This is a genomic window from Finegoldia dalianensis (assembly GCF_046255015.1).
GTDB classification, from domain to species: Bacteria; Bacillota; Clostridia; order Tissierellales; family Peptoniphilaceae; genus Finegoldia; species Finegoldia magna.
In genome coordinates this window covers 111,498-168,368 of sequence record NZ_JBDLBQ010000004.1, presented here as the reverse complement: position 1 = coordinate 168,368, position 56,871 = coordinate 111,498, and the positions used below count along the sequence as shown (strand labels likewise).

The 56,871-nt window shown below is 32.9% G+C and carries 69 protein-coding genes and 3 pseudogenes (2 of these 72 running past the window's edge); 1 reads left to right on the top strand and 71 read right to left on the bottom strand.

All coding sequences use genetic code 11. The annotated features are described in order from the left end of the window. From ABDJ34_RS05755 to ABDJ34_RS05630, 26 genes and pseudogenes are all read right to left on the bottom strand, one after another. Positions 1–370, bottom strand: the 5' portion of a protein-coding gene (locus ABDJ34_RS05755; RefSeq protein WP_412701670.1) for a MerR family transcriptional regulator. 26 nt of this gene lie to the left of the window's left edge; the window shows 370 of its 396 coding nt (coding positions 1–370); the start codon lies at positions 368–370; its stop codon lies off the left edge, out of view. Positions 371–407: 37 nt separating this feature from the next. Continuing rightward, positions 408–890, bottom strand: coding sequence for a Cys-Cys-COOH (seleno)protein SaoC (gene saoC, locus ABDJ34_RS05750; RefSeq protein WP_412701669.1), 483 nt, complete (start codon positions 888–890; stop codon positions 408–410). A 1-nt stretch (position 891) separates the two neighbouring features. Then, entirely contained in the window at positions 892–1,977 is a 1,086-nt protein-coding gene (saoE, locus tag ABDJ34_RS05745) for an efflux transporter SaoE (RefSeq protein WP_412701668.1), read from the bottom strand. Between the two features lie 81 nt (positions 1,978–2,058). Beyond that, positions 2,059–2,391 (bottom strand): DsrE-related protein SaoD, encoded by a 333-nt coding sequence (saoD, locus tag ABDJ34_RS05740; RefSeq protein ID WP_094207759.1) that lies wholly within the window; start codon positions 2,389–2,391, stop codon positions 2,059–2,061. After that, positions 2,388–3,008: a MerB-like organometallic lyase SaoL gene (saoL, locus tag ABDJ34_RS05735; protein ID WP_412701667.1), complete on the bottom strand. Its 621-nt coding sequence runs from the start codon at positions 3,006–3,008 to the stop codon at positions 2,388–2,390. Before saoL ends, saoD begins: the two co-directional genes overlap by 4 nt. A gap of 9 nt (positions 3,009–3,017) precedes the next feature. Then, positions 3,018–3,797 (bottom strand): ABC transporter ATP-binding protein SaoA, encoded by a 780-nt coding sequence (saoA, locus tag ABDJ34_RS05730; RefSeq protein ID WP_412701666.1) that lies wholly within the window; start codon positions 3,795–3,797, stop codon positions 3,018–3,020. Continuing rightward, positions 3,794–4,558, bottom strand: a complete 765-nt coding sequence (gene saoP, locus ABDJ34_RS05725; RefSeq protein WP_412701716.1) for an ABC transporter permease subunit SaoP — start codon at positions 4,556–4,558, stop codon at positions 3,794–3,796. The genes saoA and saoP overlap by 4 nt, the downstream gene beginning before the upstream one ends. A gap of 5 nt (positions 4,559–4,563) precedes the next feature. Beyond that, positions 4,564–5,094, bottom strand: coding sequence for a hypothetical protein (locus ABDJ34_RS05720; RefSeq protein WP_412701665.1), 531 nt, complete (start codon positions 5,092–5,094; stop codon positions 4,564–4,566). 21 nt (positions 5,095–5,115) lie between these two features. Then, on the bottom strand, positions 5,116–5,331 hold the full coding sequence (locus tag ABDJ34_RS05715) for a hypothetical protein (protein WP_353316664.1): 216 nt from the start codon (positions 5,329–5,331) through the stop codon (positions 5,116–5,118). Beyond that, a pseudogene (saoT, locus tag ABDJ34_RS05710) lies at positions 5,324–5,539 on the bottom strand (thioredoxin-like (seleno)protein SaoT); the annotation flags it as partial. The gene ABDJ34_RS05715 and the pseudogene saoT, both read right to left, overlap by 8 nt. A gap of 174 nt (positions 5,540–5,713) precedes the next feature. Beyond that, positions 5,714–5,842 (bottom strand): hypothetical protein, encoded by a 129-nt coding sequence (locus ABDJ34_RS05705; protein WP_412701664.1) that lies wholly within the window; start codon positions 5,840–5,842, stop codon positions 5,714–5,716. Between the two features lie 149 nt (positions 5,843–5,991). Further along, positions 5,992–6,226, bottom strand: a pseudogene (locus tag ABDJ34_RS05700) (phage antirepressor KilAC domain-containing protein); the annotation flags it as partial. Positions 6,227–6,359: 133 nt separating this feature from the next. Continuing rightward, positions 6,360–6,851, bottom strand: a complete 492-nt coding sequence (locus ABDJ34_RS05695; protein WP_412701663.1) for a methyltransferase family protein — start codon at positions 6,849–6,851, stop codon at positions 6,360–6,362. 13 nt (positions 6,852–6,864) lie between these two features. Then, positions 6,865–7,803: an alpha/beta hydrolase gene (locus tag ABDJ34_RS05690; protein ID WP_412701662.1), complete on the bottom strand. Its 939-nt coding sequence runs from the start codon at positions 7,801–7,803 to the stop codon at positions 6,865–6,867. A 68-nt stretch (positions 7,804–7,871) separates the two neighbouring features. Beyond that, a complete protein-coding gene (locus tag ABDJ34_RS05685) occupies positions 7,872–8,498 on the bottom strand; it encodes an L-2-amino-thiazoline-4-carboxylic acid hydrolase (RefSeq protein WP_412701661.1) in 627 nt (208 codons plus the stop codon). Between the two features lie 27 nt (positions 8,499–8,525). Beyond that, a complete protein-coding gene (locus ABDJ34_RS05680) occupies positions 8,526–9,134 on the bottom strand; it encodes a class I SAM-dependent methyltransferase (protein WP_412701660.1) in 609 nt (202 codons plus the stop codon). A gap of 215 nt (positions 9,135–9,349) precedes the next feature. Then, positions 9,350–10,099 (bottom strand): nucleoside phosphorylase, encoded by a 750-nt coding sequence (locus ABDJ34_RS05675; protein WP_412701659.1) that lies wholly within the window; start codon positions 10,097–10,099, stop codon positions 9,350–9,352. Positions 10,100–10,389: 290 nt separating this feature from the next. Then, complete coding sequence (locus tag ABDJ34_RS05670) at positions 10,390–11,004, bottom strand: ParB N-terminal domain-containing protein (protein WP_412701658.1); 615 nt, start codon at positions 11,002–11,004, stop codon at positions 10,390–10,392. A 707-nt stretch (positions 11,005–11,711) separates the two neighbouring features. Continuing rightward, a complete protein-coding gene (locus tag ABDJ34_RS05665) occupies positions 11,712–12,032 on the bottom strand; it encodes a hypothetical protein (RefSeq protein WP_412701657.1) in 321 nt (106 codons plus the stop codon). Positions 12,033–12,265: 233 nt separating this feature from the next. Continuing rightward, positions 12,266–12,976: pseudogene (locus tag ABDJ34_RS05660) on the bottom strand (MATE family efflux transporter); the annotation flags it as partial. A gap of 84 nt (positions 12,977–13,060) precedes the next feature. Continuing rightward, entirely contained in the window at positions 13,061–14,494 is a 1,434-nt protein-coding gene (locus ABDJ34_RS05655; RefSeq protein WP_412701656.1) for an ABC transporter ATP-binding protein, read from the bottom strand. Positions 14,495–14,498: 4 nt separating this feature from the next. Next, a complete protein-coding gene (locus ABDJ34_RS05650) occupies positions 14,499–15,179 on the bottom strand; it encodes an energy-coupling factor transporter transmembrane component T (RefSeq protein ID WP_412701655.1) in 681 nt (226 codons plus the stop codon). Then, a complete protein-coding gene (locus ABDJ34_RS05645; RefSeq protein ID WP_000445469.1) occupies positions 15,179–15,763 on the bottom strand; it encodes an MptD family putative ECF transporter S component in 585 nt (194 codons plus the stop codon). The genes ABDJ34_RS05650 and ABDJ34_RS05645 overlap by 1 nt, the downstream gene beginning before the upstream one ends. Before the next feature lie 10 nt (positions 15,764–15,773). Continuing rightward, on the bottom strand, positions 15,774–17,510 hold the full coding sequence (locus ABDJ34_RS05640) for an ABC transporter ATP-binding protein (protein ID WP_412701654.1): 1,737 nt from the start codon (positions 17,508–17,510) through the stop codon (positions 15,774–15,776). Beyond that, complete coding sequence (locus ABDJ34_RS05635) at positions 17,503–19,221, bottom strand: ABC transporter ATP-binding protein (protein ID WP_412701653.1); 1,719 nt, start codon at positions 19,219–19,221, stop codon at positions 17,503–17,505. Before ABDJ34_RS05635 ends, ABDJ34_RS05640 begins: the two co-directional genes overlap by 8 nt. 4 nt (positions 19,222–19,225) lie before the next feature. Continuing rightward, on the bottom strand, positions 19,226–19,822 hold the full coding sequence (locus tag ABDJ34_RS05630; protein WP_112889761.1) for a TetR/AcrR family transcriptional regulator: 597 nt from the start codon (positions 19,820–19,822) through the stop codon (positions 19,226–19,228). Between the two features lie 292 nt (positions 19,823–20,114). On the opposite strand from ABDJ34_RS05630, the gene ABDJ34_RS05625 reads away from it, so the two are divergent. Further along, positions 20,115–20,471, top strand: a complete 357-nt coding sequence (locus ABDJ34_RS05625) for a plasmid mobilization protein (RefSeq protein ID WP_412701652.1) — start codon at positions 20,115–20,117, stop codon at positions 20,469–20,471. Between the two features lie 134 nt (positions 20,472–20,605). Here ABDJ34_RS05625 and ABDJ34_RS05620 read toward each other — a convergent pair whose 3' ends face one another. From ABDJ34_RS05620 to ABDJ34_RS05400, 45 genes are all read right to left on the bottom strand, one after another. Next, positions 20,606–21,874: a hypothetical protein gene (locus tag ABDJ34_RS05620; RefSeq protein ID WP_412701651.1), complete on the bottom strand. Its 1,269-nt coding sequence runs from the start codon at positions 21,872–21,874 to the stop codon at positions 20,606–20,608. A 303-nt stretch (positions 21,875–22,177) separates the two neighbouring features. Beyond that, positions 22,178–22,771, bottom strand: a complete 594-nt coding sequence (locus ABDJ34_RS05615) for a type IV toxin-antitoxin system AbiEi family antitoxin domain-containing protein (RefSeq protein WP_412701650.1) — start codon at positions 22,769–22,771, stop codon at positions 22,178–22,180. Between the two features lie 1,003 nt (positions 22,772–23,774). Further along, positions 23,775–24,434, bottom strand: a complete 660-nt coding sequence (locus tag ABDJ34_RS05610; RefSeq protein WP_000802831.1) for a dihydrofolate reductase family protein — start codon at positions 24,432–24,434, stop codon at positions 23,775–23,777. Positions 24,435–24,544: 110 nt separating this feature from the next. Next, entirely contained in the window at positions 24,545–24,901 is a 357-nt protein-coding gene (locus ABDJ34_RS10010) for a WYL domain-containing protein (RefSeq protein WP_000374054.1), read from the bottom strand. A 23-nt stretch (positions 24,902–24,924) separates the two neighbouring features. Then, positions 24,925–25,497 (bottom strand): helix-turn-helix transcriptional regulator, encoded by a 573-nt coding sequence (locus tag ABDJ34_RS10005; RefSeq protein ID WP_001079938.1) that lies wholly within the window; start codon positions 25,495–25,497, stop codon positions 24,925–24,927. Positions 25,498–25,772: 275 nt separating this feature from the next. After that, a complete protein-coding gene (gene aph(3')-IIIa, locus ABDJ34_RS05595; RefSeq protein ID WP_001096887.1) occupies positions 25,773–26,567 on the bottom strand; it encodes an aminoglycoside O-phosphotransferase APH(3')-IIIa in 795 nt (264 codons plus the stop codon). A gap of 92 nt (positions 26,568–26,659) precedes the next feature. Further along, positions 26,660–27,202 carry a streptothricin N-acetyltransferase Sat4 gene (gene sat4 / locus ABDJ34_RS05590; protein WP_000627290.1) on the bottom strand — a complete coding sequence of 181 codons (543 nt, stop codon included), beginning with the start codon at positions 27,200–27,202 and terminating at the stop codon, positions 26,660–26,662. Beyond that, positions 27,199–28,107, bottom strand: a complete 909-nt coding sequence (locus ABDJ34_RS05585) for an aminoglycoside nucleotidyltransferase ANT(6)-Ia (protein ID WP_001255866.1) — start codon at positions 28,105–28,107, stop codon at positions 27,199–27,201. Before ABDJ34_RS05585 ends, sat4 begins: the two co-directional genes overlap by 4 nt. Before the next feature lie 32 nt (positions 28,108–28,139). After that, positions 28,140–28,874, bottom strand: a complete 735-nt coding sequence (locus tag ABDJ34_RS05580) for a class I SAM-dependent methyltransferase (protein ID WP_019131792.1) — start codon at positions 28,872–28,874, stop codon at positions 28,140–28,142. Beyond that, positions 28,855–29,724 carry a nucleotidyltransferase domain-containing protein gene (locus ABDJ34_RS05575; protein ID WP_019131793.1) on the bottom strand — a complete coding sequence of 290 codons (870 nt, stop codon included), beginning with the start codon at positions 29,722–29,724 and terminating at the stop codon, positions 28,855–28,857. The genes ABDJ34_RS05580 and ABDJ34_RS05575 overlap by 20 nt, the downstream gene beginning before the upstream one ends. A 703-nt stretch (positions 29,725–30,427) precedes the next feature. Further along, entirely contained in the window at positions 30,428–31,999 is a 1,572-nt protein-coding gene (locus tag ABDJ34_RS05570) for a recombinase family protein (RefSeq protein ID WP_065735315.1), read from the bottom strand. Continuing rightward, positions 31,992–32,408, bottom strand: a complete 417-nt coding sequence (locus tag ABDJ34_RS05565) for a recombinase family protein (RefSeq protein WP_019131795.1) — start codon at positions 32,406–32,408, stop codon at positions 31,992–31,994. Before ABDJ34_RS05565 ends, ABDJ34_RS05570 begins: the two co-directional genes overlap by 8 nt. Continuing rightward, entirely contained in the window at positions 32,401–33,963 is a 1,563-nt protein-coding gene (locus tag ABDJ34_RS05560; RefSeq protein ID WP_250342019.1) for a recombinase family protein, read from the bottom strand. The genes ABDJ34_RS05565 and ABDJ34_RS05560 overlap by 8 nt, the downstream gene beginning before the upstream one ends. A gap of 59 nt (positions 33,964–34,022) precedes the next feature. Then, the gene (locus ABDJ34_RS05555) at positions 34,023–34,232 is read right to left on the bottom strand and encodes an SHOCT domain-containing protein (protein ID WP_065735313.1); all 210 of its coding nucleotides are present in this window, start codon (positions 34,230–34,232) and stop codon (positions 34,023–34,025) included. Between the two features lie 212 nt (positions 34,233–34,444). Beyond that, a complete protein-coding gene (locus ABDJ34_RS05550) occupies positions 34,445–35,548 on the bottom strand; it encodes a helix-turn-helix domain-containing protein (RefSeq protein WP_412701649.1) in 1,104 nt (367 codons plus the stop codon). 13 nt (positions 35,549–35,561) lie between these two features. Then, positions 35,562–36,329, bottom strand: a complete 768-nt coding sequence (locus ABDJ34_RS05545; protein ID WP_065735311.1) for an ABC transporter permease — start codon at positions 36,327–36,329, stop codon at positions 35,562–35,564. Then, a complete protein-coding gene (locus ABDJ34_RS05540; RefSeq protein ID WP_065735310.1) occupies positions 36,326–37,240 on the bottom strand; it encodes an ABC transporter ATP-binding protein in 915 nt (304 codons plus the stop codon). The genes ABDJ34_RS05545 and ABDJ34_RS05540 overlap by 4 nt, the downstream gene beginning before the upstream one ends. Then, a complete protein-coding gene (locus tag ABDJ34_RS05535) occupies positions 37,240–37,440 on the bottom strand; it encodes a PLD nuclease N-terminal domain-containing protein (RefSeq protein WP_065735309.1) in 201 nt (66 codons plus the stop codon). Before ABDJ34_RS05535 ends, ABDJ34_RS05540 begins: the two co-directional genes overlap by 1 nt. Before the next feature lie 170 nt (positions 37,441–37,610). Next, a complete protein-coding gene (locus ABDJ34_RS05530; RefSeq protein ID WP_156329537.1) occupies positions 37,611–38,420 on the bottom strand; it encodes an N-acetylmuramoyl-L-alanine amidase in 810 nt (269 codons plus the stop codon). After that, positions 38,421–38,822: a phage holin family protein gene (locus ABDJ34_RS05525; protein WP_156329538.1), complete on the bottom strand. Its 402-nt coding sequence runs from the start codon at positions 38,820–38,822 to the stop codon at positions 38,421–38,423. A 1-nt stretch (position 38,823) separates the two neighbouring features. Continuing rightward, positions 38,824–40,203: a hypothetical protein gene (locus ABDJ34_RS05520; RefSeq protein ID WP_156329539.1), complete on the bottom strand. Its 1,380-nt coding sequence runs from the start codon at positions 40,201–40,203 to the stop codon at positions 38,824–38,826. Beyond that, complete coding sequence (locus ABDJ34_RS05515; protein ID WP_277250942.1) at positions 40,190–42,061, bottom strand: hypothetical protein; 1,872 nt, start codon at positions 42,059–42,061, stop codon at positions 40,190–40,192. Before ABDJ34_RS05515 ends, ABDJ34_RS05520 begins: the two co-directional genes overlap by 14 nt. Continuing rightward, entirely contained in the window at positions 42,061–42,423 is a 363-nt protein-coding gene (locus tag ABDJ34_RS05510; RefSeq protein ID WP_085875838.1) for a hypothetical protein, read from the bottom strand. Before ABDJ34_RS05510 ends, ABDJ34_RS05515 begins: the two co-directional genes overlap by 1 nt. Positions 42,424–42,524: 101 nt before the next feature. Further along, positions 42,525–45,590, bottom strand: a complete 3,066-nt coding sequence (locus ABDJ34_RS05505; RefSeq protein ID WP_412701648.1) for a phage tail tape measure protein — start codon at positions 45,588–45,590, stop codon at positions 42,525–42,527. A 72-nt stretch (positions 45,591–45,662) separates the two neighbouring features. Beyond that, entirely contained in the window at positions 45,663–45,836 is a 174-nt protein-coding gene (locus tag ABDJ34_RS05500; protein WP_285072961.1) for a hypothetical protein, read from the bottom strand. Between the two features lie 35 nt (positions 45,837–45,871). After that, positions 45,872–46,150: a type II toxin-antitoxin system YafQ family toxin gene (locus ABDJ34_RS05495; RefSeq protein WP_273498033.1), complete on the bottom strand. Its 279-nt coding sequence runs from the start codon at positions 46,148–46,150 to the stop codon at positions 45,872–45,874. After that, entirely contained in the window at positions 46,140–46,412 is a 273-nt protein-coding gene (locus tag ABDJ34_RS05490) for a type II toxin-antitoxin system RelB/DinJ family antitoxin (protein ID WP_282925100.1), read from the bottom strand. Before ABDJ34_RS05490 ends, ABDJ34_RS05495 begins: the two co-directional genes overlap by 11 nt. 84 nt (positions 46,413–46,496) lie before the next feature. Beyond that, positions 46,497–46,715, bottom strand: coding sequence for a helix-turn-helix domain-containing protein (locus tag ABDJ34_RS05485; RefSeq protein WP_282925099.1), 219 nt, complete (start codon positions 46,713–46,715; stop codon positions 46,497–46,499). Positions 46,716–46,717: 2 nt separating this feature from the next. Next, complete coding sequence (locus tag ABDJ34_RS05480) at positions 46,718–47,239, bottom strand: DUF2975 domain-containing protein (RefSeq protein ID WP_412701647.1); 522 nt, start codon at positions 47,237–47,239, stop codon at positions 46,718–46,720. A 22-nt stretch (positions 47,240–47,261) separates the two neighbouring features. Next, positions 47,262–47,732: a hypothetical protein gene (locus ABDJ34_RS05475; RefSeq protein WP_412701646.1), complete on the bottom strand. Its 471-nt coding sequence runs from the start codon at positions 47,730–47,732 to the stop codon at positions 47,262–47,264. 96 nt (positions 47,733–47,828) lie between these two features. Next, the gene (locus tag ABDJ34_RS05470) at positions 47,829–47,993 is read right to left on the bottom strand and encodes a hypothetical protein (protein WP_186821662.1); all 165 of its coding nucleotides are present in this window, start codon (positions 47,991–47,993) and stop codon (positions 47,829–47,831) included. A gap of 17 nt (positions 47,994–48,010) precedes the next feature. Then, entirely contained in the window at positions 48,011–48,367 is a 357-nt protein-coding gene (locus tag ABDJ34_RS05465; protein WP_412701645.1) for a hypothetical protein, read from the bottom strand. Between the two features lie 2 nt (positions 48,368–48,369). Next, complete coding sequence (locus ABDJ34_RS05460; RefSeq protein ID WP_008901312.1) at positions 48,370–48,966, bottom strand: major tail protein; 597 nt, start codon at positions 48,964–48,966, stop codon at positions 48,370–48,372. Continuing rightward, positions 48,956–49,135 carry a hypothetical protein gene (locus ABDJ34_RS05455; protein ID WP_068370117.1) on the bottom strand — a complete coding sequence of 60 codons (180 nt, stop codon included), beginning with the start codon at positions 49,133–49,135 and terminating at the stop codon, positions 48,956–48,958. Before ABDJ34_RS05455 ends, ABDJ34_RS05460 begins: the two co-directional genes overlap by 11 nt. Continuing rightward, the gene (locus ABDJ34_RS05450) at positions 49,128–49,454 is read right to left on the bottom strand and encodes a hypothetical protein (protein ID WP_412701644.1); all 327 of its coding nucleotides are present in this window, start codon (positions 49,452–49,454) and stop codon (positions 49,128–49,130) included. The genes ABDJ34_RS05455 and ABDJ34_RS05450 overlap by 8 nt, the downstream gene beginning before the upstream one ends. Further along, complete coding sequence (locus ABDJ34_RS05445; RefSeq protein WP_412701643.1) at positions 49,451–49,828, bottom strand: HK97 gp10 family phage protein; 378 nt, start codon at positions 49,826–49,828, stop codon at positions 49,451–49,453. The genes ABDJ34_RS05450 and ABDJ34_RS05445 overlap by 4 nt, the downstream gene beginning before the upstream one ends. Next, complete coding sequence (locus tag ABDJ34_RS05440; RefSeq protein ID WP_412701642.1) at positions 49,825–50,157, bottom strand: phage head closure protein; 333 nt, start codon at positions 50,155–50,157, stop codon at positions 49,825–49,827. Before ABDJ34_RS05440 ends, ABDJ34_RS05445 begins: the two co-directional genes overlap by 4 nt. Continuing rightward, positions 50,157–50,429, bottom strand: coding sequence for a head-tail connector protein (locus ABDJ34_RS05435; RefSeq protein WP_412701641.1), 273 nt, complete (start codon positions 50,427–50,429; stop codon positions 50,157–50,159). Before ABDJ34_RS05435 ends, ABDJ34_RS05440 begins: the two co-directional genes overlap by 1 nt. Before the next feature lie 10 nt (positions 50,430–50,439). Continuing rightward, positions 50,440–51,630 (bottom strand): phage major capsid protein, encoded by a 1,191-nt coding sequence (locus tag ABDJ34_RS05430; RefSeq protein WP_412701640.1) that lies wholly within the window; start codon positions 51,628–51,630, stop codon positions 50,440–50,442. Positions 51,631–51,634: 4 nt separating this feature from the next. Then, positions 51,635–52,321, bottom strand: a complete 687-nt coding sequence (locus ABDJ34_RS05425) for a head maturation protease, ClpP-related (protein WP_099208591.1) — start codon at positions 52,319–52,321, stop codon at positions 51,635–51,637. Continuing rightward, complete coding sequence (locus tag ABDJ34_RS05420; protein ID WP_457922055.1) at positions 52,308–53,591, bottom strand: phage portal protein; 1,284 nt, start codon at positions 53,589–53,591, stop codon at positions 52,308–52,310. The genes ABDJ34_RS05425 and ABDJ34_RS05420 overlap by 14 nt, the downstream gene beginning before the upstream one ends. Positions 53,592–53,619: 28 nt before the next feature. Further along, positions 53,620–54,399 carry a hypothetical protein gene (locus ABDJ34_RS05415; protein WP_412701639.1) on the bottom strand — a complete coding sequence of 260 codons (780 nt, stop codon included), beginning with the start codon at positions 54,397–54,399 and terminating at the stop codon, positions 53,620–53,622. 52 nt (positions 54,400–54,451) lie between these two features. Beyond that, the gene (locus ABDJ34_RS05410; protein ID WP_412701638.1) at positions 54,452–56,041 is read right to left on the bottom strand and encodes a terminase large subunit; all 1,590 of its coding nucleotides are present in this window, start codon (positions 56,039–56,041) and stop codon (positions 54,452–54,454) included. 93 nt (positions 56,042–56,134) lie between these two features. Next, a complete protein-coding gene (locus tag ABDJ34_RS05405) occupies positions 56,135–56,422 on the bottom strand; it encodes a transcriptional regulator (protein ID WP_412701637.1) in 288 nt (95 codons plus the stop codon). A gap of 102 nt (positions 56,423–56,524) precedes the next feature. Continuing rightward, positions 56,525–56,871 carry the 3' portion of a DUF7698 family protein gene (locus ABDJ34_RS05400; protein ID WP_412701636.1) on the bottom strand. It continues 22 nt past the right edge of the window, so only the last 347 of its 369 coding nucleotides appear in the window; the start codon falls outside the window, past its right edge — the gene reads right to left on this strand; the stop codon is at positions 56,525–56,527.

Below are 56,871 nucleotides of genomic sequence, written 5' to 3'. Positions count from 1 at the left end.
GACAAAAATGTCCTTTACAACAACTTACTGTATCTCCTTCTTGAAGATGTTCGATTAAAAGTTCCTTTTCTTGCTTTAATCTATTTATCTCTTTATCAATATCCTCAATCTTTCTTCGCATATGGCTAGTTACATAGCTACAAGTTGAATTCCCACTTCTCTTAAGCATAATAATATCTTTTATTTCATCCAGACTAAAACCTAAATTTCTTGCTTTTTTTATAAAATTTAAATTTTCCACATGGGACTCATCATAATCTCTATAACCATTATCCAACCTTTTAACATCCATTAGTAACCCCTGTTTTTCATAATACCTTATTGCAGAGTCACTAAGTTCTGTTAATTCGCATACCTCTTTAACTTTCATAATATCTCCTTACTTGACCTCAAGTAAAAAAATCCTATCAGCAAATACCCATGCCCTCTGAAAACAAATTGTGAAGATGTTTGTCTTCAATTCTAAAGATACCATAACCATATTGTCCCCTTTTAGAACCACTTACAACAAATTCATTTGGCGGTTTATTATCCACGTTTTTAATTTCAATTTTTTGGTTTTCATATGGCGCTCTACTTTCGTCTGAAAAATAGATTCCTTTTCCTGAGTCAATAGCTACTACTAAGTGATTTGCCTCTTTAGTCCTTCTAAAAATAATAATTAGGTCATTTTTGCCGTTACCTGATACATCTGCAAGCTTACATTTTACAACTTCTTTTCCTGGAAATTCATCATAAAACGCCTGCAACAAGTAATGATCCTTTTCAACACCGAAGTCGACCTTTTTATATTTTATATTGTTCCTGTATCCAAAATAACCTAAAAGCAAAGCAATAATTATGATTAAGACTTTCCTTAAAATTATACTCTTATTCTTTTCTGCCTTCATATTAATTGTCCTTTTTTGAATAATAGTAAGTTCTTAATTTAAAGAATACTGATTTTAGGAAAAAGTAAAAAACAATTGCAGAACAAACGTACTTAACCCATTCTGGGAATGATAACATCATCTTGTTCGCATAGTTTATAGCATTTGTAACTTCATCATATTCCATTTGCCTTTGAAATCCTGGCATTAATAATTTATTGGTCATAAATCCTATAAACATAGCATATGCAGAAATAACCACAGTATAAATTGTTGCAGTTCTCTTTCCAATCATCTTACCAATACTAATTATTTCAGGAATATTTGTTGCAGCTCCTGCCATTAGGAATGTTATTGCCGCTCCCGGGGATGCTCCCGATGCAATTAGTGCTGCAATCAAAGGTATATGACCAACTGCACACACATACATCAAGGCTGCAAGTAGTGCAACATTCCAAAGTGATAACAGTCCCGGGTCACCAAGGTATTTTTGTATAAATGACTCTGGGAAAATTGTTAATACAAAACCTCCAAACAACATTCCATATACAACATACTTACTAAGTGTAATGGCAAAGTCATTTCTCACCCATTCCATTCCTTCTGATATTTTTATCTTAAGACTTTTTTTCTTTTCCTCTTCTAAATTTATATGGTTTATCTCTTCTGCAACCACTTCATTTCTAAGCTCTTTACCAGAAACTAAGTTGCCTATAATTCCAATTATTATAGGTAATGTGATTCCTGCAAAAATATTAATTAGAGCTATCTCTTTTCCCAGTAGTCCAAAGCTAAGTATTAACGCCGCAGGGTTTAATACCGGTGACGAAGCTAGGAATGCTAAAGTAGGTCCAGCATATGCCCCCGAATAATAAAGACTTATTCCTATTGGAACAGAGCCACAGCTACATACTGGAAGTAGCATTGAATATCCAGTTATTTTAAATATTGAGGATATCTTTGTATTTCCCAGTGACCTTTGCAGTCTTACTGGTGAAATTATATTTCTCATTAGACCTGCTATGAGTAAGCTAATTACAAGCCATGTTGAAGCTCCGTTAAGTAACTCCACAGATCTTAAAATTATCTCTTTAATATACTCAAACATCTATCTCTCCAAACTCTAAAGCTAACTTTAATGTTGTTTAGAATTAAAAACCGTACCACCGGTTTTAATTCTGTCAAGCTCTTAAATAGTTATAACTTGATCTAAATTTGCATCCTTCAAAAGTCCATATAACATAGGGAAACAACCTATATGTGCTCCTTTGATTAGCTTGTCTTCAATTTCTCTTTCATAGACACATTGATCACATGCTAATACTACCATGTTCTTTTCATCAATTAACTTTTGAATTCTTCCTCCCAAGTCGGTGTTGTCTAACAACATGAATGTATTGTCAAAAACAAAGAACATTCCTACGACTTCTGCAACATGTTCTCCAGCTTCCATTTGAGGAATAATCATATCCCTTAAAATCTTTCTGGAATTGCTTGAACTAACAACATAAGCTACTCTCATTTCAATACCTCACTATAAAATATTTTTTTGCCTACTTCAAAAGCTTTATCTAAGCTTAATCCATAGGTTGTTTCATAGTCTAACTCATTGTCTTCAAAGTAATCCTTCATCTTTTTTTCATCCAGAAAAAAGTTCATTACGTTTCAGCAACATGCTGACCAATCTTCAAACTCGTTTAAATCCACATGAATACAATGAATATCTGGACTACTTTTGTAAACAATCTCCCCATTCTTTACCACTACTTTAATTGGTTCTCCACTGGTAGAACACACGGAATCAATTTCCAAGTCCTGCCAAAATGTAAAGTAGGATCCAAGGGAGTCTATGGCACACATTGAGTAAAACTCTCTTCCGTCGCTTAATGTAATGTGATGTGATGTTGGGAGTCCTGAAACTGGATATGCAAATTGTATCTCTTTGCCTTCCTCATCTAATATAAGCTTTCTCTTTTTTATCAAACTGTCCAGTATTTTAAACTTTGAACATTTTGAAATCGGAAGTACTCCACCTTCATCCACCATAAGATTTAAAATACCAATTCTGTCTTTTTGTTCTTCAGGTGTTAAAATCTCTTCATTACATTCAACGTCTTTTATATCAATAGATGTTTTCATTAATTATTTTCAAAATTCACCTCCACTCCTTTCTTTTTTTCTTCTCCCTGCTTCAATAAATTTATTAGATAAAAGACCTACGTATTCTTTGAATTTTTCATCCTCTGGGTTTCTCGGGCTATCTAACTCTATTTTTTCATTAAGAATAATCTCTCCATAGTTTGTTGACATTAAAATTACTCTATCAGATAAATAAATTGCTTCACTTACATCGTGAGTTACTATTATCACAGTAAGCTTTTCTCTTCTAAATATATCAATCAACTCATTTTGAAGGCTCTGTCTCATTTCAATGTCCAGCGCCCCTAAGGGTTCGTCCATCAGTAGTATTTCTGGTCTAACTGCCAATGCTCTTACCAAAGCAGTTCTCTGTTTCATACCTCCAGACATTTGATGAGGGTAATAGTGTTTATACTCTCTAAGTCTGGATATTTCAAGTAGATAATCTAATCTTTTTCTCTGTTCCTCTGCACTCATCTTCGCTTGTTTCATAGGGAAGAGTATATTATTTTCAACAGTCTTCCAAGGATATAGGGCGTAGTTTTGAAACATAAAAGCCTTGTCTGGTCCAGCTTTTGTAACTGGTTCCCCATTAAGTAGAATAACCCCGCTATCCGGTTTTTTAAATCCTGCGATAGTTGTTAACATTGTAGTTTTTCCACATCCTGAAGGGCCAAGTAAAGTTACTATCTCTCCCTCTTCAACATTAAAACTTATATTATCTAAAACTATCCTTCGACCTTGTTTTTCTTCAAATCCTTTACATATGTTTTTTACTTCTAATTTCAACTTATATACCTCCATGCGGTAAGTTTTTTATTTAATAAAAGTAAAAACCTATCCAAAATAAATCCAATTAATGCTGATAACATCATTAGCGCCAATAACCTATTGGTCTGCATCATTGACTGTGCTTGCATCATTTCATAACCGATACCAGCACTTGTCGCGATGAACTCCGCTCAGATAACAGACATCCAGCCAGCGCCTATTGCAAGTCTCGCTCCAACTAAAATATGAGGCATAGATGCTGGAACAACTACATTCGCAAAAGTACTCATTTTTGAAGCACCCATACTTTTTGCTGCATTATAATAATCCTTATCTATTGATGCAACTCCAGAAGATGTATTCATAATAACTTGAAACACCCCATTTAGTGCAATCATAAATAGTGTTGGCCCATCTCCAATTCCAAGCCAAATAATGGAAAGGGGTACCCAAGCCATCATCGGAATTTGTCTAAGGGAATTTACAACCCCTCCTAAGATACCTTTGAAAATTTTAGATAATCCCATTGCCATTCCTATTGGAACTCCCACAAGAACAGCTATAAGCCATCCTCTAACTACTCTTGACATTGTTATGCCTATATTAGTCATAACTTTTGCGCTTGTAATATTTGCGTAAAATTCTGTAAAAGTAGATTTAGGTGTTGGCAATAATAGTGGTATGCCTACTTTGGTTGAGGCAATTTGCCAAACTATAAGTAATATAATAACGAAACCATATTTATAGATTTTTTGACTGAATTCTTCAGATTCCATCATTTTTTTTAATCTATTTCTTTTAATTTTACCTTCCAAATCTCATTCCTCCTTTCATCTTTTCCAAATTTAAACTCAAAATAATCTGGATTTGGATTTTTATCATATTCCAAAACCATTTTGTTATAAGCTTTTAAAAACTCTTTAAATTTTTTATCCTTAAGGATTTTTCTATTTGCTATTATTACATTTGAACCATAATCGCTGTCCGATATATTTTCAATTTCACCTTCTAAATAGGAATTAATCAGTGCAATATCAATGACATAGCCATCTATTTGGCTAGTTTCATAGGCGTATCCAAAACTATGAGGACTCATGTATTCAATTTCTGCATCAGCATATTTTTCTCTAATAAAATCTGAAAGATAATCCTTATTGCTCGTCAGTCCTATTTTTTTTAAGTTGTTACTTTTTTTAATTAACACATCTGTATTTTCAGTTACGGTTCCAAGCAAAACAAAATCATCACTAGCTTCTATGAATTTATCTGCGGCTTCAGTACATATTATCGCCACATCATAAACATTTGATTTCAATGACCATTGAGCTGTTGGTGCTCAGCAGTCCTTTAAGTAGTACGGCTCAATTTCAAAATCAAATCTGTTTTGACTTATAACTTTTTTTAAAATTGATCCTGCCATATCATCTCCAGCACCAATTCTTAAGGTGCTAGTCTCTTCTCTTTCAGGAAAAATAAATATTAGTGCTACAATACCGACTATTGCAACGATTAATAAAAAGTTTATTAAAAATCCACTATTTTTTTTATTCATTTAAATTATCAACTGCCTGATCAATTTCATTTCTTATGTTTTTTAAACTCAATTTAGTTACTTTCTTCTTTTCGTTTATAATCATGGTGCCTTGAAATACCATTCCATATTTTCTCAAAGCTTCCATATCCTTGCCTTGACTATAGAGTTTCACTTCAACTTTATCTCCAAATTCTTTTGCCACATCCTTGACATTTCTCCCAATGGAGTCACAACTTGGTCAAGTATTAATAAATTCAACAAGTACTTTCTTCAATCACTCACTCCTTTTAGTTTTACTTACACTTCTCTATTTAAAAATTATATTCAAACAAAAAAAATAAGTCAAGCTGTTAGTTAATAACCACCTGACTTATTTAGGTTTTTAAATTATAGAGATTTATTATATGATATTTAAATAATCATCTAAAATTTCTTCCGCCATTTCCTTCTTGTCCACGGTGTTTGTTTTATTTTTTAATTCCTTGGAGTTTCTAAAGCCCTTCAAATACCAGGCAATATGTTTTCTCATCTGTGTCACTGCAACTCTTTCGCAAGATATTCGCATTTTAAATTTAAATGCATTTTTATTAAATCTATCATGGTAGCTATGTCTGGCTTTTCCATTCTGCTAAAGAGATAAGTTTGTTATCCAGTTTTAGTTTTCCAATTTCCGTTTTATTTTTTAAAATTTCTTTCATAAATTAATCCCTTATCCATTAAAAAACTTATAAACTGATTTTTGTGGTATTCATAACTCTTTGGCAGTATTTCTAAAGTTTGTAAGTAGGTTATAATCTACTAATTTGTCATAATAATCCGCCTTTGGTCTTAATTCTTCAATCTCTTCTTCTCTTTCGGCAATAATTCTATTGGCTACTAGAATTGCATCTGCAAGTAACTCTTCATCAGTTTTCATTCAAGTATTTAGTGGTTTTTCATTCAAGTATTTGACGGTTCAGCTTTATATTTTTTTGCATTTATTAACTCTCCCTAAAATTATCCATAAAAAAGCACCTACAACTGTAGATGCTTGCATAAGATTAATTTTATTTTCTTTTAATCCATGGTATTACTCGATTTACTTGTTTTAAATATATTTCATATTCTTCTCCAAATTCATTTTTTAACCATTTTTCTTCTGTGTTTTTCATTAATATTGTTAAAAAAGCCCAAAATACAAATGGAAGTATTAACAAAATATAGTTTGCTGTAAATAAAAGTAGACCTGTGAATATAATTGTAAATGCTGAATAAACAGGATTTCTTACTATGCTGTATACTCCTGTTGTTATCAACTTTTTTTCTGTAACTTTTTTATTTATTTTCTGAACTATTACTGCTTGTATCCATAAACATATTCCCAAAATAATCATGAATATCCCAGCTATAATAAAAAATATTTTGCCTTGGCTTAGTTCTCCTTGATAAATGTATCCATTGAGATGAAGGCATATCCCAGCGATTGTAAGTATTAGACATGTTATTACATATATTGGCCCAACACCGAATATCAGCATTTTAAATTCTTGTGATTTCATTGTCTGTCCTAAATTATTGTCCTAACAATTCAATAATTTCATCTTGTGCCTCTCTTCCTTCTTTAAAAAATCTCGCCAACGGATAGCAGTGGCACATTCCTTTTCCAACAATAATTTCGTATGGAACGTTGTATTTTCCCATTGCTTTTTTAAAGGTTTGCGCAAAGGCATAGAGGCATTCATTTTCGCCGTAATAAAAATATGTTTTCGGAAAGTCTGTAAAATCTCCTACAGTTCCATCTAACATATATTCAGGTATGTCTTCATCGCCTTTTGCAATTTCTCTTGCTGTTTTAATGTACGTCGGATCAATCATTACATCCTTGTAGTTAAGTGCATTTACTCTTTCCCAAATTTCTTTGTTTTCATCGACAGTTACATCCGGAATTCCTCCCGGAGAAACTGAAATAATCTTGCCTGGCATCGGAAGTGGTCTTCCTATGGCGTTGTTATGCAAAAAAATCCCAAGTGATAGACAAGCGCCTGATGAAAATCCAAGTACTCTGATGTTTTCTGCCTTGTAACTTTCGGTCATAAGCCTATATGTTTCAAAGCAAACTTCATATGTCTTATCCACTTTTACATATTCTGAACAAAGAGGATAAAATAAAAACCAAACATCTTTTCCGGTTTGTTCCATTATTCTTTCTGCCAATGAAAAATCCAATTTATCAGGTTGTGTTATCATTCCTCCTCCAAATAGATAAAGAACTGCGCCATCTGCATGAATTTGATTTTTTTGATATGAAATCAGTCTGTATCCCATAACATCTCTATCATAAAGATAGTAATTTTTTCTCTCGGCTCTTTTCTTTGCCTTTTTTAAATCAAATACTACTTTTGCATTTTCACCTTTTGCATACTCAAGCATCTCTTCTTTGTTCTTTAAAAACATTTTTTTGACTCCGATAAGTCTCACAATTGTCGATGCAATTTTATAAGTTAAGCTCATTTTATTCTACTCCAATAATAATAAATTAATCACAAACTTTACCAATTTCTTATTAATATAAAATTGGTTCATTCTCTATCACCTGTGATAAAATAATCACAACAATCTGCTCCATTTGCTATCGTGCCTTTTCTATGTAAAACTCCATGTTGAAGACTTATCATAACCTCATCCAATTCACAGAATAGCGGCATTAATTCATGTACCCCAAGCTTTTTAGTGTATGTACAAATAGGACAACGAGTAATTCTATAATAGCAAGCGCCCTCATAAGGTTGGCCCTCAAAATCGACCTTAAATGATGTGGGATAGAGTTTTTCTTTTTCTTCTGTATACCAATTATAATACTTAACTATATTTTTCTTATTAGCCTCTTTTCCCCTCTTAGTATTTAGATTAGTTAATGAAAAAAACCATTTGACAAAATACAAAGAGCGGCGCATCATTTCCTGGATGGTCTCTGGCGGAATTTCTTTTTCGCTTGCTAAATATGGCGCAACAAATACAAGAGCAAACATCTCATTGTATGCCATTGGATTATCATCTCCGATATCATCTGCTTCTTCTACTAGTTTTCGATAAATTTTTTTGCTTTTTTTGAGGATATCCCTAGCATACTTTCTTCCATATTTTTCCACCAAAACTTTTTTCATAGGATGTTGAAACTGATAGAAATAAAAACTGTGATATTTCATTTTTATCCTTGCCTTTCTTTGTCTTTCCTATTTTCTTGCGATAAATACGACTTGTTGTTTCCTATCTAAATGATATTCAAAATTAAATCCCAATTTTCCAAGCATTTTTGTTAAGTCGTAGGGTGTGTATACTTCCATTTCTATCATATGCGCTAATTTTTTTACATCTCTTCTTTTCATAGATGATACTTCATTGCATATTAAAAATTGTCCGCCCTTTTTAAGCACACGATAAATTTCTTTGAAACATTCTTCTATGTCATTCCAAAAATAAATAGTTTCAAACGCTGTGACGATATCTATGGATTCATCTTCAAAAGGAAGGCTTCTTACGTCTCCCAGCGAAATCTCGCATCTTCCAGACTCAATCGCTTCTTTATTTATCTCACTAGCCATCTTTACACTTGTTTCTGAGTGGTCAATTCCGTAAACTTTTTTTGCTTTAGTTAAAAAATATTCTATGTTGGCTCCCCCGCCGCAGCCCAAATCTAGGACAGTATAATCGTTTTCAATATTTATGTAAGACCTTCCCCAACTTGCTAATTTTTCATGTCCTTTATTCATACTTTTTAACATAAATCTACCGCCAAAATTGTCTTTCGGTTTTCTAAAATTTTCAAAAAAACGCTTAAACATTTCTCCCTCCTATTGATATCTGTTCTCACCTATATTATACCACTTTTTCTCCTTTTGATTTAAGATGTTATGCAAAACAAACTGGTGTAGACGATAGATTACGACTTCCACAACAAATTTCATATTACTTTTTTTTAAATAAAAAACGGCTTTTAAGATTTCTTTTAAATCCTAAAAACCATTTATTTCAATACTAACCTCTAGATTTGTTTATCTTATATTTCTTTTAAAAATTTTAATGCCAAATACAATTTCCCAAGATCATGGTTGGCATTATGGAGTCCTTCGACCTCATAACAGCTCTCATCTAATACATCTCCTGCTTCAAGAAAGTTATAAAGTTCAAATCCATAAAAATCACAAGCTGCTTGAACACCTGCAAGCTCCATTTCTACTGCTATACATCCTTCTGCCTTTCTCTTTGAAACGAGTCCGCGTGTCTCACGAAGCATAACATCTGTAGTCCAGACTTTTCCCTTAGTGTAGGGAGCTTTTTCCTTAATAAAAAATTCTTCAAGCTTATCATGGTTTTTAATATCAAGATAATCTGAAGGAGCCGCATAGTAATAAGATGCTCCCTCACCTCTATAAGCATCTGTTGGTATAATGTACTTTCCAAAAGTTTTTTCCTTATCAAGACTGCCACAAGATCCAAACATAATAAATTTATTTGCACCTGTAATCCAATTAACTTCTACACAATCTCCTGAAGCAAGAGCCGAACCCATCATAGTAAGATAAAATACAAATTCTTGACCTTCAAATCTACTTTTATATACCGGTCTCGACCCATTTACAGATTCTATATTTCCAATTTCTTCGCATTCAAAATTATCAAGCAAATATTCTATTATGCTTTTTGAATATATTATCAAACATTTTTCTGCAATATTTTTCTTTTCTCCGTAAAAGTCTTTTAGACTGATAAGTGGCTCTGTGTCTTTATCAAAACTATCTATTATCATAGTTTCACCTCTTAATTTATATAACTTTTCAAATCATTCATGTGTGTGAATATCAATAACTAATAAATAAATGTATTCATTGAACTGACCCCAAAAAGTTGGACCCATAACCAACTTAGAGGAGTTCAGTTCAGACAATATCATCTTTAGCAATCTTGCATAAAGAAAACAATATCAGAAAGCTCTTTTTTTACGCGTGTTATACATAATTCTATTTCATCCATTAAAATAAAGAATTTTACTAATTTATCTTAATATTATTTACTATTTTAACCGAACAATACACTCGCCTATTCACACTCTATACTCATATAATACTCATCGCAAAACTTATCCCACTTAACTGTATAGTCATCATGTGTGAGCAAGGTCAAGTCTTTTGCTGTAAATATATTTCTTTTTCTTGCTTCATCAAAGAAATAGTCAAATCCACAGAAGGTTTCACTAAGATAGGCGTATACGTACTTGAATCTAAGGATATATGCAAGGTAGAGGCGTGTGTGTCCATCTAGGGACGCGTATGTGTCTTCGCGTTTTGTAACTGGTATGATCACGTCTTCTTCTCTATTGACAAAGCTCTTAACTGCCTCTAATTTATCACTATCGATAAAGAACTGTATTGGCTGGATTTTATCTAGATTAAGCTTAAAAACCTCCACGTCTTTGAATTTCTTAATAAGCTTACCACTTTCATCATAAAAATTTGTGATGTGCTCTGCATTAAATCGAAACTCTTCAATGACCTCGTCAAAATATGCTTCTTCTCCTTTTATAAGTGCCTCGGTCTGTGATATGATTTTAATTTCTACAGGCACATCGCCATCTACAATATAGCAACCGTGCTGATATAGTGCTTCTTGACTGAAGCGATTGTCATCATATGTATTGATTCTATCTATTCTCATTTATTCTCCTTGAATAGTTTTCTTTGAAGTTTTGTATAAATGGCGATTTCTTCACGTTATTACTCCTTATAATCAAAAGACCCGACTTGGTACGCATTGTTAAGAGGCGTGTCGGGTATTGTTGCTTATATAATATAGTAATTACCTTGATTTGTCAATTTTTTCAAACTCACATCTTAATTTAAATACTACTTTAAATTTTTCATGTTATCTTACTTTAAAAAAACTTTTACAATTATAAATTTCTAATTTCACTTTCCAAATTTAATTAAAAAATTCCTTAATATTTTTCTATGTTCTTTTACAAGAAGCGCTGTACTATCAACTTGGCTTGAATGGTCAGTATGAATAAATTTCATATTTTTCAAAAACCTCATATTTTGGAATAATTCAATTAGTTTTATTCTCTTTTATACTAGCTACTTTACAAAGAATAAACCTTTTTTATATAAAAATGATGAATTCTTTCTAGGGTTTCAGTAAGAAATCACACACACTAAGAAACTGCTGTCATTTGCATAGCAGTAAATTCGTTGACATTTCTTCTTGCTGTAGTTCTTTCAAATAAAAAATTCTACGAAGATATCCTCTCTACGTCTTTTGGTTTGTCCATTGATTTAAATATTAAATTTAAAATGTTTATATTAGCGCCTCCTTAAATTTGGCATAAGAAAAGCACCTACTTTGTAGATGCTCTAATCTCACTATCATTCATTTAGCCATAATTCTTTAATTGGTAAGGCTACCTTTTCAAAAAAATCTTTTTTGCTTTTTCTGCAGGCAGGGTGGAATGTCTTAACTATAATCGTATCATTATAAATCAAATAGCTTAAATAGTCAGAAACATAGGTCCAAGAACTAGTATCTAAATTGAGAATATTTTCAATAAATATATCTTCTGTTCCTCCACAAATGATAATATCTGGGTCATATATTTCAAGTTGTTTTTTTATAAACTCCTTATCAGTTTTTGCAAATTTATCTATCTCAGAAATATGAGCTGTTCCACCTCCAGGTGTTTTCTTCAAGTTAATTACAGAAAATGATATCTAAGGTTTTTAAAGACTAGTTCAAGAGAACCACTAGCCATCTAGTTAAATTTTTTTAAATCCAACAAATCAATCCCTGCATTGAATATCATTTCTACAAATTTCCTACCATCTACTAATCTAATATTCGCTTCCCCATTATCTTTATATTCTTTTGACTTTTGTTCAACTTTCTCGGAAAAAATCCCTGTTGTTAGTAGCCATGCTATATTTACTTCATCTTCATCGTCTGGATTGCTGTTTATATTGTCTATATAGTCTTTTATTTGATTCAAGCCTTCTATTCCTGTTTTGACGACTTTATTCTTTTTCAGGAAGTAGTGCAGCGTTACAACCGCCTGAACAAACTGTGCTGTAATCGTTGCAAGGGCAGCACCTTCAATGGCGTATTCCCCCATAACTGTCATTAAAATCGGATCAAGAATGATATTCAGTAAAGCTCCAAGTCCCATTATCATCATGGCTTTTTTCATTAGACCTTCGCCACGCATAACCATGTTTTCGGACTGCGTAAAATTTACAAAGAGGGAACCGATAAAGATTACTCTTAGGTATCTGATACCATAAGCTTTGATCTCACCTGTTGCTCCGACCATATCTAAAAAATGTGGCGCAAGTAGTATTCCGCCAACCGTTATGATTGCCGAAAACAAAATCACCCAGAAAATAAGGTTGCCCATAATTTTATCTACGGTTTTCTGATCTCCTTTACCAATCGCTCGTGATAAAACAGATGCAGAACCTACACCAAGAAGTGTAGACACCCCGCTGTAAAAAAAAGTAAGTGGCATCGCAACGCCGCAGGCAGTCATTGCAGTTTGCCCTATGATTTTCCCGGCAAATATTCCGTCCATTAACGGATATAATCCAATCACTATCATTCCAATTACTGCTGGAATAGATAGCTGAAAGAGTAAATCTATAGGTCTTTTATTTAGTAACTATTCTTTCATATCTTGTTTCATTTACAGAATTCTCCTTTTTATATTTTTAAATACAGCTAGTTGTCAGATTAAAAAAGATGCTATTTTTTCAATATTATTTTCATTAATATCACCATGACATTTAATCTTCCCATTACTAATAAACAAGATTTCATCAGCTAATTCCGATATAAACTCCAAATCATGGCTTATTACTAACACTACATTATCCCTATTTGCATAGTCTCTTAAAAGTTTGCAGACATTCATCATATTTGTATAATCCATTCCACTTGTCGGTTCATCTGCAATAAATATTTTTCTGCTAGATGCTATTCCTGCCGCAATCGAAACTCTTTGCTTTTCTCCACCTGATAAAGACTGTGGATGCTCATCTTTTTTGTTTAATAAATTGAGATTAAATAATAGATTATCAGTTTTTTTAAATTCATTATTTAACTCAATCTCTTCATGAACACTTGATGTAAAAAGCTGTGAATTAACATTTTGAAAAACTAAATATGAGCTTCTCAATCTATCTTTGCTTGAAATTTTTGTGTTTTTCCAAAAGACCTCATCCTCTTTTGTTTTTAATAATCCAGCTAAACTTTTTACAAAAGTCGACTTTCCTGCACCATTTTTACCAACCAAAAAATAAATTCTACCTGAATATAATTTCAAATTCTCAATATTTATAATTTCTTTTTTCTTAACTACATATCGAAGCTTTTTTATTTCTAACATTTCATTCGAGATGTGTTTTTTTATATTCTGATGTTCTTTAATGTTTGAAAGACATCTTAAGTTAAGCGATTTTCTCTCTTCATCACTTAAATTGTAAAACTCTTTTCCTGTGTAGTTTCTAGAAATTCTACCGTCCTCAATAATGCTTACTGTATCAACTATGCCCTTAAGATAGTTCAAACGGTGTTCACTAATTAAAATTGTCTTATGTAATTCTTTTAACTTTTTTAATATCTCTTTTACTTTTATAATATTTGTCAAATCCAAATTACTTGTTGGTTCATCAAGTACAATAACATCAGAATCCATCATCATAGTACTTGCTAAAGACAAAATCTGCTTTTCACCACCTGAAAGTTCCAATACATTTCTATTCAAAAGATGCTTTATGTCCAGAACTTCTACAACCTTGTTTAATATCTTCTCCATATCTTCTATTCGATAGCCTAAATTCTCTAACGGGAATAATAATTCTGATGTTGAATTATCTGTAAAAAATTGAGTTTTGGGATTTTGGTAAACGGATGATACCGCGCTAATTAATTCTCTGACTGTCATATCCGATATATTCTTATTTTTTATAAAAACTTCCCCAGATTTTTCACCTTCAAATAAATTATCTATAATACCATTTACCATTCTAATTATGCTCGTTTTCCCAGAACCACTCTTTCCAGCTAAAAGATGTACTTCTCCCTTATTTATCACCAAATTAATCGGACCAATTTTATTCTTATTTGGATAAGTAAAAACAGATTTTTTAAATTCAATCATTCTTTTATCTCCTTATCAATAAAAATATAAAAAATATCAAATAAATGAAAATAAGCACATCGCTCTTAGTAAGCTGTGTTGAAAAATATCTTTCCTTTTTGCCATCCAAGCTAATCCCCTTGCTGAATGCTGCTTGCGATAATTCTTCCCCTATGTTTGAAGTTGAAAAAAGAAGTGGTACGAAAAGATATTCAAGCGTTAACTGTGGTGTTTTCAGAGATTTTAATCCAATTTCTATTCCTCTAATTTTCATTGCATTTTTTATATTACTGTACTCATCATTTAACGCTGGCATATACCTAAACATAACTATCAAAGGAATAATTATAGTTTTTGGAATTTTGAGTTTTTCCAAGCTAGCCATCACAGAGCTTATATTGGTAGATAAAATAACATAATATCCAATGCTAAATGGAATCAATAACCTTCTAACAATGAGTGCCCAAGTATGAAACACTTGAGCAACTCCTAACATATTCCTTGTAAAATAATATATTCCTGTTAACACGATAAATCCGAATATTGCTTTTACACAATACTTCCATTTACGAATGCTGAAAAAGAGCAAAAGAATCATTACCATGTTTAATATTTCAAGTTTTGTTGTAAAAAAAATTGTTAGCGTACTTGTGTAAAAAAGTAAAAGTCCAAATTTTGTACCTGTACTCAATTTAAATTTTTTCATTAGTCAATTCCAAATTTTTTAAAATGCTTACTTAATACCTTTGCTCCTATTTGGCCTCCAATTATTGCTCCAATGATTACACTTGCGTAAAGAATAAATAATGACCACAAAGGTAAGCTAGTAATAGCATTCGCATAGGTTTCACCCATCACCCCTACTGTCATTTTATAATATATATCTTTAGCTAAAAAAATCAGCAAAAAAGTATTCATTGACGCCAAGGAAATACATATATGAGATAACTTCATTCCTTTAATCGACTTAAACCCAACTTTCCAACGCACTAGTTCGGCTAACAAAGAACAAATTAAATAATTTATGATAGTTATAGGTGGCATCCCCATGATTAATAGAATAATGCTAGGTAACATTGTAAAAATAAAAGTTAACCATTTCTTAGGGCATTTTGCCATAAAAAACATGGTAACAATCCCACCCACTATTGCATAGCAAAACGGATATGCTAGATATGTGACTACAAGTGCTCCCAATGGCATTCCTACTATCCAGCTTAGTATAAAATACAAACTGGAAAAAACACCTGTCATAATCAAGTCTTTTAATGTAATTTTATTTGATTCCATAATATCCCCCTTAATTTATTAACTTCCAACTTTCAGATATATTTTTCGCTTCAATTAAGTCTTTATAAAGACCTCCATATTCCATAAGCGTTTTATGATCTCCTCTTTCCTCTATATTTCCTTTATTTAACACTAAGATTTGATCAGCATTTCTAATGGTTTTAAGTCTATGGGCTATCATAATAACAGTCTTATTTTTTGTTAATGATTCTATTGCTTCTTTAAGTTTATCTTCATTTTCTGGGTCTATATTTGCTGTTGCTTCATCAAAGATAATTATATCTGCATCTTTTAGCATGGCTCTTGCTATGGAGATTCTTTGTTTTTCTCCGCCTGATAGACTTGCTCCACCTTCTCCGATGATAGTGTTATATCCTTCTGGTAAAGCTTCTATAAATTCATGACATCTTGCTTTTTTTGCAGCCTCAACCACCTCATCGTGACTTGCATCTTGTTTTCCAAATTTTATATTGTTTTCAATTGTATCTTCAAATAGATATACATCTTGAAATACCATGGAAATAGAATTCATAAGATTTTCTATCTTATAATCCTTAATATTTTTTCCACCTATTAAAATTTCACCAGATTTTACATCCCAAAATCTTGCAATAAGATTACAAAATGTTGTCTTACCAGATCCAGATGGTCCAACAATAGCAGTCATAGTATTTTCTTTTATCTCTGCTGATACATTTTTTAAAATTGGTCTATCATCATAGGAAAATGATACATTTTTAAAGACTATGTTGTGATTTTTTATTGGCTCTGTAATACTTCCTTCTTTCATATCTTCCATATCATTTACATAAGAATAAGAATCTATTGCATTCTCAACCATTCTTAGCATTGCAATAGCAGATCCAGATGTAATAAGTCCGTCAAATATTACAAAACTTGCTATAAGTATCATAATAGTATTGACCATTTGACCATTTTCAACAAAATATAATTTTATTGAAATAAACAACATCAAACAAATTGTTATAGCTATTATGATTTTAGCTAATAAACTATATGGCATTATAGTTTTTTCTAAATCAAAAGAATATTCACTAGCACTATCAAAGCTCTTGTCAAGTTTTTTATTATTACTTCCTCGTAGATTATATGATTTTATAATTTGCATTCCTTGCAATGTTGAAAAGACTTCTTTGGTAAGTGATACCTGAATCTCATGAATCTTATCTGCATTTTTACTTGACCTTTTTTGCATACGAGCAATGATCATTAAAAATACAATAGAACCAACTATTGCTACAATACCTACCTTATAAGAAAACAAAAATAAGGATAAGATAAAAACAATAGCATTAAGCATGCCACCGAAAACCATAATACACAAAGTTGGAACCCAAGTCTCTACATTATCTAAGTTAGTAGTCGCAATAGTTGTTAAATTTCCTAAACTTAAACTTGAGAAAAATCCCATGGGAACTTTTTTTATTTTTTCACCTAATTCAATTCTCTTGTGTCCAGCCATAAAATATCCAGCATGTGTTTGTTTGAGCATAGAGGATTTTTTTGAAATAATTACTCCAGCTATACTAATTAATAAAAATAAACTCGATATTCCTATTGTTTTGAAACTTATATCCTTGTTTACTATCCCAAAAATCGCATAATAAATGGCTGCAAATTGTAGAGCATTAAAAATAGAACCGAAAAAATTAGCAAAGATTGATTTTTTTATATACACTTGTTCTTCAATAGAAAAATTCCATATTTTTTTAAAAACACTAAGCATTTTCTTCTCCTTTCAAGGCAGTTTCCCAAAGATCGTGATAATCTTTTGATTCCTTCAAAAGCTCTTCATGACTTCCTTTACATGCAAGTTCTCCATTTTTAATTACAAATATATTATCTACATCTGTTATTGTCTTTAAACGATGGGCAATTATAATTAGAGTTTTCCCTTTGACCAGTTCTGATATTGCATCTTGAATCAAGGCTTCATTTTCAGGATCGATATAAGAGGTAGCCTCGTCTAAAATAACTATTGGAGCATTCTTTATCATAGCTCTTGCAATTGATATTCTTTGCCTTTCTCCTCCAGATAAATGTTTGCCAGCTTCTCCTACCCTTGTATCATATCCATCTGACAAGTTCATTATAAAATCATGGCAGGCTGCTTTCTTACATACTTCAATTATTTCCTCATCACTGGCATTTTTATTTCCTATTCTGATGTTATCTTTAATTGACATATCAAAAAGAAAATTATCTTGTGCTACATAGGAAATAACAGTAGATAACTTTTCAAGGGACATATCTTTAATATTTACATTTCCTATACTTATAGAACCACTATCTACGTCCCAAAATCCTGAAATTAGTTTTGCAATAGTCGACTTTCCCGAACCCGATTCGCCTACTAAAGCATTCACACTTCCTTCTTCTATATTTATATTTATATTGTTTAGGACTTGCTTATCTTTTTCATAAGAAAAATCTACGTTTTTTATCTCTATATTATAATTTTTTATATCCAAATTTTCATTTTTATGATATAATTCTCTCGCAGAAAGTATATTTTTAATCTCTTCGAAAATAGTTGATATTCTTCCAATATCATCTTCAAAAGTCATTACTCTCATAATATTTTGGATAGTACCAAAAGAAAGGATTATCAATGTTAAAAATACACCACCATCTAGTGAACCATTCATACAGAAATATAAACCAAATGGTATAATTGTCAAAATACCAACTGGAGCAATAGACATACTTATCGCATAGTCTCTTGTATTTTCTCCCATCCAATCATAATAGTAATTTGCCTTTTTATACACATTGTCCCTGTATTTTCTATAAGATTTTTCGCCTTGATTAAATGTTTTAATAACCTCTATTCCATTTATATATTCAACCACGGAATTATTCATATCTTGACCAATTTTAACTGCTTGTGGAAACTTTACCTTCATTCTTTTCATCGGCCCTGCCATAAAAAATCCACCAATAACTAATGGAATTAAAGATATTAAACTTAGTCTATAATCTAAAATTAACATGTAAACAAATAATATTATAGGTCCGACTAAATTAGCTGTCATCTCAGGTATCATATGAGCCAATGTTGTTTCAGTATTATCGACTTGATTTACAATTATGTCTTTTAACTTACCAGTAGATTCATTCAATATATCTCCTAATGGCATATTAAATAATTTTTCCATAAGGCTTTTTCTTATATCTCGTATTATTTTATAGGCTGTTTTATGAGAAATCATTGTTGACAAAAACATAAACACTTCTTTGATTATAAGACATAAAAGTATAAAGAAAATTTTATTTATATAGTAATAAAAATCTTGGCTACCATCAATTAATGATATAATCATCTTACTTAGAATAATATATACAAAAAGATTTGAAATTACTCCAAGTATTGCAAACAAGACAGAAATAAAATATGGTGCTTTATTTCTCTTAATGTATTTTTTTAATAGATCCATAAATTTAACTCCTTTCATCATCTTTTTTCATTACATTTATAAAATAAGTCTCTATCATTTCAGTTAGATATATCTTATTTTTTGTAAAATTCTCACGTGCATTCAAAATTTCGCAAGCCATCAATCCAGAATTCATAATATTAATCATAAATTCAAATGTTTCATCAGAAGGTAACACGTTAAACAAAGTAGAAAACAATTCTTTAAATACTTGTATGGACTCTTTTTTTATTTTCACATATAATTCTTTCAGATCATCATTTTCTTTTAACTCACATAAAAACATAACATAAAGCTTTACATAATCATTATCTGCAAGTATCTTGTCTATAATCATTCTTGAAAACAACTGTGGACTTAATATTAATCCTTCATCATAAATTGATTTTTGAATAATATCTTTTCTATTTATATTACCTTCCATCATAATGTCGTATAAGATTTCATGCGTAGAACCATAATGATGATACAAGCCACCTCTAGAAAGCCCAGTAGCTTCCATAATGTCATTCATAACTGTATTTCTAAATCCCTTATCCAAAAAGACTTTAATAGCTGCTTGTCTAATCTGCTTTTTTCTTTCATCAGCTTCCATTTTCATTTCATAAATAACCTCCAAACCGACACTCTTGTCGGTATTATTGTATCAACTCTGATAATCATTGTCAATAGCTTCGCTTATACTTCTTTATTAATTTTTTTAAATGCGGTATAATTAATAAAACCTAATAAACGCTTAACGCTTATAACTTTAATAGCAAGCACAGTAAGTGTACGGACACTTACGAAAAAATTAATGGAGCAGCCCTTTACGGAATGCTCCATTTTTTTTATTTTTACCTTGTTAGGGAGAACCCTAAGACCCCGAAATATATTTTATAAAGGAGAATAAAATGGCAAATAGATTTAGAAATGAAAGAATAGAAATAAAACTAACTGAAGAAGAAAAAGAAGTCTTTGAAAAGAAAATGAAACTTGCTAATTGCAAAACAATGTCCCATTTTCTTAGAAAATGTGTATTAGAAAAAGAGATTTATGTTGTAGATTTAGAGCCATTTAGAAACCTACAATGGCTACTTTCGAATGCAACAAATAACATAAACCAGATTGCAAAAGCAACTAATACAACTGGTGTTATTTACAAAAATGAAATTGAATCAATTAATAAGCAAATAGAAAATTTATCAAGAGAAATATGGCAGATTTATTCCCTACTTCTTAATAAATCAAAAGAAAGTTCTGGTGATTAGTATGGCAATTACAAAAATACCTCATATCAGTAGGGATGATACACAAACTCTTTACACTATCAATTTGACAATACTTCCATAAAAGAAGATACAAGACCTTTTAGTCTTATGTATCTTCTCTTAAATTTATTATGCTATAATTCACTCGCTGATTTTATAATAATCTCTTCTGATATCACTTTAAGTAATGGTATTTCCTTTAATAAGGCTTTAGAATCTTTAAAAGGTTTATAAATTCCTCTTTCATTCGATCTAACTTCATTAGACTTGCTGTGAACAAGTGAATTTCTAGTTTTATATATTCTATTAGCCAACTTCTTAAATATATGTTTTTTGTCTCCTATTAAATCTATTGCATCTCCATTTGAAAAATTAACCTTATTGTTTTTATAGTATTCTATAATATCTTTATCAATTTCATTCAATTTTTCTATTATCTTTTCAATATCTATATACTTTCTTAATGTTAATTCCAGTGCTTCCAATTCACTTCCTACTGTACTTTCAGTTCTCTTTTTATTAATTAAATCTACAAGTTTCATTATATCTTTTTTTCTTTTTGTAGAAAATCCCGGATCTAACAATATTTCCTTAACATTATTAACAACACCTTCTTTATATATTTCTTCATAAAAATATTCCATAATATGATAAAATCCTATGAATTGTACAAACGGATCTTCTGAAGAGACCGCCATATGGTACTGTTCTGTTAAATCTTGTTTATATAATAATCTTGGTGCATCTAACTCTTCACTTTTGTAAGAGCTATTTTTATTCCTATACCTAATATTTAATAATTCATCTAAGCTATTCATAATCCTGAAGGAATATCCATAGTTATAGCAAAAGTTAAATAAAAACGAATTAATATAATCATTAAGTTTATTTTTATCAATATCTTTATTATATGAAACAATTAATGAATAAGGATTTCTAAAGCAAACTCTTAATAAATTAAAAAAATTTTCACCTTCATCTTCTCGCAATCTAGGAGGAAAAATCATAAAAGTTCTTATTAAACTTTCCAAGTCTATTTCTTTAATAATATTCCATACCATTACATCTGATATTTCTTGAAATTTATATTCTATATTATTCATGGAATCTTTAATATTATTAGATATTATTCGTTCCTCAAATTTATATGGCAAAAGTCTTCGAATCATTTTATTTGTTTGATAAATAATAACTTCATAACTATTATTATTTGATACTGTAAATTGTGACAAATCCGATTTCATTGCATCATTACTAATATTATTATAGTCAGATTTACTAAATTCAAAACTTTTTTCACCCACAATATAACTAATACTATCTTCGCTATAATCTATATTAAATTCTTTATCAAATCTTCTCAATATAAATTTTACTTTATCAATAAATTCATCCCATTCCATATTTAATCTTCTCCTTTAAAATTTGTATATTTTTATAATGTTGAATTTTTATTGCTTCTTCGTCCTTGATATTAGAATCATCTTACTTTATATAAGTTGAAACCACCTCTTTTATCTAGTTTTTTAGTCACTTATAAAATTTTTTCTTTGCGGACTTTCCTTGTGCAATATATGATAGCTCCATTTTCAAACTCTTTGGTTTTTTCTGCTAATTTAATGCATCTACTGCAAACGTTATAATGTTAATTCTTTTATGTGTCTCAATAAGATTTTGTTCATCTCCTTCAATACAACCTTTGAAAATTAAATCTTCGATAATACCTCCATGTATTTTCTAATTTCATCTTCTATTTTAAATAGTCTACTGTATTTTATGAGTCGTCTTAGATTTTTATTTGGTGATTTAAAGTATCTTTGTATTGCTTCTGTAAAAATCTGCTTATCTATTCTTTCTCTGTCAATTATAATATCGCAGATGGTTCTTTCAATATCATAAACTGATATAAGATTGCCTTGTGGTGATTTTATTTCTGTCTTTCCAAGTTCGTATAAATCTTTTTTTACATAGTGAACTTGTAGGTCCTCATATCTTTTTTTTATATGGCTTGCATTGTAGCCTTGGGGTACAGATATATGAAATACATTTGGGGTCCTGTCGGATAGGTCATGGAGGTATAGGGCGGTTTGATGGGAAAATATAATTCGGTTACTATTTGATGATATTAAAACAAAATCGTCTATTACTTTTCCTTTTAATTGATATAGTCCCGGTCTTAATCTTTCTAATTGTCCATTTTTTGTTAATTCTGATAGATTATGCCTAGTATATCCAAGTTCTTCTGCTTCTTTGTTGGTGATTACTAAATTTTCTTGTATATATTCTTTAAGTGTATTCATAGTCCGCCTCCTCTCGTCTTCGCTTTTATTATATGTTATAAAAGCGAATATGTAAAGTTGGCTATTAGAGTTTTGTATTTTGAAAAGGATGTAACGAATCCTTACTCCCTTTAATAAAAAAAGAGCAGCTTTTTAAGCTACTCTTGTAGAAAGTACAAAATGAGTTAATTATATTTTTTGTGTTTCCTCATACTAGTTGCAAAACAACTCTCACGTCCATATAGTTTTTTTGAGTCTTTTTTACATATCCTTCTTCAGATTTTTCAAATACAAAATGCTTATTAAACTGCTTTAAATGAAGGATTTCTATATTTACATCTTTTGTATCAACGCTACAGCTTCAGCAGTCGATTTCTGCCAATCAAAGCTTCCTATTCGGTAGCTTCTCCTGGGAAATCTTTGCATGAGACCTGCCTCTACTTTTCAGTGTAGCTTCGCTTCTTGACAAGTATGGCTAGGGCTTCAACGTGCCTTGAGTGGGCAAAAAAGATGTCGCACCCCACTGGTATCCCCTTGGCGGAAGCCCATATTTCTGAAACAGTCGCCTGGATAGGCTATTTTTCATTGATTTGGTGCCTGCTTTTGCGTTACAATCCAAGTAATTGTAAGCAATAAAGCCTTCAAAAGCATGTTGTCCTCTTGAAGGCTTTATTCGGTACAACTTTAAAATTGGTTTACTTATCTTTATCTTCCTCTCTAAGATACTTAACTAGCCCCGGATAATTGCTTATCCTTACAGTTCGGATCAATTAGAATTAGCCGAAAACGGCGGCGAAGAAACGAACCACCGAGAAGCACCGCCGCATTGCCGAGCTTGATACCCTCATTGAACGACTGTATGCGGACCGGAAAAGGCGCGGTTGACCGCCTTGCCCTCAAAGGCTTAGGGGCATATCAACTATATATTGGGGCCGAGTGCCGTTACTTTAACACCGCCGCTAGCCATGAGCTTATGCTTCCTTTAGGACACTGTCCCAACAGACACTTTTTAAAGTATGCTGCACTAATCCTTATTTTTCACAGCATAGCGCAATGACAGACAGCCATGTTCTGCATTCTCTGTTCCCTGCAATTCCAAATTAACTTTTTCAGATAACAGAAGGTTATCAAATAGTTGTTTTTCTTTATTACCTACAAAACATGGTGATATCACAAGACTGATTTCATCAATAAGTCCGTTTTCTAATAATTTGTTGGTTAATCCACCGCCACTGTCTGTCCGCATGTATTTACACCCATATTGCTCATGCAGGATCTGAAAGGCTTTTTCATAGTCCACATGATCATTTCCTGACACAATATATGGGTAATGCCTTTCCTCCAAATAATTCAAATATTCCTTCGGAGTGGCAGTTGATACCAGAATGACAATTTCCTTCAGATATCCAAGATTTCTTAAGCAATGAAGACTTCTCAAGATACCTCTGCTGTCAGGTATGACTCCTATTGGTCTGGGGTCCTCCGGGCTTGTTATGATTTTCTCAAAATCAGCCTCTGTTTCAGCAGGATATTTTTCAAATGCAGTAAAAACAGTATTGGACCCAAACAGCACCGCATCCGAATGAATTCCCCCGGCAACCTGGTAGTAAACTTCCGGATTATCAAAGCCTTTAATGCGGCCATCAAGGCTAATTTGTGTGTGCATAATTATCTTTGGTTTCATATTTTTCAATCCTCCTTTTTGATAGTAGAATATCATAATACACTGACAGCTGTATGTCAGCAGGGGATATGAAACCTTACAAAAAATACATAACAGACCAATCGCTTTCTCTAAATCAAGTTTAGGCAGTGATTCGTAATTTGTGCCAGGTGTTTACGGGTTATGCATTTTAATTCATCAGGTTGGACTATTTCAATGCCTGATCCATATTCAATCAGCTGCTTGCTCAATATCTCAAAGGAATCTGTCTGGAATTCGATTTCCATTTTACTTCCCAAATCGGTTTCTTCAAGGAAGCCGAGAGAATACCTGTTCTTGATAGAATTGTATGTCTCCCCTTTTTCAGCTCTAAGAATTACATTATATAGTTTTTTATATGAAAGCATTTGTTTTAATATTTGTTCCAAAGAGCCATCATGGCTTTGACAGAGCTCTTCTTCTATGCAAATGCTTTTAATCCGATCCACACGAAAATTCCTATATTCATTTCTTAGCCTGCAAAACCGATTAAGTACCAGTTCTGTTCATAAAACCCCAGTGATATAGGCTCTATCATTCTGCTTTCCGGTTCTTGCCCTCCTGATGCAGGATATTGAATTGATATTACCCTTTTATTGCAGATTGCAGTCTGAATTGCTGCAATAACGTTATCCGCCAATGTATTTTTCTGTCCAGATGTGCTGTACACGTTAATACTGTTCTCCAACTCCTGTGCATAGTTTTTTTCACCATGCTTCAAAATAGATTTGATTTTATACATAGCTGAATCAAAATCCTTTATAAATGATTCATCTCCATGGCAATTTAAAAATTTCCCTGCTGTAATCAATGCACCCACTTCCGCCGCTGTAAACATTACCGGCGGAAGTAGGAAGCCCTCTACAAGAAAATATCCTTTTCCGGCCTCAGATCCAATTGGTATTCCGGCTTCTTCAAGTGTCCGGATATCTCTGTAAACTGTCCTTAAGCTTATATTAAATCGCTGTGCAATTTCTTTGGCAGGAATTATTTTTTTTGATTGCAGCTGAATAAGAATAGAGGTTACTCTGTTAATCCTGTTCAAATTTTATTCCTCCTCTGTGACTTCCATAAAAAGTATATCCTATGCGTTCTTAAGCTAGCTGCTGTTAGTGCTTCTCATTGCACCCTGGTTATAAAAGCCATACTCACAAACCTCTTCACCAAAACTCTTTACATCTCTAATATAGAACTCTATCTAGCGAACTTTTAGAAAAGATATAAAACATCAGAGTATGGACAGTTGCGGATGTACTTCAGAAAAGATTAGATGTCTAAAAAGCTTGTAGTTAAAGCTTTTTAGACATCTAAATCTAGGTACTAAAACAATTCATCCAGTAAAATATAATATTTTATTTTCTCCCAATCAGGCTTGATCCCCAGTAAGTCAAAAAATAGCTCGACATACTGTTCTTCCCCGATATCCTCCCTGATCGATCGGACGCAGAAGGCAATGTCATACCACTTGTCCGCCCTGCCGCTTCTCCCAAGATCAATAAAGCCACTTACTTTGCCATCTTTCACAAAGATGTTGCTGTCTCCCAGGTCGCCGTGGGAAAAGACAAGTTCCTCTTCGGGCTTTTCCGTCTTTAAAAAATCATACAGCTCGCGCGGATCTTTAAATGGAGTGTCTTCTTCCCAGTTTTCGCAATCCACATCGGCCAGATCGTTATTCAGTAAGTAATCCAATTCGGCTAAGCGGCTGTCTAAGCTATTCGTATAGGGACAATCCGATATGTCGATGGAGTGAAAGAGCCTGATGCACTCCGCATACAGCTCGATAATCTTTTCAGGGCTTTGTTCATCTTCATACTCTTCCGAGCAAAGGACGCCATCGGCCTCACTCATGAGCAGATTGCTCCAGCCATCATGCCGTTCAAAGTGCAGGACCTTTGGAACAGGCAGCTTTCCTTCCAGCCATAGCATCATGTCCTTTTCTCGTTCCACATCATAGGTGGTCCCTTTATACCGGCTGTCCGTCATTTTTAAATATAGGTTTTCATTTTCTCCCACCAGCTTATATACCTTAGCAGGAGACATTCCTTCCGTATCTTTTACGCAGCGGTATTTTTCGATCAGTTTTTTCAATTCCGGTGATATTCTCATTTTAGCCATTTATTATTTCCTTCCTCTTTTCTACAGTATTTAAAGATACCCCAAGAAGCTAATTATAACAAGACGAACTCCAATTCACTGTTCCTTGCATTCTAAAACCTTAAATACCAGAAAACAGCTTTTTCAAAGTTGTTTTCAAAGTTGGCGTATAACATAGTATCGACGGAGCCGATTTTGAAACCACAATTATGATAGAATTTACAAGCTATAAGGTTATTGTCCTGGGTTTCAAGCATTAGTCCATGCAAGTTTTTATGCTTTGCCCATTCTATAGATATATTGATAAGCGCGCTGCCTATGCCTTGCCCCCTGAAATCCTTACATACGGCGATATCTTCTATATAAGCGTACCGGTTCCAATTTTTTCGCAGTTTAACTTTTCCGACGCATTTATCGTCTTGGTAGTAAAGATATATTATCTTATCAGTATTGTCAATATATTCAAGGCAATCTGCCTCCTCATCCTCTTCATCCTCTTCGTCTTGGTAGCTTTTTAAATATGGCGCTTCATAGAGTAATTCTGTAAAGGTCCAATTCTCGTTTTCATACCTCGGTATAATCTTACCTATCACCTCAAATGGTTCGCTGGGTTTATCGATATCTTTCAGGTGCCCTGCTTTCATTTCTGTAATCACTGTTCCCGCCTCTCTTCTATATCAGCGGCATATGTGCTATCCAGGCAGCCGGTTTTACCAGTGTATTTTTTATACATGTCCCTGGTATATTTTGTTATATTCCTATCATACTCCGGATAGGCATAATGAAGCCTTTCCGCCACCTCACCGGATACCGCCCTGAACAATTGATGGCATAGAAATAATGCTTCCCATATGTTTTCATAGGAATCCATCCGGTAGGTGGACAAAAGTTTCTCCCACAAATCCTCGGATATATACCTTTCAATAAACTTATAGTTCTTGCCTACACTTAATTTAAAGCCTGTTTCGATGCCGACCTTCCATGATATCATTCTCAGCAGCTCATGGCGAACAATCTGATTAAAATGATCAATAGCAAATAAAATTTCCTTACGGCACAATCCTTTAATAACATAAGGTGTTACATTCCAAAATTCATTGCAGCAATCATCATACTCCCTTGCGCTTGGCTTTCTTACATGATAATCTATATCAGTCGGAACTATGTCCCTTTTAATTCTACAATCTTTATCAATTAGAACCTTTATTAATTTATCGCCCTTTAGGTAATTATCTAACTCTTCCAAGGGCAATAAGGTAAGATCAATTTTATTGTAATCATCAAATAGCATAAGATAGGAAAATCCCTTTTCTTCAGGTGGGAATAATTCCATATCCTCCGGCTTTTGCATCATTATTATATTCCCAAATTGATTAAGCCAGTCATCATTAGATATAAACGGTTCTATATCACTTACAAAATATGTAATATCATAATCCTGAAATTCATCTTTAGGTATATTAATATTTGCGCGTGACCCCTCAAGGGTCACAATTCGAATACGTTCATCCTGTTCTGCTAAAGAAAGTACTAAATCCATCATTTCTTTTTCTGATCTCATTTACATACTCCTCGTTTATTTTTTCTATATTATTACATCTTCTTTTTTGCCGATACAATCAGCATCATTGGGCGTCGCATTTCATCCGCCATCCCCGGAATATCCATCATGTTCTCTGGCGGCTGTGGCTCCACAATCTGATTTATTATAAAACTATTTGAAAGCAGTGTATTTAGATATGTGGTCAGTGTTCTATGATATTTTGTAACCTTTTCTTCCAAAAACATAGCTGTCCGTTTGCCCTCATAATAATAATTGTCCACCGGGAAATGCAGTATTTCTCCTTTTTCGTTATAATACCAGTCTTGTGTTCCATGAGCAGTAAAAACAGGATGTTCAACTGTAAAAACTAAATTGCCACCAGCCTTCAGCATCCTATATATCTTTTTTATTAAATTCTCATAGTCTGCTACATAATGAAACGCAAGCGAACTTAGTATTACATCAAAGCTCTCCTCTGGGAAATCCACATCTTCTATAGCACAACATCTATATTCAATCTGTGAGAAATGCGTTTTCTCTTTTGCTACTTTGAGCATTTTATGAGAAATATCAACACCTACAACAGAAGACGCTCCGTGTTCCATCGCATAAATACAATGCCATCCATAGCCGCATCCTAAATCAAGCACAAGCTTATCTTTAAAATCCGGCAGCAGCTTTCTCAATGTTTCCCATTCTCCTGCACCGGCTAGTCCCTGCTGTGATCGACTCATTTGACTGTATTTTTGAAAAAATATATTATCATCATATTTGTTTTCTTTCATCTGAATTCCCCTCGTTTAAAAAGTTATTCATCTCCGTTGCAATTTTTTTCACTTCTTTATAAAGCTTCTCGGTCAGATCGTAGCATTCAAAAAGTGAAAGACCGAGTACTTCAAAAATATGATTAACCCTTTCAGCATATTTTTCAGGTTTATATTCAAAGGTTTCAATCAGTTTTATAGCTTTCTTTTCGTTAATGCAATAAGCATTATTACATGCAAATAGTACTTGATTTAAGCATGAAATAATACGAAAAACATGGCCTGCAATATAATATTTATCCTCTGCTCCCGCATTTGCTTTTACAAACATTAAAGAGAACTCTGCTTCAAATATAAAAAAGTTTATCAAGTTCTTCTTTAGAGCACCAGGGTAAATTTCTGCCTGATTTTTTAATTCGCATAAGCTTTCATTCTTAGTATATAGTATCTTGCTGATCGCCAATTCTCCACGATACATAGCACTTATATATCCATGGGGATGCCCCGTCTGATAATTAGTAGTAACAATTCCTTGCTCCGTATCTTTGATTATTTGTTCCACCCGTTTTATATCACGTAAAATCAAGTCAACATGATACCCATTTATAACTAACCATCCGCCGCCATTAATCCAATCACCCCACGCTCCGGGAGGTACAACAAGGTTATTTCTATTCTCATCATCCAACTCTGTAGCAATTTGATTAATCGCTGTAATGTCAAATGATTCTGATTTGTAATAGATTCCGATATCTATATCAGAATCCTCTGTATGTGTGCCTCTTGCACGAGAACCCCCTAATACAATGCCTTCTATATAAGGCAAAGAGGATAATTTGTCTGTCACTGATTGAATAATATTATCTATCATACTGAATCTCTCCTTTCAATATCAAAAGCTATATCTCATGTTGAGAAACACTTTTTTTGCCATATGTTCCTTATGCTTTACGTATATTTATATGGAAAGGAAAGGGGGCCTTCGGAATTCATCTTGAAGGCCTTATTTTCCCTGATTAGTGATCTAAACTACTTAGTGCTTAGATAAAATCCATAATCTTTTTCACTGCCCTACTTACCATCTGTCAAATAAGAAAAGTAAAATAATTATCAGACCATGAATATACAACAAAACAATCATAATATTTCTTTTATAACGTAATGATACAGATTAATGTATTAATTTAAAAGAGCAGCCGTTAAATTGAAGTCAATATCTGTTCTATCCACTCCCTAATTGATTATTGCTACTGTTTACTCAATCTGGTTGTTTTTCTGACACTCTCGATCTGTTCTCACAAACAAAGAAACACACATTTCTCCGAGTTGATAAAATAGATGTTTCTTCTTAAAACATTGCTATATCATTATTTTCTTGACATCAAACATACCGTCTCAGCAGGCGATTTCTGCCAATCGAAGCTCCCTATTCGGTCGCTTCTCTTGGGAAATCTTTGCATGAGACCTGCCTCTACTTTTCAGCGTCGCTTCGCTCCTTGACAAGTAGGGCTAGGGCTTCAACATGGTTCGCATTGTTAAGAGGCGTGTCGGGTGCTGTTAGTTATATTGTATATTTACTTTTTATCCTTGTCAATTTCAACCTCAAGTCCAGATTTAAACACTACTTTTAAATTTTCTTCATAAATTACTATCTTATCTATAAGTTTCCTCACCAATTCTTCATCATAACTTTCTATTTCTAATTCTTGATTGTCTAAAAACTCTTCTAATTCCTTTAGCCTGCTTTGTTCATTCTTCTCTTCCGCCATTTCAAGGAGTATCTTTTCTTTTTCATTTCTTAACTCTTCCACCCTTTCTACAAGGTCTGTGTAATCTTTCTTGGCATTAGCTACTTTTAAAAGCTCTTCTTGCACTTTCAACATTTCTTTATCTATTTCTTCTATCTGGCTAGTTCCATCACCTGTGATGACTTTTTCTATATTCTCTTTTATTATTTCTTTTAATTCACTGCTTTCAGATATAAGTTGATTAATGGCTTCTACAACTGCCTCTTGTAGGTCGTCTTCTTTAATAGTTCTCGCATGGCAGGCATCTGGTCCATGGGTTACTCTTGTGCAGCACCTCCAAACGGTGTACTTTTTCCCTCTGTTATTCCATGCTATTCTCCTGTAAATATCGCCGCATTTTGAGCAGTAGACAATACTTGAAAGGGCATATTTGCTGGAATAAATTCTTCTTTTTCCTTTGCCACTTACCATATTAGCTCGTCTATCCATTTCTTCTTGGACTCGCATGAAGATTTCTTTTGGTATGATGGCTTCATGGCTATTTTCTACATAATATTGAGGTGCAATTCCATCATTTTTTACTCTCTTCTTATTCAGGAAATCCACTGTATAAGTCTTTTGTAAGAGGGCATCCCCCATGTATTTCTCATTAGTTAATATTTGATTGAGGTTCGATACATGCCACTTCTTATTTCCTGCTCCATTTACTATCTTGTCTTTCTCTAGTCCTTCCTTTATATCTCGTAGGCTTGCTCCTTCTAAATATTCTCTGTAGATCCTTTTTATAATTTTTGCTTCTTCAGGAACAATGACAAGTTTTCCTTCTTCGTCTTTTGTATAGCCTAAAAACCTATTATGGTTTACTTGGACTTGACCTTGTTGAAACCTATATTGAACGCCTAACTTTACATTTTGAGATAAGGACTGACTTTCCTGTTGAGCAAGAGATGCCATAATGGTAAGGAGGACTTCTCCCTTGGCGTCCATGGTGTTGATGTTTTCTTTTTCAAAATAGACTGGGATGTTGTTTTCTTTTAGTTTACGAATATACTTTAAACAGTCTAGTGTGTTTCTGGCAAATCTCGATATGGACTTTGTAATGATGTAGTCGATATTTCCTTCCATGGCTTCTTCAATCATTTTATTAAAGCCAGCTCTTTTCTTGGTATATGTTCCACTGATTCCTTCATCAGAAAAAACTCCCGCAAATTCCCAATCTGGATTTTTCTTTATATAATTTGTGTAGTGGTCTACTTGAGTGTCATAAGAAGTTGCTTGTTCATCGCTATCTGTTGATACCCTCGCATAAGCTGCCACTCTCAGTTTCTTCTTTTCTGATTCCTTGATGGAATTTCCTTTTTTCTTCTTCGCTGGTATTACTATGACCTTGCTATTCATCATCTATCACCTTGATTAACCTATACTTATAACTCGCTCGTTCAAAGGGATCTAGTGGTAGAACTTCTTCACTTTTGTATCTAAACTTGCATGGAACTCTAATGATCTCTTCTTCCTTTTCCCAAACTCGTCCCATGGCCACTGCCCTTTCTTTTAACATTTGACCTGCTTTTTCAAAGCTTTCTCTATCTATTATCTTGGGATAGATTTCATTTCCTAAATACTTTTTATTGGTAAGGATTCTTTTTACACTGGAGCTGTTTTTCTTCACGCCTGCAAGGTCTGCTGACTTTATAAGGGCATTGCCAGCAAGGTAGTTTTTAAAGATTTTTCTTATATTCTCCGCTTCTTTTTCTTGAATTTCTAATCTTCCGTCTCTTATGGTATAGCCATAACATAACCTAGACATTATTTTTCACTTCCTCTCTAAGTACAAGTCCACACTTTAAATGAAAATCAAGGGTCTCTCTATTAACAACTTGAATGTGGTCAATGATTTCTTCAAACAAGTCATCTTCAAAGTGATCTATCATTTCACTTTTTCCTAAGATTCCTATTAATTTTTCAAGTTCTCTTATTTCTTCATCATTTCCAAGGATGGCTTTTTTAATTCTTTCCTTTTCCCTGAGTAGATAACTTTCTTCACTAGAAATTTCACTGCTTTCTTTTGCGTAAACACTTGCATCTAAAACTCCCGAAGTTATTAGTTTGCTTAGAACCTCTTTTCTTTCCTTTAGTTTTTCTAGTCTTTCTTCAATTCCATTTATCTTCTCGACTTCTTCCTTGCTGTCCACTCTCTTTAAGGATTCTAAGAGTGGTGTAAGGATACTATCTTTTCCAAAGACTAGCTTGTTTACTAAAGTCGCAAATGCCAGTTTTATGTCCTTGTCTTTAATAAACTTCATATAACATTTATTAATATCTTTAAGGTGTTCACTGCAAGTCCAAGCTATATATTTTTCTTTGCCATTATAGTGATGTCTTCTTTTAAAGCTTGAACCACACTCGCCACACTTTATTTTCCCCGATAGGCTATATCTATTTTGGTATCTTTTAGTGTTTTCTCCATTTCCTTTTGCTATAGCCCTTATCCTTATTAGGTCTTGAACTTTCTCAAAGTCCTCTCTACTTACAATGGCTTCATGGTTGTCTATTATCTTATACTGGTCTTCTTCTCCCTTATTCTTGTGTCTATTATAATTTTCATCTGTATAGGTCTTTTGGTAGATGACATCGCCTATATATTTTTCATTTTTTAAGATTCCGTTTATAGTCGATCCATGCCATTTTGCTCCTTTTTGTCCTTTAATCTTTCTTTTATTTAAGTCTTCTGCAATTTTATGTGTTCCCTTACCTGAAAGATACTGTTCAAATATTTCTTTTATGATTTTTCCTTCTTCTTCATTCACTACCATCTTTCCGTCTATATTCTCATAGCCATAGGGTGGACTTGATATGATAAAGGTTCCATTTTGAAATCTTTTCTTTATGGACCATTTGTTATTTTCTGATATCGACCTGGACTCACTTTCTGCAAGGGATGAAAGTATGGATAACATCAACTCGCTTTCCATGGTTCTTGTATCAATGTTTTCTTTTTCAAAATAGATACCAATGTTTAAATCGAGAAGTCTCCTTACGATTTCCAAACAATCTGTCGTGTTTCTTGCAAGCCTTGAGATTGATTTGGTTAGGATAAAATCTATTTTTCCGTCTTCACAGTCTTTTAGCATTTTTAGAAGACCGTCTCTACATTCTTTCTTTGTTCCAGTGATGCCTTCGTCAAAGTATAGGCCTGCAAAAGTATATGAATTGTTCTCTGCTATCATCTTTTCGTAGTGTGCCTTTTGTGTTTTAAGACTCACCAGTTGAGCTTCCTCATCTGTCGATACTCTTACATAGGCAGCAACTCTAAATATAGATTCTTCTTTTTGATTTGCTTCTATTTTTGTTATCTTTTTCATCGTCTCACCTCTCTTTCTCTAAGTGCTATATTCCCGTACAAGTAAGTATTTATCAAGTCTTATATCATTAATTCTGAAAGAATAGGTTTGAACTTTTTTATGTTTTCTCTCCTAATTTTCCTATATTCTTCAAGGCTAATTTCATCTAAAAGAAATAGGTCTTGAATGAATTTATCCGATAGATAGAAATTAAGCTCTGCCTTTAAATCCCTTTCAGTGTATTCAGTTTTTATAATTTCTTGTCTACCTTCAAACTTTTCTACTCTCATACTCCACCTCCTATATCACAGGCAAAGAAATCAGGTCTATCTTTAACCCTAAATTTCTTTCCTCTATATTCCTTAGGACAAAGGGAGTAGTTTTGAGTAAAGTTTATAATTTCTAATATATGTAAAGAGAAATATGGCGTTAGAAATGTAGGCATAAAAAAAGGTTATAATTTTGAAAAATTACAACCTTTTGTCCAATGCTAGTTATTTAATTATAGAGAGTATATTTCTTTAACCCTATCAGCTAAGAACTTTACTCTTCCTTCAGAGATTATTTCTTTAAAACTCTCGTTATTTGCAATTGTTTCTAAATAAAAGTTAACAATCATATCGTCACTTCTGTTTGGATTTGTAGATAATAATAAATTTTCATCAAGCCATTCATCTATTTGATTAAAATACTCATCACCTCTTATCTTAAAAGATTTTTCCTTGCTCTCTATTAGTAGGTTGAGTAATTTTTCTACATATTGACTAGCGATTTTTGGGTTATTATCTTTAATATAATGAGTTGCCAAGGATAAATAAAAGTTTAAAACTATAGAAATATTTATTTCAATAAGATTAAAAGTTTCTATTAAATCCTCCACTCTTTCCAAGGTTTCGACCCAATCCTCATTATGCAAACTGCTTTTCATCATAAGAAGAGTGATTAAATCAATTACGTTCTTATAAATCATTACTTGAAGTTTTTGATCTACTTCATTTTCTTTCTTAATTTTTAGATAAGCTGAAGCCACCAAACAATCTTTAGATATAGATAGCATGTCAGAAGATGGTAAAATATTTAATGCTTCTTCTGATTTTCCTAAACTAATTAAACAGGCTGCCCTCAAGCTCAATGATTGTTCTTTTAATATAGGATTTTTAGAATGCTCGCATACCCTATTTAGTATATTATTTGCGTATTCTAGATATTCCTCTTTTTTTACATCATCAGTTGCTAAATCACAATGGTTCAAAATAAACAAAGCCATGTAATATAGTAGTTCAAAGCAAGAATAGTATTGTTTTATTTTGATTTTTATATCTTCTACGATACTATCCATATCTGTATCAGTGACACGATTCTCTAAGTCTATATAAAATTTTTGAATTTGAGTTGAAGATAAATCTGGGTCATATCCTATTAATTCATCCACACTTATATTGAAAAAAGTGGCAAGTTTTGGTAGAAGTAAAATATCTGGATGGCTTTGACCTGTCTCCCATTTTGATACGGACGCTTTTGTTACCATCATAAATTCTGCTAATTCTTCCTGAGTTATACCTCTTTCTTTTCGCTTCTGAAGAATATTTTCTCCAATTTTTAGCATTCTATTTTACCTCCTAACTGATTTGTTTTTTGTTTATTATAGCAATTGAAATTACGATACACAGTATAAGCAAAATACTTCCTGTAATAATCGGTACATAATAGTCATCATATCCTATTCCTTTAATAAGGTTCACAGGCTTTCCTATTAATGCGATAGGCATATATTTAACAATTTCATCTCGAATAGATAATATAAGTTGAATCACAATCCCAACGGTCGTTAATATTAATGTGCCTATAACATTTCCTGAAATCACCCCAGCTAATATCTCTAATGATATTAAAAATAAACCAAATATAAAGGGAAGTAAGGCTGCCATAAGTATATTTCTTATAGGAAATGAAATCCCGAAAAAGTATTTTGTATAGAAATAAGTGAGTATAAATGAGCAAAAGTAAGCCAAAAACCACAAAATGAAATTGTAAAAAATCTTCGATAGCACTACTTGATACCTTGGCAGTCCCTTAGATAACAAATTAATCAAGGTTCCCTTTTGGAATTCATTTGCCATTTGTGTACTTAAGATAATGGCTAATCCAAACATACCTATTTGACTAATGTTTTTAAAGAATTGTGTCCAAGAATCTATTTCTGATGGTGGTGCTACGTTAATATCTATATTTCCTGTAGCTATGGATTGAAGTATCAGGGGAGTTAATTTCGCTGTCAAAGGACTTATCAACCCTATAAACAAGAACAGGATAAGGGTAGAAGTCGTTTTTTTAGTCCTTGCACCTTCAATAGCTTCTTTCTTTAATAGAGATAAAAATATCCTCATGTTTTCGTCACCTCCATAAAAATATTTTCTAATGTAGGTTCTTCTATTTTTATTTCTAGAGGAAATATGTTTAGCTTATATAGCTCATATAAAATATCAATATCTTTTATTTTATTGTCTTCGTCTGTAAGGTATAAAATATCTCCTTTTTCATTCGTTACAAGATTTGAAAATTTATCTAGTGACTTAAATACCTTTAGCTCTTTGTTCGACTTAAACCTTATTTTAATTGTATTTTTTCTCTTTATATTTTTTAGCTCATCTATCGAACCTTCTAGTACATTTTTTCCTTTATCAAGCACCACAACATGATCGCAGATTGCTTCAACATCCGATAAAATATGTGTGGAAAAAATAACGGTTGTAGAGTCTTTTATTTTTAATATAATGTCTAATATCTCTTTTCTTCCAAGTGGATCAAGGGCGGAAGTTGGTTCATCACATATTAATAATTTGGGACTATTTAACAAGGCTTGGGCAATACCCAAGCGCTGTCTCATACCTCTAGAATATCCACTAATTCTTTTATTGACATCTCTTAATCCCACCAATTCTAAAAGTTCTTCGCTCTTGTTTTTAATTTCATTTTTGCTAAGACCAGTTATAGCCCCACATAGATTCAGATATTCCTTTGCTGTCATATAACCGTAAAATTCAGGAACATCTGGAAGATACCCTATAAATCGATTGGTTTTTGACTGACCAAAGCTAACTTTTTCTCCAAATACTTCAATTGAGCCTTCATCAATTTTCAAAAATCCTAAAATCATTTTCATTGTCGTAGTTTTTCCAGCACCATTTTTGCCTAAAAAACCAAAGATTGTGTTTTCAGGAATTGACATGGATAATCCATTAATAATCGTATTTTTACCAAAAGATTTATGAAGGCTTTCAATTTTAAGTGCTTCCATTATTCTTCCTCCCTACCTATTGTTAAGTATAGGATAGGTCCAATAATTTGAATAAAAACAACTATTAAAATCCACATTGTTCTACTGCCAAATTTATATCTATTGTGTTTTAAAACATGTCTTAAGGAATAAATCATAAGTCCAATTTCTAAAATAATAATAGGTATAAGTATCGGCAAATATTCTCTAATAATATCCATTTTAAGCCCTCCTTTATTTGTATATATCTTACCATTTTATTAAATCAACTTTCAAGAAACTATTAGTAAACTTATCCTATTTTTATCAACTTTCAAGAAACTATATTTTATTTCATCAGAAATAAAAAAATAGCCTGTACCAAAATCGGCACAGGCTTCTTACTCACATATTATAATAGTTGGTTCACTCTTCTCTGAATAACATAATAATCATATCCAGCATTAGTTAACCTTCTTTTTCTCTCTTCTCCATTACCCCATTTTCCACTTATAACTTCTTTTGCTAACTCATCGATTGTCTTACCAACTGGATATACTATCTTGCCATTAACATCGAATACTTTTAATCCAAATCTATCGGCACATCTTTTAGCATTATCTAAATTCTTAAACGCACCTTTCTGGCTTTTTACATCAGACCAAGATTTTCTAACTCTATATAGTCCACCTATTGATTTGCTAACAGTCTTATTATCTCTTAGTCTTTTATTGACTTCTCTTGCGATATATGGGAACTTACTGCCAAGGTATGGTCCAGGACAATTTGTACTAGAATACCACTCGTGTTTTTGAAGAACACCATCCTTACCTCCAGTGTAGGTGCAGGGATAGATTCCATTTCTCCTACAGATGTCTGTTACTAAATCAATTAGTCTATTTAAAACATAATCAGAAACCAACCACTGAGGTCCTCTCGTAGAGTTCCCTACTTCAATTGTGACTGCTCTATTGTCACACCAAGAAGATGAGGTTGTCCATGCTCTGTTAGATTCATCTACTCCTAAAACAATGACTCCATCGGATCCTAAATTGTAGTTAGCAGATGCTCGTCTTGACCTTGGCACAAATACTCCAGCAAGATTTCTACCATTTATAACTCCTGCCGCATGGTGGATTGCTATTTTAGTAATCTTTTGATTTCTTCTTCCGCTATGGTTTGGTGAAAGAATTGTTGCTTGTACTAATGGACTATTACTCATTTATTTTTCCTCCTTGAATTGTTCTAATACTTTTTTTAATTTTTCTGGTACTGGCAAACCTAAAGCTACAGAGTTTTCAAGTATAGAAAGCCCCTCATTTGCTATATAAAAAAAGATGATGGCTGTTCTTATCATTGTCCCATCACCTTTAATTAAATTTACATCACATAGGTTTGCTATTCCTACAACTATAAAAATCATAATCTTTTTTGCTATCCCTTTAAATCCTATGGACGAGGATAGCTTTCTTTCGACCCCTGCTCTTAAAACTCCTGTTAAATAGTCTGCAATAACAAAAGCAAGAAGTGTGTAAATAAAAGCATCTACACTTCCAAGATAAAATCCCAACCATCCTCCGATAGCTGTAAAACATACTTTTAGTATTTCTAAAAACTTATTCATTTTATTCCTCCTCTGTTAAGGTATATGTTATTTTCATTGTCTTATCTGCCGTTTTTAATATTGGACTTGATAGGTTGTTAATTGTTCCAAGATATGGAGTATGAAGAAATAAAAGTTTGTAAAACCTCTCCTCATAACCTCCAAATCCAATGACCAATGGCCCGATTGTCTTTGGATCCATCATTAAATTTGGTATTCCCTCTCCGCTATAATCAGAAACACTGTTTACTATGACTTGGTCTTTTTTATCAATTGCAAATTCATAACCTAATATATAGTCTCCCCACTTATATAGGTAACAGTATTCTCCCCCATATTTCGAAGTCCTAACTTCTTTACCTAATTCTATAACAGAAATATCTACAGGATTATTGATATTAATTTTATAGATTTTATCCGCACTATATGAATTTATCGAATATAGGTAGCCATCTTTAATACAGCTATATACATATCTATGACAGTAACTTCTATTTTTTTCATAGTAACTTCCTAATTTACCTAATCTTATTTCATTTAATGCCCACTCATCTATTTTCGTTGAGTAATCATTTTTATTTATTTTTATTCTTATTAGCTTATCTCTGTAAGTTCCAAAACCATACCAATTTCCATCTTCTCCGTCATAAAAACAACATTCGTTCCAAGTACTCAATTTACTAAAAAACTCTGATACGTCAATTGTTATCCTTTCCTCATTTTTATATCCTTTAGTGTAAATTGGATCATTTAAACCTATATTCGTAAATGGTTCCTTAAGTTTAACTAATTCTATAGATTTGTTGTCTAAAGGCCATATTGAAACCAAGGTGTTGTTTTCAACATCTATTTCAACACATCCGTTATATGCGTCCGAGACTTCTCTGTTTTTCCATAAGCTAATTTTATTTAATAATAAGAAGGGATCTTTACCATGAGTGTCTCCATAAAAATGTTTCCCTCCTCTATAATGTGTTAATGCCAATGAAGAGATTCTTCCGTTTGCCTGTGATGTAGAAAAGTCCCAGACAAACTTGTATCCATTTTCAAGAGGGGTTGATTCATTAAGATTAGCTGAACCTCTTCTTGGGGCATCCGTTGAATTTACATCGTTGGATGCATAACCTATTATTTGGTTATCTGAAGGAGCAAATATTTTATTTGGATCTTCTTCTAATTTATCCTCAAATAAAAGGATTCCACCATAACATTTAGTTGCTATAGGAAATATTTCTTTTTCATATTGAGTAATTCTCGAATCACCCATAGGGTACATTAACCCCATAGGATTGAGCCTTAATAAATCTGGAACTGCATTCGTTATTAAGTTTTCATCTTCATATATCTCCTTCCTATTTGTCCTCACATCAGTTAGTTCAATGACTGATTTACCCTTGAGCATTTTCTTCCTCCTTATCTTTAAATTCTGTAGTAATTTCTTCTTTATATTTTCCAAGCATTAATCCTTGATATTTAAATCTTCCTACCTTTTCATTAAATACTAGTGGCCTTGGGACTTGTCTTTCTACTTTGTATTCAGCCTTCAATTTTCTAAGCAAGAATGAATGACTAAGTTCTATTCTCTTCCAGGATTCATCAATCTTAATCTTTCCATCCCAAGCTTCTGTAGAACCAAGAGACTGACCAGATATAGCTGCGATAGCATTATCTTTACCTATCATAGCTTGTCCTGATTCAAGTCTAATAAGCACTGAAAAGTTGTTCATCGTCTTTTCCTGAAGTTTGGTTAATGGATAAAAAAGATTTAGAATGTGGTCACCACTTAAGTAGGTTTCTTTTGGAATGTGATGTTCTATTTTTGTATCATTGAAAATATAGGTAATAACTATCCTTGTTGGTATTTCTATATTTTCATTAAAGTCTAATTCTTCTACTTCCTCTTTTTCTTCATACTTTGGAGGATCATAGGATTTTCCATCTTTATTTAAAACCTCTACTTGCTTCTTAACACTCCTTGAAATCTTTCTTGTCTTTTCTTCGGTGTCACAGATGATATTTAACAAGATAGATGCATTAAAAATTGCCTCTGTTTCTTTATTAGAGGCAAATTCTATACGAATTATTGGCGTGTCTGTTGTAGAAAGATTAAAGGCAGAATAATTTGAATAGGCATGAACTACTAATTTTTCAGATTCAATCTGATTTAAAAGTCCAACTATATTTTTATCATTCTTGCTTTTGGCCTTTGATAGATATGGATTCTTTCCAACTCCTAAAATCCTGTGCTTACCATTTATCTTGTACTCTATGTCAGTAATAAGCCCTTCAATCTTTTCCTCTTCGTAAGAAATAGCTATCCTATCTCCAACATCAAGACTTGGGTCTCCTATAGTTACCATGTCAAAAGGTGTGTGATGAATCTTACAAATTTCCGTAAGAAGAGCCTCACACATTCTTTTTCTTTTTTCTGGAAGTCCTAACTGCATCAGTGGATTTATTCCAAGGTTCATAGTTAGTCCATCATCATTTTCTAAAGAGTAGTATTCAGCTATTTTAGTCTTTGCATTTGTTGAGTTGATAGCTGTATATCTAGTCTTAAAATCTGATATTGATGAAGAAAATCTTTCTCTTGTTTTAATTTCAGTTGATATGCTTTCTGCATACTTCTTTAAAACCAATTTACCATCACGAGAGACCTGCGCAAAAGTACCCAGAGTTGATGCTATATAGTGAATAAAGTCCCTGTAAGTTTCTATATCATGGTCTTGATAAATTGCCAAAACTTCCTCTCCATTTACAAAAGCTTTCACGTCATCTTCTGTCATGCCTAGTTCTACCTTGCACTTCTCACATGAAAAACTTAGTAGTTCAAAGGCTGTACCAAAGGTATCTGTTACTGGGAAGTTCTTATCAAACCTAAGCATATAGTCATAGCCTTTTAGTTCTAAAATCTTCTTAGACCTATTTGCCTCAGTAACATCAAATATTCCCATTGGTATGGTTTCTATCTTTTTGCTTTCTAATTCTTGATGGTAAAAAAGTTCTAGCTTTGAATCCTCTAAAGAATACCTATCTATATTTGAAAAAAGACTGATTCCAAACTCTCCAGCATAAACTGTACCTATTTCAAGTTCAGAAGATCCAGAGCATGAACGATGAATGTATCCAGACCCTTTAAGAATATCTTTATTGGTAAATGGAATGATTGTTTCATCTTTTAAGATGATATTTCCCGTCCAGTAAAATTTACGAGAATTCTTTTTTATAACTGTTTTATATTCATTGCTTGTTGGATACATCAATATTCCTCCAATGAAAAAGATACTTCCCACAATCCTTTATAAGAAGTATCTTTTATTAGTTTGACTTGAAACTTGTCTATATACATTTGTGTCTCTTTTAGTTCCAATGTTTCTGTATCTAAGAATTTAACTTTAAGATTAGACTTGTTAGCAAAATTGCTTAAGGTCTTTACAAGTTTAGGACTACAAGAAAAACTTACAGAAATACTTGCTACTTTATTTCTAACAATATCCCTTTGAATAGTGCCTGCTTCTGTTTCTCCTCCAGTATCTGCTTCTATATCTCTAAACTCCAAATCATAAGAATTTGGTAGAGGTAGGTCTACTCCTTCAATAATTAAATATGATTGATATTTCATTATACGACTACACCTCCATTCACTGCGTCGCTTTGCTCCTTGTTCATGGGGTGAGACTGCATCTGACCTACCAACAAAATCATAGATTTTGGGTTAGGTCATTATCTACCTCCACTTCTTAAATTCTTACGCATAGATGCATTGACAATAACTTCATCAAGGAGAGTTCCACCAAGATAAACTGGTATGACTATATCTCCAGAATTTTCAGATTTTAAATTTATGTTTGCAAGTGCATCAGATATTTGTCTTCCTATATCAATCCCATTTATATTGGATTCTTTATCATGTCCTCCAATACCTAGAGATGATATATTGGGGCTTAAAACCATATCGCTTGCCACATTTTTCATTGAAGATTGTACTAATCTCCTGCTCTTTTCAATTCCTTTAGATAAACCTTCCATAAAATCAGGCATCCATGATTCATAGTCGGTAAGCGGACCAACATCTGGAACAGAGAAGTGCAGGTAAGACCTAATAGTTGATGCTACATTCGATACAGCCGATGTAACATTGCTAATTGCACTTCTAATCCCTCTAGCAATTCCGTTAATCATATCGGCTCCCCATGTATAAGCTTGAAATGCTAAATTCTTAATGTGATTAACTGCATTATTAAATCCATTTCTAATAGTGGACTGAATATTTGACATGGTCGATGAAATGCTTGATCTCATAGAATTAAAGGCAGATGATACTGCTGACTTTGCACTATTTACTGCGGAGGAGATAGTCGACTTTATGGAGTTCCAAGCAGATGAAACAAAGGTCTTAATATTATTCATTGTTGATGAGATAAAGGTCTTTATCCCATTCCAGATTGATTCAAGAACTGCCTTAATAGAAGTCAAGATAGTCTCAATTGTAGTTTTTATGTTTGTCCAGGATGTAGAAATAAATTCTCCAATAGCAGTAATAACTGTTGTTAAAAACTCTTTTAGTCCATTCCAAATAGTCTCTACTTTTACTTTGATTGCATCTAGAACTGTTGAAATTAAAGTCTTAATACTTTCCCAAGTAGTCCTGATAAACTCACTAACTGCTGTAAATACTTCTGTAGTTGTAGTTGAAATAGCTGTCCATATATTGGTAAAAATAGTTTTAATTCCTGTCCAAAGGCTTGTAAAGAATTCTCCTAAACTTTGCCATAAACTCTTGGCTCCCTCAATAAAGGTATTCCAAGATTCAGTTAGAAAAGTTGTTATAGATGTCCAGATAGTATTCCATCCTTCAGAAAGTCCATTCCATAGGTTGGCAAAGAAGTCCTTGATGCCTTTCCAAGTAGTCTTAACACCTTCAATAAATCCAGACCAGAATTCTGATAAGAAAGTAGTAATTTCAGTCCAAGTGCTTGTCCATGAATCAGATATTCCTTGCCATAGATTGGCGAAGAATTCTTTTATTCCATTCCAAATAGCAACTGTTGATTCTTTGATAGTATCCCAAATAGAGATGACACCTTCTCTAAACCATTCGCACTTCTTCCATAAAAGAACTAGACCCGCTATTACTGCACCAATAGCAATAGGAACAATACCAATGGCTGATACTACTGCAGTGATTGCTGGTATAAGTGTACCTGTAAATATTCCTACTATCTTAGTTATTCCTCCTATTATTAGAGGTCCTTTGGTCATAATAGTTCCTATTGACCAGACAAGCTTTCCTACAATCATAAGAACTGGACCAAGAGCAGCTATAAAAAGACCGATACCTGCAATAATACCTTTTACTGGTCCTGGAAGTGCATTAAGTCCATTTACCAGTTTTGTTAATATATCTACTGCTTTTCTAACAGCAGGCATTAAAAGTTCTCCAAAGGATATGGCTAATTCTTCTAAGGCAGATTGTAAAATCTTTAATTGACCAGCTAGGTTATCCTGCATAGTAGCAGCCATTTTTTCTGCTGTTCCATCTGTGTTGTATATGGCATCACTTAAACTGTTGTAGTCCTTCTCACTGGCATTTATAATTGCCAACATTCCAGACATGGCATTTTTACCAAATATCATGGATGCTGCTTGTGCTTTTTGAGTTCCATCTAAATTGGCAAAGGCAACTCTAAAGGTGCTTAGAGTTTCATCAAGTGAAAGGCCCTGTACATCTTCAATAGATAATCCCAACATGGACATTCCATTAATAACTTCTTTAGTTGGTGATGCGAGTCTTGTTAGTCCAGACCTTAAAGCTGTCCCTGCTTGTGAGCCTTTTATTCCTGCGTTAGCCATTAAACCTATAGCTACTGCTGTATCTTCAACTGAATAGCCAAGTGTCCCAGCAATAGGTGCAGCATATTTGAAGGTTTCACCCATTAATGAAACATTGGTATTGGCATTAGATGATGCAGCTGCAAGAACATCAGCAAAGTGAGAAGAATCTTCTGCTTTTAAACCAAAGGCTGTAAGGGCATCTGTTACGATATCTGAAGTAGTAGCTAAGTCCTCACCACTAGCTGCAGCAAGGTTCATGACTCCTTCAATACCACTAATCATATCTTTACTTTTCCAACCAGCCATGGCCATGTAGTTCATAGCCTCTGCCGCTTCAGATGCTGAGAACTTTGTCTTGGCTCCCATTTCACGAGCCTTTTCCCTTAGAGCATCAAAGTCGGATCCAGTTGCGCCTGATACTGCTTTTACCTTTGACATACCAGAGTCAAAATCTGACACAGTTTTTACAGCTGCTGCCCCAAGACCTGCTACTGCAAGAGATACTGGCATCATTTTTCTTCCCACGTTTTCTATATTTTGCCCTGTGTTTTGCCATTTTTCCCCAGTAATAGCTATGTTTTGTAGGGTTTGATTAGTGGTTGCTCCTTGTCTTTCTAGAGACTTTAGGGCTTGTTCTGTTTCAATAATTTCACGTTTAAGGGCATCATATTGCTCTTGGGAAATCTTGCCTTCTGCAAGAGCCTGTTCAGCTTGTTTTTGTGCCTCTTTTAAAGAGGTTAATTTATTCTTTGTCTCTTCTAAGGTCTGTCCTAATAGCTTATGCTTTTGTGAGATAAGTTCAGTATTGCCAGGATCAAGTTTAAGAAGTTTATTGACATCACGAAGTTCAGACTGAGTATGTTTAATCTCCGTATTAACTTGTTTTAAAGCTGTCTGTAATTTGGTAGTATCCCCACCAATTTCAACAGTTATCCCTTTTATTCTATTTGCCAATATCTCACCTCCTTAATTTTAAGCATCAAAAAAGCACCTACCATTTTGATAGATGCTTATAGTCTTTAATAGTTATTTAGTGTTCTTCTCATTGGCGTATTTGCTACCACACCCTATACCAAAAAGCATAGAACCAATTATCCACGCATACTCTGTTTTTCCAGTTTTATGTGACATGTATATTGATAATATAAGTGTGACAAATGCAATTATTGCTAGTATCAACCATAATTTCTTTTTTACCATTTAATTCCATCACTATCTTTTTAAATTCATCATTGTTACTTAAATAATTCAGAGTGTGAGCCAGTCCTTACTAGAGATAATACTAAAACCTCTTCTATTTTTTCATATATTAATAAAAAATCTGGCTCTATATGACATTCACGAGTCCCCTTGTAATTTCCCGTTAATGAATGGTCTCTATATCTTTCATCAAGAGTTTCATCTTCTGCTAATTTCTCGATAATTTCAAAGAGCTTTTCAATATCTTTTCCTTGTTTTTTAGCTTGCTTTAGGTCTTTTTTAAATCTTTTAGTAAACTTTATTTTATACTTCAAGGGCTTTCCTCAAGTCATCCATATTATCGTAAGCTCTGACATTCTTATCTTTTGCTATCATTCTTCCTTCTTCAATCGCTTTTATAGTTTCATCACTAGGAACATCAAGTTTTAAATCAAAGGGAATTCCACTTTCTCTAATACTCGCCCTTAAAAACATGTTAATTGCAGTAGTCATATTTAAGCCTAAACTGGAATAGATTTTTTCTGCTGCTTCTTTTATTTCTTTATCTGTTCTTATATTCAAATTTGTTGTAGCCATTTCATCATCTCCTTTGAGATTATTATATGACTAAATTCGTGCGTAGTCAACACATTGTCATTATTTTATATGTTGAATACGTTATTAATCTTCGTTATAAACGTACTCCAATAAATCACCTGGTTGACAATCAAGCTCTTTACAAATGCTAGCTAAAGTATTAAATCTAATACCTTTGGCCTTTCCTGTCTTTAATATTGATAAATTTGCTTCGGTTATTCCTATCCTTGCTGCAAGCTCTTTCGATGTCATATTTTTCTTTTTTAACGCTTGATCTAGATTTATAATTATTTGATCCTTCATTTTCAAATTATACTTTCCGAATCTTCTTTTAAGGATTTTCCCGAATTAAATATCATCATTGATGAAAATGCTATAACCATCAAAATTATATTCGTTAAATAATCCTTAATAGTTAAATTAAAAACACTGCTAACATTGTCAACTTTAAAATAATTGAAAACTAGCTTAGAAATAATTTGACAAATCGTCAGAATTATAAGTGCTATTAATATATCTCTCGAATATTTTGAATTTAAGTCTGAAAAATAATCTTTCTTCTCTAAATTCACTAAAATCTTCTCAAATTTATCCAATGAGAAACCAGCAACAATGAATATCATAAGGGCACTCAAGCATGAATAAATAATAAAAGGAAGTGAAACTTCTTGTAGATTAAATTGATGAGATTCAACTACTTGTATTACATCATCTTTAAAAATCAGAGTTAATACACTTCCAAGCAAGGTAAAACCTGCTCCCAAATATGAAATATACCTTAAAATCTTAGATAATATAATCGCTATTTTGAAAATAAAACTCTTCATAACTTCTCCTCAACACTTTCGTTTATCTATTATCATCTACATCTTTCCATTCTTGTACTCTATCCTTCAAATAATTTAAATCTTCTTTAGAAAGTTCCCAGGTTAATGAAGATGGCATCAAGGGCATTCCCTCCATTGTAATATATGGATAATTTTCATAAATATAAAAATCTATCTTTGTAGCTTTTTTATCCTCTCTCTTGCTGGTTAATAAGAAGTGGTAAGACTCTATTGCATCATCTGGTATTTCTTTAAAATAATCGTCGAAGTTTTTATCATTAATATTTTCTGCACTCATTCCTGTCAAATTACTAAAGTAGTCTAGAACTTCTTGTTCTTCTGTTTCAACAATTTTTTTATTGTTAGAATCAAATATTTCAATCTTTTCTTCTTTTTTACTACTTGTTTGTTCTCTTGTAGTATTTGGACTACAAGAAGTTAAAACTATAGAAAAAACAAGAAAAATAGCCATTATTAAAAATCTTTTTCTCACGATAATCCTCCCTATTGAATTATTGTAAAACGATAATTATCTTTGATTATTATTGTAAAACAATAATTATAGTTTGTCAATATCATTCGTAATGACTTAAAACTTATCATAATCTTCTTGCGTAGCTACTTCTTTGTATTTATAGTCGTCATTATTCTTTTCTGTGAACATATCATTTACAAGTCCAATTGTTAGTAGAGATAAATCAGAAACAGAAAGACCAAGTTCCACTGCCCTTAGTAAAAACAAGGGTGTAGTCATTGGTCTTTCTGTTGGTCTTACTTTTTTTTAGGAACTTCTTCCGACTTTATGTTAAGCCCCCATAATTCAATTAACTGTGGCAAAATTTGATAAATTGAAAAAGTCGAAAAATTATCTAACCATTCTTCTGGACTGTCAGGAACAGATTTATCTCCATGCTTTGCCATTACATAGGCTATGTTTTCAAATAGTTCTAATGATCCTATATCTAGATTAGATTTATCTTTATCATTTTTCTTCATGGACTTTTCTAATTCCATCAAGTCTTTGAAGATATCTCTTCCAAATTTAAGTCTATAGATTCTTGGGATAGCTGCTGATGCACGGAAAACAACTTCTTGGCCATCGATTTGAATTTTCTTGGTTAGTGCCATATTTATTTACCTCCAACACTTGCTCTTGAAGGTGTTACTGTAGTTTCTGTTGGCATATAGACTGACTTGTACCAACCATCATAAGTTTCCTTCGTAGTCTCTTCACCTGTTCTAGCTTTTACATTTCCATTTGGAAGTGGTCTTGCTTGAATAGACAATGTTTCTGGTTGAACTTCTCTTGATTCTTCATTAGTTTCTCCTTCAAGAGTAGGTCTTGCTGCTGAGCAGTTATACATGACATGGCGGATTTTCTTTTGGTCACCGTCAAACTCAAAAAGAAGTGCAAAGTTAGCAGTTTCAGAATTTGAAGACTCAATTAGAACTTTATTAGAATCTGATTTTTCCATCAAAACATCCGTCCTAAAAGATTCTGGAATAAGGGCGATTTCTAAATCTCCGTCATATCCCATATTGTTTGAAATAGTGTAGTATTCAATTCCATCTGCATAAAAGCTTTCAGGTTCTCCATTAGGATCCAATGAAATTGAAACAGCACCAGGCATTGGCACTGGTGTCTTATATTTAATAACGCCCTCTTCGGTTTTATCAAAAAGAGCGTAATGCACATTGCAAATATTAAACTTTACCTTATTTGCCATAATTGTTACCTCCCATAAATTGTAGTGAGTCAGCTCCATCACAATTCTCTTCGCTCCTTATCAGTCGCAGAGAATTGGATTGCGTGACATCTGACCTACCTGCCACTCGCAAGGCTCGTGGGGTTAGGTCATTAACATTACAAATATTAAATTTAACTTTATTAGCCATTTTTTACCTCCATAGTAAATTCATAGAGAACTTCATAGAGTCTCTCTGATTCAATCCAAACTTCAGATTTTTCATAATAGATTTTTTCCCTATCAAGTATCTCTTCTATTTTTTCTTCTAATTTTAAATCTTTCTTATCGGTGTAAAGTTCTAAGTCTATTTGGGTGTTTTTATAGAAAACTACTCCATCTGCACCAAAGTGTTTATTCTTTGGAAATAGATAGACTATAAATGGTGGAGAAGGGCTTTCTCCTTCAGCAAAGTGTGAGTATGCAAAAGGAAGCCCAATCTCGTTAATTATTTTCATTAACTTTTTCATTCTCTTAACTTCCTCATAATATTTTCTTCCAATTCTCTGATTCCTTTCTCTTCAGCTGGTCCAATGTGTAGCTTAGCAGACACTCTTCCACCCTGTCTTAGTACATGACCTTTCTCTAGCAAATGAGCCAGTTGGTATCTATTTCTTGAGTGAACTACGAGTTCTATTGAGTTAGAAGTTTCTTTCATGGTTTTTACTGACCAAGATTTAGAATATTTCTTTGTTTCTCCTACAGGTGCATTTTCTTGTATGTCTTTTCTAATATTGCTACCAGCTTTTTTGACTTCCTTTTTGACTTCATCTGTTGCCATATCAGAATATTCTTCTAAGCCCTTCATTATTTCACTGGCGAGGTTTTCAATTTTTACATTCATCTACTCACCTTCCTACACCTAAACTTTATAAGTCTATTTTTATAGTTCATAAAGTCAATTGAGATGATATTGTACTTTTCATCATCAAATAGAATTCTGTATTCTGAAGTGTTAATATTCTTTAACCTATTTTGAAATCTTACAGTAAAAGAAATATCTGACCTATCTACTTCTATCCCAAGAAAAACTTCTTCTCCTTTACCTTGAAACGATATATAGGCTGAAGTTTCTAGATAATCCGTCCATACTGATTTATGGTTACCAATTCCATCCACCTCAATGTTTTTATTTTGAAAGGTTATTTTTCTATTTAAATCCGATATCTTCATTAGAATTCAGCCTTTCTCATTCCAAATAATAAAGCCCTTAGAGTTAAGTTTAATTCAGCATAATCTGCCTCTTCTCTATGCTCGTAAAGATAAGCGATCATATAGAGGACGGCTATCTTTCCATTTGGATTTTTAGAAAGTTCTTCTTCACTATCAACCCTGGCTACATCCATGGAGTGCTTTATTGATGATTGGATGAGAGAATTAATTATCTCATCCTCATCATCAAAATCCACCCTTAAATATGATTTTGCCTCTTCAAGAGTAATCATAATTTACTCCTTAGGCAGTAGCACCAATTTTTAAAAGTTTAACTGCTTCTCTTAAAACTAAGATTCCATCTACTCTTTCTTTACCTAAGAAACCAACCATGCCATTACCAGCAAATAGTTCCTTTAAGTCTTGGAAAGATCTATTTCCTCTATCTCCAATCTTGTAATAAGAAAAATCGCCAAAGGCTACTGCAAGTTTTCCTTTTTCAGCTTTTGGAGCAAAGGCAGATGTATAGGCAGGATATCCTAAAAGTCTGTCTGGTTCTCCATCTTTAAGTGATGGTTGCCAAATATATGCACCATTCACATCTTTAAGCTTTCTAATTTGAGCAACTGTTGCATCATTTAAAATGAAGGCTGCTCTCTTTCTATATGGTCTATCTAGGGAGTAAACTAAGTCAATTAGTTCATCTGCAGTAATTGTTTGAGCCTTTGTTGTTACTCCAAGTTCTCCACCCTTTTTAGAGTCAAAAATTCCTGTAGGCTTATTTACTCCATCACCATTTAAGAAAGCATCCTCTTCAGCATTTGCTAGTGCTCTAGTAAATTCTTCAGTGATGTATTTTCCTAAATTAAAGGCTGCATCATAGAGTAGTTCTTCAGTAACCTTAATACCAACATGGAGTTTATGCGCATCAAGAGATACTTGATCGAATTTGCCATCGCCAAAGGTAAGTTGGCCACCCTCTTCAACCCATAGGGCTGCTGGCTTTGTAGCTGCAATATTGATTTTATGAAGTCCGGAAGTTTGAACTTTTGTAGCTAATTTTCTTACAATATTTTCATCTTCAAGACCATTTACGATATCTGTTTCCATTTCTTCTGGAACTAAATATCCACCACTTTCATCTGTGCCTACTTTTAATTCATTGGAAATATCTCTAAAGTTAGTTCTTAATGCCTTCATCATAGATTTCTTATAGACATTTCTTGCTCTCATTGGCTTTTCTTCTTCATTAAATGTAGCAGGTTCATTTGTTAGTGCTTGAGTAGTAGGTTTTTCTAAGGATTTATCCATTTCTTCTTCCCTCTTCTTTCTTTCAATTTCACGAGTGTAATTCTCGATAGTTTTTTCCATCTTTTCATATGTTTTAAAGTCTTCATCAGACATTAGACCATTTTCATCTTTCTTAGATTCAGCAAATGCTTTTGCCTCATCCCAAGCTCTAGTTCTCTTTTCCATTAGTTCTTTTAAGTTCATATCTTTACCTCCAAGTATTTTTAATTTTGTTTAATCTGCCTTCGACCTCACTCATTGAGTGAGTTTTCACTTCTTTATTTATCTTTGTTAAGAGCGAATTTGTAACTGCTCGCCTTGAAAAGACCATGTTTATAGCTTTTTCATCTTTTCTTTTGTCAGTGAGAGTTCCATCACAAAAACCCATCTCGATGGCCTTATTCTCATCAAACCAAGTCTCTCCATCCATTAGATTAGAAATTTCTTCTCTGGATAAACCTGTCTTAATCTCATAGGCATTGATGATTGATTCCTTGACTTCCTTTAACATATCTATGGCTTTTTGCATTTCTTTTGAGTCACCAATGGCTACAGTTAAGGGGTTATGAATCATCATTAATGAAGTAGGACTCATCAAAACTTCAGTTCCTGCCATGGCAATAACCGATGCTGCTGATGCTGCAAGTCCATCAATCTTAATGGTCACATTTCCCTTGTGCTCTAAAAGCATGGTGTAAATTCTTGATGCAGCTATGCAATCACCACCAGGGGAGTTAATCCACACAGTTATATCTCCACTTTTGTTTTTTAATTCCTCAAAAAAGAGCCTTGGTGTGATTTCATCATCAAACCAAGACTCTTCTGCAATAACTCCATCTATATAGAGTTCATTTGAATCCTTTTTCCAGTTCCAAAATATTTTATTGTTCTTCATTCTCGGTATTCTTACCTCCGTTTCTTTTACTCTCATAGAATGACCCTGCCTTATCAAGTGGTAGCATATTTCCATTAACAAGATATAGGTCACCACCTTCTTCAGCTGAAATCCTATCAAGATTTTCTAATTCTCTTATGTCATTTGCACTCATCCAGCCATTCTGTCTTCCTACAGCATATCCATTCATTCTTGATTCATAGTCTCCTCTTAGAAGTCCATCAAGATTAAATTTAATAAAGTAGGATTCTTTTTCTTTCTTTGTTAGTAGTGCTCTTTCCAAAGATTTCTCACAACGAACAATCCAAGGATCAAGAGTGTATTTAACAAATTCAAGTGACTGTTGTTCTATATTTGAAAATGACGACTTCTCCAAGTCTCCAATCATATGAGGTGGTATTCTGAATATCCTTGCTATCTCATTTAACTGAAACTTTCTTGTTTCCAAAAATTGGGCCTCACTTGGTGCTATGGCTATCGGTTGGTATTTCATCCCTTCTTCAAGTACAGCCACTTTATTGGCGTTCTTAGGCCCTTGAAAGGCTGCATTCCACGACGCTCTAACTCTTTCTGGATCTTTAATAATTCCTGGATGCTCTAAAACTCCACCTGGTTGTGCTCCATTTTGAAAGAATGACGCTCCATAATCTTCACAAGCCATAGCCATTCCAATTGCATTCTTGGCCATTGTAATTGGTGAGTATCCAATAAGTCCATCAAAACCAAGTCCTGGAATATGAAGGACATCTTCTTTTAAAAGATAAACTTCTTCAGATTTGTGATTGTATTTATAGAAGATTTCTCCATCTTCACTTCTCATAACAGTCATCTTGTTTGGCATTAATGGGTAAAGTCCTATGACATCATTTCTTCCATTACGTATTATTTGAGCATAGGCATTACCCCATAAAAGTAGATGAGTCATTAGTGTCTCTCTAAATACAAATGAAGTCATTTCAGCGTTAGGTTCATCATGAAGTAAGAAGTATAAAGAATGGTCTCTTGCTTTTTCTTTTGAATTTGAATTTTCTTTCTTGTATAGATGTAAGGGAAGTCCAGCTAAGGTTTCAGCTAGAACCCTTACGCACGAATACACTGCTGTCATTTGCATAGCAGTAAATTCGTTTACATTCCTACCTGCTGTTGTCCTTCCAAATAAAAAAGACGATGAAGATATCCTCTCCCCGTCTTTAGGTTTGTCTCTCGACTTAAATATTAATTTTAAAATATTTATATTGCCACCTCCTAAAATTAGGTATGAAAAAAACACCTACTAATGTAGATGCTTTAGTTCGTACCTATTTCCACTTAGAAAACTTTTTTATTTCCAAAACATTTTCTTTTGGTATCTTTACTCCTCTTTTTAAAAGTATAATATTTTCTGTTTGACCACAAAATGAAATATCATACGCTTTACATAGATAGCTTATCCATCTCGAGTTGTTGCTGCCTTCATCATCTATTAAATCTCCTCTTACTTTTGTTACTACTTCATATGCAATAGTTTCACTAGCCCACTTTTTTGATAATTGCAAATCCAAAAGTTGATCTATATTCAATAATATTTCCGGTCGCTTGTGTATGTTCCCTGAATAAGCAGAATTCTCTAAAGTTAAAAATCCACAGATATTATAATCAAAATAAAATTTATATCCGATTTTCCAAGCCAACCTTTCCACTATATCTGATGAAGGACAATCTATTTCAAAGTTGATATCAAATGTATTATTTTTATATTTTAGTAATTTGTTTTCTATATCAATTTCTATCCCATTAGAATCCAACATTTTTCTCAACTCAGAATCCTTTAATAAGTAAGACTCTCTTAAATCCAGTAAACCATACTTTTTAATTGATTCACAGGCATTGTTACTTGTAGTTATATGAGAAAAAATAAAATCTATATCATCACAATTAAGCTCTTTAATTCTATATTCATTGATTAGCCATTCAACGATTTGAACATAATCAGTTTTTTTTACATCTCTGAAACTATTTATCCAAACATCTTTTGGTACATTTGTTAAATTTATTAAAGTTTCAATTGCTAATTCTGAATTTCTTATATCATAAATCATAACTATTTTACCCACCTGTTTTATATGTTTTATTATATCACTATTTTTAGTTCTAAAATACGATAAGACCCCTATCATCATAAACAGATTCACTTGTATCATTTCCACACCTTATGGCCCTATCAAGTGCCATGATTGTAGCAATTACACCATCTATCTTTTCTGTAGATTTTTCCTTATCTGCTTTAATGTTTCCAGCAGGATCAGTTCGTATGAAGATATTATCCATCATCCACCTTAGAACTGGATGACCTCCATGGGCTATTTTTCTTTCAAGAGTTAGCTTCATTAATTCTTTTGTTGGTGGAGACATATCTTTAAATCCTTGACCAAAAGGAACGACTGTAAAACCCATGCCTTCTAAGTTTTGAACCATCTGAACTGCTCCCCACCTGTCAAAGGCAATTTCTCGTATGTTATATATCTCGCCTAAGTCTTCGATAAATTTTTCTATAAAACCATAATGAACAACATTACCTTCTGTTGTCTGAATGTAGCCCTGTTTTTTCCATAGGTCGTAGTTCACATGGTCTCTTTTTACTCTTAGGTCGAGGTTATCTTCTGGCAACCAAAAGTAAGGTAATATTTGATATTTATCATCTTCATCTATTGGAGGAAAGACTAAAACAAAAGCTGTAATATCCGTTGTGCTTGATAGGTCAAGACCACCATAGCAAACTCTACCTTTTAGTTCTTCTTCATTAACAGCAAAATTACATAGATCCCATTTTTCCATAGGCATCCACCTAATTGCTTGCTTGACCCACTGATTTAACCTTAACTGTCTGAATGTATTTTCTTCAGTTGGGTTTTGCTTAGCTGATTCACAGGCTTGTCTTACTTTTTCTATTGGTACAGTTATTCCAAGAGATGGATTTGCTTTATGCCATACTTTTTCATCTGTCCAGTCATCCTCTCTGTCTGCTCCATAGATTACAGGATAGAAAGTAGAATCAGTTTTTCTTCCTTCAAGTATGTCAACTGCCTTTTGATGAGTCTCATAGCAGATTGATTTAGTATCCGTTCCAGCAGTTGTTATGAGAAAATATAGAGGTTGAGTTCTCGCATCACCAGACCCTTTTGTCATTACATCAAATAGCTTTCTATTAGGTTGAGTATGAAGTTCATCAAATACGACACCATGAATATTAAATCCGTGTTTGGAATAAGCCTCTGCAGATAAGACTTGATAGAAAGAATTGGTAGGTTTATATATCATCCTCTTTTGTGATGCTAGAATCTTTACTCTTTTAGAAAGGGCAGGACTCATTCTTACCATATCAGCTGCAACATCAAAGACAATAGTTGCTTGTTGTCTATCGGCAGCACACCCATAAACCTCTGCTCTTTCCTCTCCATCACCACAAGTAAGGAGGAGCGCTACAGCAGCCGCAAGCTCTGACTTTCCCATCTTCTTTGGTATTTCAATATACGCAGTATTAAATTGTCGATATCCTGTATCTTTTACAATTCCAAACAAGTCTCTAATGATTTCTTCTTGCCAATCAATAAGCTTGAAATCTTTACCTGCCCATCTACCTTTTGTGTGTTTAAGACATTCTATAAAAGTAACAGCATAGTCTGCTTTGTTTTTATCATAGTGAGATATAGGTAGCATAAATTTTGTTGGTTGATATTTCATTTGACCCTCCTTCCTCTAAAAATGAGCATAAAAAATACTAGCTTTCGCTAGTTCACTACGAGAAAAAGAGCCTTGGCTCATTTTTCTTTATTTTTATCTTTGTCTTGCTATGTTTAATTCTTTGTAAGCTTTCTTAAGTTCTCTGTCTAGTGTTTCTGATTCACTAAATAGTTCAAATTCTTCTTCGTTTAGGTTTCCTTGTGACTCTTTCCAAAGTTCTTCATGAAGTTGGTCTGCACATTTCTTTGCTGTTCCTGCTATGTCTAAAAGGTTAATTGCTGATCCTATATTTCCTTCTCTTGATTTTTTTATTGAGTTTTCAGCGTATCTCTTGCAGGCTTTAATTTCTGTTTCTAATCTTTCTAGGATATCTTTTTTCATGGTTACTCTCCTTTGCTTTTGTTGTACACATATTCCCGTACAACGAGAGATAAGTCAAGCAATTATCTTGCTTAACTTTATTTTTATTCTCTATTTTTATTCTTAATTTCTCTTGAAAAGAAGTGCAGGTGTATATTCTTTTTCTTCCTTGTTTTCTTTGAAGTTCCAATGGGTTCTTCCTGTATCTATTTCAATTATGTCTTCAGGAAAATAATCTCTTCTTTTAAAACTTTTTAGCCCTTTCATAAGGCCTGTTGACTGGTCTGAAATTGTAAATTCTTGTATCCCAAATCTTTCAAGGTTATCTATGATTTCTTGGTGGTTTTCTTCAAATCCGATGTCTTCAAAGTTTAAGATGTCTCGACCAATCCTTTGAGATTCTCTATATGCCCAATAAAATCTGTAACTGATTTTATTTTCTTCGAATTCTTCTTTTTCTTTTATATTTT

Coding starts and splice junctions, on each gene's coding strand:
- ABDJ34_RS05490 (WP_282925100.1), bottom strand. CDS start 46,412: ATGGCTACAACAAATTTGAATATAAGAACAGATAAAGAAATAAAAGAA.
- saoD (WP_094207759.1), bottom strand. CDS start 2,391: ATGAGAGTAGCTTATGTTGTTAGTTCAAGCAATTCCAGAAAGATTTTA.
- ABDJ34_RS05455 (WP_068370117.1), bottom strand. CDS start 49,135: ATGGCTAATAAAGTTAAATTTAATATTTGTAATGTTAATGACCTAACC.
- ABDJ34_RS05485 (WP_282925099.1), bottom strand. CDS start 46,715: ATGAAGGATCAAATAATTATAAATCTAGATCAAGCGTTAAAAAAGAAA.
- ABDJ34_RS05450 (WP_412701644.1), bottom strand. CDS start 49,454: ATGAAAAAGTTAATGAAAATAATTAACGAGATTGGGCTTCCTTTTGCA.
- ABDJ34_RS05550 (WP_412701649.1), bottom strand. CDS start 35,548: ATGCTAAAAATTGGAGAAAATATTCTTCAGAAGCGAAAAGAAAGAGGT.
- ABDJ34_RS05435 (WP_412701641.1), bottom strand. CDS start 50,429: ATGATTACTCTTGAAGAGGCAAAATCATATTTAAGGGTGGATTTTGAT.
- saoE (WP_412701668.1), bottom strand. CDS start 1,977: ATGTTTGAGTATATTAAAGAGATAATTTTAAGATCTGTGGAGTTACTT.
- ABDJ34_RS05425 (WP_099208591.1), bottom strand. CDS start 52,321: ATGAAGAACAATAAAATATTTTGGAACTGGAAAAAGGATTCAAATGAA.
- ABDJ34_RS05500 (WP_285072961.1), bottom strand. CDS start 45,836: ATGGTAAAAAAGAAATTATGGTTGATACTAGCAATAATTGCATTTGTC.
- ABDJ34_RS05440 (WP_412701642.1), bottom strand. CDS start 50,157: ATGAAGATATCGGATTTAAATAGAAAAATAACCTTTCAAAATAAAAAC.
- ABDJ34_RS05585 (WP_001255866.1), bottom strand. CDS start 28,107: ATGAGATCAGAAAAAGAAATGATGGATTTAGTACTTTCTTTAGCAGAA.
- ABDJ34_RS05625 (WP_412701652.1), top strand. CDS start 20,115: ATGGCAAATAGATTTAGAAATGAAAGAATAGAAATAAAACTAACTGAA.
- ABDJ34_RS05675 (WP_412701659.1), bottom strand. CDS start 10,099: ATGATAATAGATAGTTTTGATAAAGACACAGAGCCACTTATCAGTCTA.
- ABDJ34_RS05415 (WP_412701639.1), bottom strand. CDS start 54,399: ATGATTTATGATATAAGAAATTCAGAATTAGCAATTGAAACTTTAATA.
- ABDJ34_RS05410 (WP_412701638.1), bottom strand. CDS start 56,041: ATGAAATATCAACCAACAAAATTTATGCTACCTATATCTCACTATGAT.
- ABDJ34_RS05480 (WP_412701647.1), bottom strand. CDS start 47,239: ATGAAGAGTTTTATTTTCAAAATAGCGATTATATTATCTAAGATTTTA.
- ABDJ34_RS05430 (WP_412701640.1), bottom strand. CDS start 51,630: ATGAACTTAAAAGAACTAATGGAAAAGAGAACTAGAGCTTGGGATGAG.
- ABDJ34_RS05655 (WP_412701656.1), bottom strand. CDS start 14,494: ATGATTGAATTTAAAAAATCTGTTTTTACTTATCCAAATAAGAATAAA.
- ABDJ34_RS05530 (WP_156329537.1), bottom strand. CDS start 38,420: ATGAGTAATAGTCCATTAGTACAAGCAACAATTCTTTCACCAAACCAT.
- ABDJ34_RS05545 (WP_065735311.1), bottom strand. CDS start 36,329: ATGAGGATATTTTTATCTCTATTAAAGAAAGAAGCTATTGAAGGTGCA.
- ABDJ34_RS05685 (WP_412701661.1), bottom strand. CDS start 8,498: ATGAAATATCACAGTTTTTATTTCTATCAGTTTCAACATCCTATGAAA.
- ABDJ34_RS05565 (WP_019131795.1), bottom strand. CDS start 32,408: ATGTCTAGGTTATGTTATGGCTATACCATAAGAGACGGAAGATTAGAA.
- ABDJ34_RS05640 (WP_412701654.1), bottom strand. CDS start 17,510: ATGCTTAGTGTTTTTAAAAAAATATGGAATTTTTCTATTGAAGAACAA.
- ABDJ34_RS05460 (WP_008901312.1), bottom strand. CDS start 48,966: ATGGCAAATAAGGTAAAGTTTAATATTTGCAATGTGCATTACGCTCTT.
- ABDJ34_RS05635 (WP_412701653.1), bottom strand. CDS start 19,221: ATGGATCTATTAAAAAAATACATTAAGAGAAATAAAGCACCATATTTT.
- ABDJ34_RS05535 (WP_065735309.1), bottom strand. CDS start 37,440: ATGGATATTATTAGAGAATATTTGCCGATACTTATACCTATTATTATT.
- ABDJ34_RS05610 (WP_000802831.1), bottom strand. CDS start 24,434: ATGAAACCAAAGATAATTATGCACACACAAATTAGCCTTGATGGCCGC.
- ABDJ34_RS05405 (WP_412701637.1), bottom strand. CDS start 56,422: ATGAAAAAAGATATCCTAGAAAGATTAGAAACAGAAATTAAAGCCTGC.
- saoC (WP_412701669.1), bottom strand. CDS start 890: ATGAAGGCAGAAAAGAATAAGAGTATAATTTTAAGGAAAGTCTTAATC.
- ABDJ34_RS05540 (WP_065735310.1), bottom strand. CDS start 37,240: ATGGAAGCACTTAAAATTGAAAGCCTTCATAAATCTTTTGGTAAAAAT.
- ABDJ34_RS05715 (WP_353316664.1), bottom strand. CDS start 5,331: ATGAATAAAAAAAATAGTGGATTTTTAATAAACTTTTTATTAATCGTT.
- ABDJ34_RS05465 (WP_412701645.1), bottom strand. CDS start 48,367: ATGGCACTAACCAAGAAAATTCAAATCGATGGCCAAGAAGTTGTTTTC.
- ABDJ34_RS05560 (WP_250342019.1), bottom strand. CDS start 33,963: ATGAAAAAGATAACAAAAATAGAAGCAAATCAAAAAGAAGAATCTATA.
- ABDJ34_RS05670 (WP_412701658.1), bottom strand. CDS start 11,004: ATGAGAATAGATAGAATCAATACATATGATGACAATCGCTTCAGTCAA.
- ABDJ34_RS05470 (WP_186821662.1), bottom strand. CDS start 47,993: ATGACTACACCCTTGTTTTTACTAAGGGCAGTGGAACTTGGTCTTTCT.
- ABDJ34_RS05680 (WP_412701660.1), bottom strand. CDS start 9,134: ATGTTTAAGCGTTTTTTTGAAAATTTTAGAAAACCGAAAGACAATTTT.
- ABDJ34_RS05525 (WP_156329538.1), bottom strand. CDS start 38,822: ATGAATAAGTTTTTAGAAATACTAAAAGTATGTTTTACAGCTATCGGA.
- ABDJ34_RS05445 (WP_412701643.1), bottom strand. CDS start 49,828: ATGAATGTAAAAATTGAAAACCTCGCCAGTGAAATAATGAAGGGCTTA.
- ABDJ34_RS05690 (WP_412701662.1), bottom strand. CDS start 7,803: ATGAGCTTAACTTATAAAATTGCATCGACAATTGTGAGACTTATCGGA.
- ABDJ34_RS05645 (WP_000445469.1), bottom strand. CDS start 15,763: ATGGAATCAAATAAAATTACATTAAAAGACTTGATTATGACAGGTGTT.
- ABDJ34_RS05510 (WP_085875838.1), bottom strand. CDS start 42,423: ATGAAATATCAATCATATTTAATTATTGAAGGAGTAGACCTACCTCTA.
- ABDJ34_RS05620 (WP_412701651.1), bottom strand. CDS start 21,874: ATGGAATGGGATGAATTTATTGATAAAGTAAAATTTATATTGAGAAGA.
- ABDJ34_RS05555 (WP_065735313.1), bottom strand. CDS start 34,232: ATGAGAGTAGAAAAGTTTGAAGGTAGACAAGAAATTATAAAAACTGAA.
- ABDJ34_RS05570 (WP_065735315.1), bottom strand. CDS start 31,999: ATGAATAGCAAGGTCATAGTAATACCAGCGAAGAAGAAAAAAGGAAAT.
- ABDJ34_RS05520 (WP_156329539.1), bottom strand. CDS start 40,203: ATGCTCAAGGGTAAATCAGTCATTGAACTAACTGATGTGAGGACAAAT.
- ABDJ34_RS05695 (WP_412701663.1), bottom strand. CDS start 6,851: ATGAAATCACAAGAATTTAAAATGCTGATATTCGGTGTTGGGCCAATA.
- ABDJ34_RS05630 (WP_112889761.1), bottom strand. CDS start 19,822: ATGAAAATGGAAGCTGATGAAAGAAAAAAGCAGATTAGACAAGCAGCT.
- ABDJ34_RS05705 (WP_412701664.1), bottom strand. CDS start 5,842: ATGAGAAAACATATTGCCTGGTATTTGAAGGGCTTTAGAAACTCCAAG.
- ABDJ34_RS05515 (WP_277250942.1), bottom strand. CDS start 42,061: ATGTATCCAACAAGCAATGAATATAAAACAGTTATAAAAAAGAATTCT.
- ABDJ34_RS05580 (WP_019131792.1), bottom strand. CDS start 28,874: ATGAAAGAAAACAAATATGATGATAATATATTTTTTCAAAAATACAGT.
- ABDJ34_RS05615 (WP_412701650.1), bottom strand. CDS start 22,771: ATGAATACACTTAAAGAATATATACAAGAAAATTTAGTAATCACCAAC.
- ABDJ34_RS05650 (WP_412701655.1), bottom strand. CDS start 15,179: ATGAAAAAATTTAAATTGAGTACAGGTACAAAATTTGGACTTTTACTT.
- ABDJ34_RS05575 (WP_019131793.1), bottom strand. CDS start 29,724: ATGATAGATAATATTATTCAATCAGTGACAGACAAATTATCCTCTTTG.